52 protein-coding genes and 4 pseudogenes (2 of these 56 cut by a window edge) are annotated in these 54,893 nt (G+C 72.0%); 18 read left to right on the forward strand and 38 right to left on the reverse strand.

Annotated elements, in window-relative coordinates; genetic code table 11:
• Together SSP29_RS39490 and SSP29_RS39495 are read right to left on the reverse strand one after the other, a co-directional pair.
• Window positions 1–453, reverse strand: partial view of a CaiB/BaiF CoA transferase family protein gene (locus SSP29_RS39490; protein WP_089105761.1) — the beginning only. The gene continues 765 nt to the left of window position 1, outside the view; the window shows 453 of its 1,218 coding nt (coding positions 1–453); it begins with the start codon at window positions 451–453; its stop codon lies off the left edge, out of view.
• Between the two features lie 31 nt (window positions 454–484).
• Entirely contained in the window at window positions 485–1,762 is a 1,278-nt protein-coding gene (locus tag SSP29_RS39495; RefSeq protein WP_089105762.1) for an acyl-CoA dehydrogenase family protein, read from the reverse strand.
• Between the two features lie 430 nt (window positions 1,763–2,192).
• Here SSP29_RS39495 and SSP29_RS39500 point away from each other — a divergent pair, with 430 nt between their 5' ends.
• Window positions 2,193–3,161 (forward strand): 3-hydroxyacyl-CoA dehydrogenase NAD-binding domain-containing protein, encoded by a 969-nt coding sequence (locus SSP29_RS39500; protein WP_089105763.1) that lies wholly within the window; start codon window positions 2,193–2,195, stop codon window positions 3,159–3,161.
• Window positions 3,161–4,054: a 3-hydroxyacyl-CoA dehydrogenase gene (locus SSP29_RS39505; protein ID WP_150135778.1), complete on the forward strand. Its 894-nt coding sequence runs from the start codon at window positions 3,161–3,163 to the stop codon at window positions 4,052–4,054. The genes SSP29_RS39500 and SSP29_RS39505 overlap by 1 nt, the downstream gene beginning before the upstream one ends.
• A 38-nt stretch (window positions 4,055–4,092) precedes the next feature.
• Here the strand turns inward: SSP29_RS39505 and SSP29_RS39510 are convergent, their stop codons facing one another.
• Window positions 4,093–4,719 carry an isochorismatase family protein gene (locus SSP29_RS39510; protein WP_089105765.1) on the reverse strand — a complete coding sequence of 209 codons (627 nt, stop codon included), beginning with the start codon at window positions 4,717–4,719 and terminating at the stop codon, window positions 4,093–4,095.
• Window positions 4,720–4,957: 238 nt separating this feature from the next.
• On the opposite strand from SSP29_RS39510, the gene SSP29_RS57180 reads away from it, so the two are divergent.
• The gene (locus SSP29_RS57180; RefSeq protein WP_245883477.1) at window positions 4,958–5,440 is read left to right on the forward strand and encodes a MarR family winged helix-turn-helix transcriptional regulator; all 483 of its coding nucleotides are present in this window, start codon (window positions 4,958–4,960) and stop codon (window positions 5,438–5,440) included.
• Window positions 5,441–5,488: 48 nt separating this feature from the next.
• Here the strand turns inward: SSP29_RS57180 and SSP29_RS59185 are convergent, their stop codons facing one another.
• The 4 genes from SSP29_RS59185 to SSP29_RS39535 form a co-directional block, all read right to left on the reverse strand.
• Window positions 5,489–6,094, reverse strand: a complete 606-nt coding sequence (locus tag SSP29_RS59185) for a hypothetical protein (protein WP_089105766.1) — start codon at window positions 6,092–6,094, stop codon at window positions 5,489–5,491.
• Window positions 6,095–6,200: 106 nt separating this feature from the next.
• Window positions 6,201–6,728, reverse strand: a complete 528-nt coding sequence (locus SSP29_RS39525) for a DUF6114 domain-containing protein (RefSeq protein ID WP_150135780.1) — start codon at window positions 6,726–6,728, stop codon at window positions 6,201–6,203.
• Window positions 6,729–6,815: 87 nt separating this feature from the next.
• Window positions 6,816–7,439, reverse strand: coding sequence for a DUF6230 family protein (locus SSP29_RS39530; RefSeq protein ID WP_089105767.1), 624 nt, complete (start codon window positions 7,437–7,439; stop codon window positions 6,816–6,818).
• 416 nt (window positions 7,440–7,855) lie between these two features.
• The gene (locus tag SSP29_RS39535; RefSeq protein ID WP_089105768.1) at window positions 7,856–8,302 is read right to left on the reverse strand and encodes a MarR family winged helix-turn-helix transcriptional regulator; all 447 of its coding nucleotides are present in this window, start codon (window positions 8,300–8,302) and stop codon (window positions 7,856–7,858) included.
• A gap of 156 nt (window positions 8,303–8,458) precedes the next feature.
• On the opposite strand from SSP29_RS39535, the gene SSP29_RS39540 reads away from it, so the two are divergent.
• Window positions 8,459–9,589 carry a Gfo/Idh/MocA family protein gene (locus SSP29_RS39540; protein WP_089105769.1) on the forward strand — a complete coding sequence of 377 codons (1,131 nt, stop codon included), beginning with the start codon at window positions 8,459–8,461 and terminating at the stop codon, window positions 9,587–9,589.
• Window positions 9,590–9,602: 13 nt separating this feature from the next.
• Here the strand turns inward: SSP29_RS39540 and SSP29_RS39545 are convergent, their stop codons facing one another.
• From SSP29_RS39545 to SSP29_RS61385, 5 genes and pseudogenes are all read right to left on the reverse strand, one after another.
• Window positions 9,603–10,745: an LLM class flavin-dependent oxidoreductase gene (locus SSP29_RS39545; protein ID WP_089105908.1), complete on the reverse strand. Its 1,143-nt coding sequence runs from the start codon at window positions 10,743–10,745 to the stop codon at window positions 9,603–9,605.
• An 81-nt stretch (window positions 10,746–10,826) separates the two neighbouring features.
• The gene (locus tag SSP29_RS39550; protein ID WP_089105770.1) at window positions 10,827–12,011 is read right to left on the reverse strand and encodes an SfnB family sulfur acquisition oxidoreductase; all 1,185 of its coding nucleotides are present in this window, start codon (window positions 12,009–12,011) and stop codon (window positions 10,827–10,829) included.
• A 4-nt stretch (window positions 12,012–12,015) separates the two neighbouring features.
• Window positions 12,016–12,573 (reverse strand): NADPH-dependent FMN reductase, encoded by a 558-nt coding sequence (gene ssuE / locus SSP29_RS39555; protein WP_089105771.1) that lies wholly within the window; start codon window positions 12,571–12,573, stop codon window positions 12,016–12,018.
• 57 nt (window positions 12,574–12,630) lie between these two features.
• Window positions 12,631–13,817 (reverse strand): annotated as a pseudogene (gene sfnG, locus SSP29_RS39560) (dimethylsulfone monooxygenase SfnG).
• A gap of 136 nt (window positions 13,818–13,953) precedes the next feature.
• Window positions 13,954–14,037: a putative leader peptide gene (locus tag SSP29_RS61385; protein ID WP_350760414.1), complete on the reverse strand. Its 84-nt coding sequence runs from the start codon at window positions 14,035–14,037 to the stop codon at window positions 13,954–13,956.
• A 137-nt stretch (window positions 14,038–14,174) separates the two neighbouring features.
• Between SSP29_RS61385 and SSP29_RS59190 the strand changes: the two are divergent.
• Window positions 14,175–15,071: pseudogene (locus tag SSP29_RS59190) on the forward strand (LysR family transcriptional regulator); the annotation flags it as partial.
• A gap of 130 nt (window positions 15,072–15,201) precedes the next feature.
• Here the strand turns inward: SSP29_RS59190 and SSP29_RS39575 are convergent.
• Window positions 15,202–15,672 (reverse strand): MarR family winged helix-turn-helix transcriptional regulator, encoded by a 471-nt coding sequence (locus SSP29_RS39575; protein ID WP_089105773.1) that lies wholly within the window; start codon window positions 15,670–15,672, stop codon window positions 15,202–15,204.
• Window positions 15,673–15,753: 81 nt separating this feature from the next.
• Here SSP29_RS39575 and SSP29_RS39580 point away from each other — a divergent pair, with 81 nt between their 5' ends.
• The 3 genes from SSP29_RS39580 (at window position 15,754) to SSP29_RS39590 (ending at window position 19,514) form a co-directional block, all read left to right on the forward strand.
• Window positions 15,754–16,821 (forward strand): LLM class flavin-dependent oxidoreductase, encoded by a 1,068-nt coding sequence (locus SSP29_RS39580; RefSeq protein ID WP_089105774.1) that lies wholly within the window; start codon window positions 15,754–15,756, stop codon window positions 16,819–16,821.
• A 4-nt stretch (window positions 16,822–16,825) separates the two neighbouring features.
• A complete protein-coding gene (locus tag SSP29_RS39585) occupies window positions 16,826–17,566 on the forward strand; it encodes an NADPH-dependent F420 reductase (RefSeq protein ID WP_150135789.1) in 741 nt (246 codons plus the stop codon).
• A gap of 220 nt (window positions 17,567–17,786) precedes the next feature.
• Window positions 17,787–19,514, forward strand: a complete 1,728-nt coding sequence (locus SSP29_RS39590; protein ID WP_089105775.1) for an alpha/beta fold hydrolase — start codon at window positions 17,787–17,789, stop codon at window positions 19,512–19,514.
• Between the two features lie 45 nt (window positions 19,515–19,559).
• Here the strand turns inward: SSP29_RS39590 and SSP29_RS39595 are convergent, their stop codons facing one another.
• Together SSP29_RS39595 and SSP29_RS39600 are read right to left on the reverse strand one after the other, a co-directional pair.
• The gene (locus SSP29_RS39595; protein WP_245883478.1) at window positions 19,560–20,750 is read right to left on the reverse strand and encodes a beta-ketoacyl-[acyl-carrier-protein] synthase family protein; all 1,191 of its coding nucleotides are present in this window, start codon (window positions 20,748–20,750) and stop codon (window positions 19,560–19,562) included.
• 52 nt (window positions 20,751–20,802) lie between these two features.
• Window positions 20,803–20,982, reverse strand: coding sequence for a hypothetical protein (locus SSP29_RS39600; RefSeq protein ID WP_089105777.1), 180 nt, complete (start codon window positions 20,980–20,982; stop codon window positions 20,803–20,805).
• Between the two features lie 318 nt (window positions 20,983–21,300).
• Between SSP29_RS39600 and SSP29_RS39605 the strand changes: the two genes are divergently transcribed.
• On the forward strand, window positions 21,301–21,825 hold the full coding sequence (locus SSP29_RS39605) for a winged helix-turn-helix domain-containing protein (RefSeq protein ID WP_089105778.1): 525 nt from the start codon (window positions 21,301–21,303) through the stop codon (window positions 21,823–21,825).
• A gap of 75 nt (window positions 21,826–21,900) precedes the next feature.
• Here the strand turns inward: SSP29_RS39605 and SSP29_RS39610 are convergent, their stop codons facing one another.
• The 8 genes from SSP29_RS39610 to SSP29_RS39645 all read right to left on the reverse strand — a co-directional run bounded on the left by SSP29_RS39610 (window position 21,901) and on the right by SSP29_RS39645 (window position 30,358).
• The gene (locus SSP29_RS39610) at window positions 21,901–22,635 is read right to left on the reverse strand and encodes a LuxR C-terminal-related transcriptional regulator (RefSeq protein ID WP_089105779.1); all 735 of its coding nucleotides are present in this window, start codon (window positions 22,633–22,635) and stop codon (window positions 21,901–21,903) included.
• A 10-nt stretch (window positions 22,636–22,645) separates the two neighbouring features.
• Complete coding sequence (locus tag SSP29_RS39615) at window positions 22,646–24,073, reverse strand: MFS transporter (RefSeq protein ID WP_089105780.1); 1,428 nt, start codon at window positions 24,071–24,073, stop codon at window positions 22,646–22,648.
• Between the two features lie 62 nt (window positions 24,074–24,135).
• Window positions 24,136–25,104 (reverse strand): HesA/MoeB/ThiF family protein, encoded by a 969-nt coding sequence (locus SSP29_RS57195; protein ID WP_245883479.1) that lies wholly within the window; start codon window positions 25,102–25,104, stop codon window positions 24,136–24,138.
• Window positions 25,101–26,078: a hypothetical protein gene (locus tag SSP29_RS57200; protein WP_089105781.1), complete on the reverse strand. Its 978-nt coding sequence runs from the start codon at window positions 26,076–26,078 to the stop codon at window positions 25,101–25,103. Before SSP29_RS57200 ends, SSP29_RS57195 begins: the two co-directional genes overlap by 4 nt.
• Window positions 26,075–27,304: an acyl-CoA dehydrogenase family protein gene (locus SSP29_RS39630; RefSeq protein WP_150135792.1), complete on the reverse strand. Its 1,230-nt coding sequence runs from the start codon at window positions 27,302–27,304 to the stop codon at window positions 26,075–26,077. Before SSP29_RS39630 ends, SSP29_RS57200 begins: the two co-directional genes overlap by 4 nt.
• Before the next feature lie 59 nt (window positions 27,305–27,363).
• Window positions 27,364–27,756, reverse strand: coding sequence for an SCP2 sterol-binding domain-containing protein (locus tag SSP29_RS39635; RefSeq protein WP_145969005.1), 393 nt, complete (start codon window positions 27,754–27,756; stop codon window positions 27,364–27,366).
• Window positions 27,757–28,018: 262 nt separating this feature from the next.
• On the reverse strand, window positions 28,019–29,539 hold the full coding sequence (glpK, locus tag SSP29_RS39640; protein WP_089105783.1) for a glycerol kinase GlpK: 1,521 nt from the start codon (window positions 29,537–29,539) through the stop codon (window positions 28,019–28,021).
• A gap of 51 nt (window positions 29,540–29,590) precedes the next feature.
• Window positions 29,591–30,358 carry an IclR family transcriptional regulator gene (locus SSP29_RS39645; protein WP_089105784.1) on the reverse strand — a complete coding sequence of 256 codons (768 nt, stop codon included), beginning with the start codon at window positions 30,356–30,358 and terminating at the stop codon, window positions 29,591–29,593.
• 199 nt (window positions 30,359–30,557) lie between these two features.
• On the opposite strand from SSP29_RS39645, the gene SSP29_RS39650 reads away from it, so the two are divergent.
• On the forward strand, window positions 30,558–30,983 hold the full coding sequence (locus tag SSP29_RS39650; protein WP_089105785.1) for an ATP-binding protein: 426 nt from the start codon (window positions 30,558–30,560) through the stop codon (window positions 30,981–30,983).
• 233 nt (window positions 30,984–31,216) lie between these two features.
• On the opposite strand, the pseudogene SSP29_RS39655 reads toward SSP29_RS39650, so the two are convergent.
• From SSP29_RS39655 to SSP29_RS39665, 3 genes and pseudogenes are all read right to left on the reverse strand, one after another.
• A pseudogene (locus tag SSP29_RS39655) lies at window positions 31,217–32,392 on the reverse strand (PP2C family protein-serine/threonine phosphatase); the annotation flags it as partial.
• Between the two features lie 104 nt (window positions 32,393–32,496).
• Window positions 32,497–33,255 (reverse strand): IclR family transcriptional regulator, encoded by a 759-nt coding sequence (locus SSP29_RS39660; RefSeq protein ID WP_089105786.1) that lies wholly within the window; start codon window positions 33,253–33,255, stop codon window positions 32,497–32,499.
• Between the two features lie 63 nt (window positions 33,256–33,318).
• Window positions 33,319–33,933, reverse strand: coding sequence for a TetR/AcrR family transcriptional regulator (locus SSP29_RS39665; protein ID WP_089105787.1), 615 nt, complete (start codon window positions 33,931–33,933; stop codon window positions 33,319–33,321).
• A gap of 110 nt (window positions 33,934–34,043) precedes the next feature.
• Here SSP29_RS39665 and SSP29_RS39670 point away from each other — a divergent pair, with 110 nt between their 5' ends.
• Complete coding sequence (locus SSP29_RS39670; protein WP_089105788.1) at window positions 34,044–34,841, forward strand: acetoacetate decarboxylase family protein; 798 nt, start codon at window positions 34,044–34,046, stop codon at window positions 34,839–34,841.
• Window positions 34,842–34,899: 58 nt separating this feature from the next.
• Here SSP29_RS39670 and SSP29_RS39675 read toward each other — a convergent pair whose 3' ends face one another.
• The 5 genes and pseudogenes from SSP29_RS39675 to SSP29_RS39695 all read right to left on the reverse strand — a co-directional run bounded on the left by SSP29_RS39675 (window position 34,900) and on the right by SSP29_RS39695 (window position 38,597).
• The gene (locus tag SSP29_RS39675; RefSeq protein WP_089105789.1) at window positions 34,900–35,988 is read right to left on the reverse strand and encodes an aldo/keto reductase; all 1,089 of its coding nucleotides are present in this window, start codon (window positions 35,986–35,988) and stop codon (window positions 34,900–34,902) included.
• Between the two features lie 51 nt (window positions 35,989–36,039).
• On the reverse strand, window positions 36,040–37,011 hold the full coding sequence (locus SSP29_RS39680) for an aldo/keto reductase (RefSeq protein WP_089105790.1): 972 nt from the start codon (window positions 37,009–37,011) through the stop codon (window positions 36,040–36,042).
• Between the two features lie 207 nt (window positions 37,012–37,218).
• Window positions 37,219–37,629 (reverse strand): annotated as a pseudogene (locus SSP29_RS39685) (zinc-binding dehydrogenase); the annotation flags it as partial.
• Between the two features lie 167 nt (window positions 37,630–37,796).
• Window positions 37,797–38,204, reverse strand: coding sequence for a (R)-mandelonitrile lyase (locus SSP29_RS39690; protein ID WP_089105791.1), 408 nt, complete (start codon window positions 38,202–38,204; stop codon window positions 37,797–37,799).
• A 69-nt stretch (window positions 38,205–38,273) separates the two neighbouring features.
• Window positions 38,274–38,597 carry a carboxymuconolactone decarboxylase family protein gene (locus SSP29_RS39695; RefSeq protein WP_089105792.1) on the reverse strand — a complete coding sequence of 108 codons (324 nt, stop codon included), beginning with the start codon at window positions 38,595–38,597 and terminating at the stop codon, window positions 38,274–38,276.
• A gap of 275 nt (window positions 38,598–38,872) precedes the next feature.
• Here SSP29_RS39695 and SSP29_RS39700 point away from each other — a divergent pair, with 275 nt between their 5' ends.
• A complete protein-coding gene (locus tag SSP29_RS39700) occupies window positions 38,873–39,775 on the forward strand; it encodes a helix-turn-helix transcriptional regulator (protein WP_089105793.1) in 903 nt (300 codons plus the stop codon).
• Between the two features lie 51 nt (window positions 39,776–39,826).
• Here the strand turns inward: SSP29_RS39700 and SSP29_RS39705 are convergent, their stop codons facing one another.
• From SSP29_RS39705 to lnt, 4 genes are all read right to left on the reverse strand, one after another.
• On the reverse strand, window positions 39,827–41,794 hold the full coding sequence (locus SSP29_RS39705) for a helix-turn-helix domain-containing protein (RefSeq protein ID WP_089105794.1): 1,968 nt from the start codon (window positions 41,792–41,794) through the stop codon (window positions 39,827–39,829).
• 81 nt (window positions 41,795–41,875) lie between these two features.
• Window positions 41,876–42,682, reverse strand: coding sequence for a 3-hydroxybutyrate dehydrogenase (locus SSP29_RS39710; RefSeq protein ID WP_089105795.1), 807 nt, complete (start codon window positions 42,680–42,682; stop codon window positions 41,876–41,878).
• Between the two features lie 54 nt (window positions 42,683–42,736).
• Complete coding sequence (locus tag SSP29_RS39715) at window positions 42,737–43,216, reverse strand: NUDIX hydrolase (protein WP_089105796.1); 480 nt, start codon at window positions 43,214–43,216, stop codon at window positions 42,737–42,739.
• A 67-nt stretch (window positions 43,217–43,283) separates the two neighbouring features.
• A complete protein-coding gene (gene lnt, locus SSP29_RS39720) occupies window positions 43,284–44,897 on the reverse strand; it encodes an apolipoprotein N-acyltransferase (RefSeq protein ID WP_089105797.1) in 1,614 nt (537 codons plus the stop codon).
• 185 nt (window positions 44,898–45,082) lie between these two features.
• Here lnt and SSP29_RS39725 point away from each other — a divergent pair, with 185 nt between their 5' ends.
• A complete protein-coding gene (locus SSP29_RS39725) occupies window positions 45,083–46,120 on the forward strand; it encodes an O-antigen ligase family protein (RefSeq protein WP_089105798.1) in 1,038 nt (345 codons plus the stop codon).
• A gap of 100 nt (window positions 46,121–46,220) precedes the next feature.
• On the opposite strand, the gene SSP29_RS39730 is transcribed toward SSP29_RS39725, so the two are convergent.
• Both SSP29_RS39730 and SSP29_RS39735 read right to left on the reverse strand, forming a co-directional pair.
• The gene (locus SSP29_RS39730) at window positions 46,221–46,778 is read right to left on the reverse strand and encodes a hypothetical protein (protein ID WP_089105799.1); all 558 of its coding nucleotides are present in this window, start codon (window positions 46,776–46,778) and stop codon (window positions 46,221–46,223) included.
• An 89-nt stretch (window positions 46,779–46,867) separates the two neighbouring features.
• The gene (locus SSP29_RS39735) at window positions 46,868–47,659 is read right to left on the reverse strand and encodes a glutamate racemase (protein WP_089105800.1); all 792 of its coding nucleotides are present in this window, start codon (window positions 47,657–47,659) and stop codon (window positions 46,868–46,870) included.
• Between the two features lie 39 nt (window positions 47,660–47,698).
• Between SSP29_RS39735 and SSP29_RS39740 the strand changes: the two genes are divergently transcribed.
• A complete protein-coding gene (locus tag SSP29_RS39740) occupies window positions 47,699–48,892 on the forward strand; it encodes a glycosyltransferase (protein ID WP_089105801.1) in 1,194 nt (397 codons plus the stop codon).
• Between the two features lie 12 nt (window positions 48,893–48,904).
• Here SSP29_RS39740 and SSP29_RS39745 read toward each other — a convergent pair whose 3' ends face one another.
• The gene (locus SSP29_RS39745; protein WP_089105802.1) at window positions 48,905–50,257 is read right to left on the reverse strand and encodes a TerD family protein; all 1,353 of its coding nucleotides are present in this window, start codon (window positions 50,255–50,257) and stop codon (window positions 48,905–48,907) included.
• 297 nt (window positions 50,258–50,554) lie between these two features.
• Here SSP29_RS39745 and SSP29_RS39750 point away from each other — a divergent pair, with 297 nt between their 5' ends.
• The 4 genes from SSP29_RS39750 to SSP29_RS39765 form a co-directional block, all read left to right on the forward strand.
• A complete protein-coding gene (locus SSP29_RS39750; protein WP_089105803.1) occupies window positions 50,555–51,013 on the forward strand; it encodes a DUF6643 family protein in 459 nt (152 codons plus the stop codon).
• 42 nt (window positions 51,014–51,055) lie between these two features.
• Entirely contained in the window at window positions 51,056–51,880 is an 825-nt protein-coding gene (locus SSP29_RS39755; protein ID WP_089105804.1) for an MOSC domain-containing protein, read from the forward strand.
• Between the two features lie 381 nt (window positions 51,881–52,261).
• Complete coding sequence (locus SSP29_RS39760; RefSeq protein WP_089105805.1) at window positions 52,262–52,867, forward strand: Rv1733c family protein; 606 nt, start codon at window positions 52,262–52,264, stop codon at window positions 52,865–52,867.
• Between the two features lie 174 nt (window positions 52,868–53,041).
• Window positions 53,042–54,893: the 5' portion of a right-handed parallel beta-helix repeat-containing protein gene (locus SSP29_RS39765; protein ID WP_150135798.1), read on the forward strand. 587 nt of this gene lie beyond the right edge of the window; 1,852 of the gene's 2,439 nt are visible here — the first part of the coding sequence; its start codon is at window positions 53,042–53,044; its stop codon lies off the right edge, out of view.

Below are 54,893 nucleotides of genomic sequence, written 5' to 3' on the forward strand. Positions count from 1 at the left end.
CCAGAACGCGGTCACGTCGAACCCGGGCAGGTTCGCGTCCGGCCCCTCCTCGCCGAAGCCGGTGACATCGGCGTAGATCAGCCGGGGGTTCAGCGGGGCCAGGTCGTCGTAGTCCAGGCCCAGCTTGGCCCGGGTGTGCGGCGGGAAGTTGGTCACCAGCACGTCCGCCCAGGTCACCAGGCGTTCGACCACGGCCCGCGCGCCGGGTGCCTTCAGGTTGAGCGCGATGCTGCGCTTGTTGCGGTTGTCCAGCTGCCAGGGGTAGTTGACCCCCTCGACGCGGGGGTTCGGCGGCATGCGGCTGAGCGAACGGTACGCGTCGCCCGCGCCCGGGGGTTCCACCTTGACGACGTCGGCGCCGAAGTCGCCGAGGATGGTGGCCGCGGCGGGCCCTGCGATGAAGCTCGCGAGATCGACGACGTGCAGTCCCTCAAGGAGGGGGGTACTGCTCATGACGACTCCTTGTCCTCGATGGGGCGCCGGTTCAGTGGTGGCTCGGCACCGCGGGCACGAAGGCGCTGTAGCCGGTGATGTCACGGCCGACGATCAGCGCCTGCACGGTGTCGGTGCCCTCGTAGGTGTCGATCGCCTCGATGTCGCACAGATGCCGGGCCACGTGGTAGTCGAGCAGGATCCCGTTGCCGCCGAGCATGTCGCGGGCGTCGGCGAGGATGGCCCGGGCCCGTTCGGTGTAGTGCATCTTTGCCAGCGCGACCCGGGGCATCGAGTACTCGCCCTCGTCCAGGAGCTGGCTCAGGCGGTGCTGCATGCAGAGCATGTCGGTGATGTCCGCGAGCATCCGGGAGAGCCGGTACTGGATGAGCTGGAAGGCGGCCAGCGGCATCCCGAACTGCTTGCGCTGCTTGGCGTAGGCCAGGGCCGTCTCGTAGCCCGCGATCGCGGCCCCGATCGACTCCCAGGCGACGCAGAAGCGCGAGGCCAGCAGGACCTTCTCGGTGTCGCGGAAGGTGTGGACGTTGGCCAGCCGGTTCGCGGCCGGCACCCGGACGTCGGTGAGGGAGATCTGTGCGTTCTGGACACAGCGCAGGGCCGTCTTGCCCTTGATGACCTGGGCGTCGAACCCGGGCGTGCCCTTCTCGACGACATAGCCGCCCACATGCCCGTCGTCGCCGCGGGCCCAGATGATCGAGTAGTCGGCGAAGGTCGCGTTGCCGATCCACCTCTTGTGGCCGTTGATGACGTACGAGTCGCCGTCCCGCCGCGCGGTCGTCTCCAGCTTGACCACGTCCGAGCCGTGCGTGGGCTCGGTCAGACCGAAGGCGCCGAGCTTCTCCATGCGCGCCATCGGCGGCAGGAAGCGCTGCTTCTGCTCCTCGGAGCCCAGCAGCGCGACCGACATCATGGCCAGGGCCGAGTGGACCCCCATCATGGTCGACATGCTCAGATCGCCCCGGGCCAGTTCGAGGATCACCAGGCCCGCCGTCACGTTGCTCATCCCCGGGCAGCCGTACCCGGAGATCTGGAAGCCCGCGATGTCCAGCTGCGCCAGCTTGGGCACCAGCTCGAAGGGGAACTCCGCCCGCTCCCAGTACGGGTTGATGACCGGGATGACCTCCTGGTCCATGAACTCGCGGACCTTCTTCTTCAGGGCCCGCTGCTCGTCGGTGAGCAGGTTGTCCAGAAGGAAGTAGTCGGAGAACTCCGATCCGCCCAGAACGGGCGGCTCCACCCCGGACGAGTTCCCGTTGGGGCTCGCGAGAGCGTGTCCCTGATCGGCTGCCGCGCCGTGTGTCGCCTTCATCTGCCGTTCCTTCCGATCGGGAATCCGAGAGGGGATCCATGGGGAATCCGATGGGGTCAGTACGAACGACGCTAGGAGGCAGCGGAGTCACAGCCACTGGGCGCGGAACACCACATTGCTGCCCGATTTGGTGCTCTTGCACCAAATCGGGCGGCGAGCCCGCAGCAGGCGGACCCGGCGCCGGCACTTCCGACCCGGCCGTGCCGGCCCTCAAGTACCCGAAACGGCGCAGGCGTTGCCGACCGGGGAGTCCCGGGCACCGCGGCGGGCCGCCGGCCGGGGCCCTGTACCGCGGTACCAAGAACCCGCCCGAATCCTGGGCGCGCAGCCCGATGCGCCGGTGCCCGCCCGGGCCGAGGGTTGTCCCATGGCCGCCGCACGGCGCCACCACGCACCTTCCGTGGCCAACGACCAGGAGCAGTGATCAGCCATGACATCGCACAGGCCCGTTCACCGCGTGGCGATCGTCGGGACCGGCACCATCGGTGCCAGCTGGGCGACGCACTATCTCGTCCGTGGCTTCGACGTCACGGCCACCGACCCCGCGCCCGCCGCGGAAAAGGCCCTGCGGTCGTACGTGGCGGGCGCGTGGGACGCGGCCGCCGCGATCGGGCTCGCGCCCGGCGCCTCGCCCGACCGCCTGGGTTTCACCCCGGACCTGCCGCAGGCCGTCGCGGACGCCGACTTCGTCCAGGAGAACGCGCCCGAGCGCCCGGAGCTCAAGGTGAAGCTGTTCGCCGACCTCGACGACGCCACGCCACCCGACTCGATCATCGCGTCGAGCTCGTCGGGCATCACGATGAGTGACATCCAGGTCGACTGCCGGCACCCGGAGCGGACCGTCATCGGCCACCCCTTCAACCCTCCGCACGTCGTCCCCCTGGTGGAGGTCGTCGGCGGCACGCGGACCGCCCCGGAGACGGTCCGGGACGCCATGTCGTTCTACGCCGCGATCGGCAAGAAGCCGATCCACCTGAAGAAGGAGCTCCCCGGACACGTCGCCAACCGCATCCAGGCCGCGCTGTACCGCGAGGTCGTGTACCTGGTCCAGGAGGGCGTGCTCGACGTGGCCGACTCCGACGACGCGGTGTCCTGGGGCCCCGGGCTGCGCTGGGGTGTCATGGGCCCGCACCTGCTGTGGCACCTCGGCGGCGGCGAGGGCGGCATCCAGCACTTCATGGACACCCTCATGCCGCGCATGGTCGGGTTCTGGGAGCAGTTGGGCACCCCCGAGTTCACCCCCGAGCTCCGGGACACCATCGTGAACGGTGTCCTCAAGGAGGCGGACGGCCACTCGGTCGACGAGCTGTCCGCCCGCCGTGACGCCATGCTCGCGGCCCTGCTGGCCGTGCGCGCGCAGCACGACCCGTCCGGGCCGGACGCGAAGGAAGCGACGTGATGGACGACCGGGACACACTGTTCGTGCTGGAGGCCAGCGGCGGCGGCCGCCTGTTCTCCGTGCTCCCCGACGGCTCCGGCAAGACGGTCCTCGTCACCGGGTGCCGGATCCCCGACGGTGTCGCCGTCGACGCCGGCGCCGGGTACGTGTACTGGACGAACATGGGCGTCCCGACGGAGAACGACGGCTCCGTCGAGCGCGTGGACCTGGACGGCGGCAACCGGACGACGATCGTCCCCGACGGTGCCACGCACACCCCGAAGCAGCTCCACCTCGAAGCGGCCGACCGGAAGCTGTACTGGAGTGACCGCGAAGGCATGCGCGTGATGCGCTGCGACCTGGACGGCTCGAACGTCGAGACCCTCGTCCGGACCGGCGAGGGCGAGGACGACCGCCGGGACGAGACCAAGTGGTGCGTGGGCGTCGCCGTCGACCCCGTGGGCGGACACCTCTACTGGTCCCAGAAGGGTCCGAGCGACGCGGGACTCGGCAGGATCCTGCGCGCCGGCATCGCCCTGCCCGCCGGGCGGACACCGGACCGGCGCGACGACGTGGAGGTGCTCTTCGAGGGCCTACCGGAACCGATCGACCTCGAACTCGACGTCAGGGCACGGGCGTTGTACTGGACGGACCGCGGGGACCCGCCGAGGGGCAACACCGTCAACCGGGCCTCGCTCGACCCGCCGGACGGCCGGTGGACGTACGAGATCCTCGTGACCCACCTCATGGAGGGCATCGGCATCGCCCTCGACCCGGACGGTGACCGCATGTACGTGACCGACCTGGCCGGGACCGTCTACGCGGCCGGCCTCGACGGATCGGACCGGCGGGAGATCCTCGTCGCACAGGGCAACCTCACGGGCATCGCCCACGCCGTTCTGCACGAAGGGTGAGAACCGTGCCCGGAGATTTCCCGCGGGACGTTCCCGGGCTAGGCCTGGTGCGCCGCCGAGATCTGGCCGACCAGGACCGCGAAGGGCATGTCGAGTGCGGCGTAGAAGGCCCCGGCCTCGGGCAGTGCGTTGTCGGCCAGTGCCTCGACCAGGAGGGTGGCGTAGTCACTGACGACGACGCCCGCCTGCTGCATGCGCAGCAGTCCCGCCTCGCGCTTGGCCTGGCTGAAGGTGCCGGAGGCGTCCACGGCGACATAGGCGTCGTACCCGGCGGCCGTCGCGGCGATCGCGGGCAGTGCCGCGCACACCTCCAGCGACACCCCGGCGAAGATCAGCTTCCGTCGGCCGGTGGCCTCCACGGCTTCGCGGACGCGATCGTCGTGCCAGGCGTTGACCGTACTGCGGTCGATGATCTTCTGTCCGGCCGGCAGGGCCTCGACCAGCTCGGGGGTGGTCGGTCCCCACATGCTGTCGGCCGCAGTGGTGGTGGCGACCACCGGGATCCCCAGCACCGCCGCCGCCCGCGCCATGGCCACCACGTTGTGCTTGAGTTCGCCGACCGTGATGTCCCGAACGCCGGACAACAGGCCCACCTGGTGGTCGACCAGCACCACAGCGGCGTTGTCCCGGGTGATCGGCTCCAGGAACTTGCTGCGCTCACTCATGTTCCGCTCCTTCAGGGTCGGCGGCGTCGGGCCACCGCCTTTTTGGTCACTGACCTTGATAGTCAATTTTGGTGACCATTTGCTTTCGACGCTATACCCGTCTCACCCGCAACGCAAGCGCGCCCCGGCCGGCCCTGCCCCCGCCTCCGGGCGGCCTTCTCGGTGCGCCGCGCGCCAGGCCCATAAAATCGCCGGTGATCCAGCACGGCGCTGGGCGACCGACGAGAGGAGTGAGGCATTGACCGGGCACCCGGCCACGCAACCGGACCTCGGCGTGCTCGCCGCCCGGATCCTCATGTCCGTTCAGCGCGAGCTGTTCACCGCGCTCGCCGAGCAGGGCTTCGACGACATCGCGCCCCGCGCCGGCGCCGTCCTCGCCCACCTGCGCGCCGACGGCATCCGGGCCAGCGAGCTCGCCCGCGCCTCCGGCCAGCACAAGCAGGTCGTCGGCTCCCTCGTCGACGACCTGGAACACCTGGGATACGTCGAACGCAGGCCCGACCCCGCGGACCGCCGCGCCAAACTGGTCTGTCCGACCGAGCGCGGCCTGCTGCAGATGGCGGCGGCCGCCGCCATCATGCGCTCCATCGAGGAACGCCACGCGAGGGCACTGGGCGAGCGGGAGTACGCCGCCTTCAAGGCGGCTCTGCGCAGCGTGGCCGAACTCCCGCCCGAGTCCCCGCACGGCACACGGCCACCAGGACCCGGCGACGGCGCCTGAGCTCCGCCCGCCCCGGCTCCGCCGCCGGGGCACCTGGCCCGCCCGGCGTCATGCGCGGTGCGGCCCCCGTTCCGTCGTCCGCAGCTGCGGGCCCTTGATGGACAGCCGCCCGCCGAACTGGGTGATCTGGGAGGCGGTCGCCCCGGCGAGGGTGATGGTGCGGGTGCGGGCGCGTGGGTGCGAGAGCCAGTGGGGTACGGCGTCGGGGGTGACGGCGACGGTGCGGTCCGCCGGGAGCGGTCCGCCGCCGAGGCCCGTGACCCTGCCGGTCAGCCTGCGGACGTAGAGGGTCGCCACCCCGCCGGCCCCCTGCCCCTTGAGCGTGGCGGTGGTCGCCGGCCTCGCCCGCAGACGCATCGCCGCTCGGCCCCGGCCCGCCGTCAGATCGAGGTTGACGGCGTCCAGCGACCGTACGGTGAACTTCAGGGCCCGGACGGTCCCGGCGCCGGTGCGCACCGAGACCACCCCGCGGAACCGCGCGCCGCGGAGTACGAGCCGGTCGGCACGGAGCACGCAGGGGCCCTTCGCGGGACGAACCGGGGGCGACGAACCGAGCCGCGCGCCGGAAGCGCTGCCGGCCGGCCGCGGTACGTCGAGGTGCAGGAACACGGCCACGCCGACCACGGCCAGCGCACCCGCGAGCGGCCGGGCCACACGGCGGAGCAGGAGACCGGCCGGACGCGGGCGGTGCGGGTGACGGTGACCGTGAGTCCGCCCTCGGACGCGCTCGCGGGAGTGCGCGATGCTGCCGGTGCGCGGGTCAGGAGCCACTGCGCCCCTCTCCCGCCGCAGCCGTCGTGGCAGTCGCAGCCGTCGTGGCAGTCGCGCCAGTCGTGGCCGTCGCGGCCGTCTCGTCGCCGGGCGCGGTCGACGGCTCGCCGGCCGGGGGCGGCAGCCAGGCACAGGCCAGGGAACCGCCGATCAGACCGGAGCCCACGCCGAGGAACAGGCCGCCGAAGTTCGCGACGGGGAAGGAGATGACGGCGAGCAGGAGGGTGGCGATCCCGGCGAACACACGGAGATGGGGGCGACAGCAGAGCGCGACGCCCAGGACCAGGAGCAGGGTTCCGATCACCAGCGACCCGGCGCCGGACGTGGTCGACAGGGCGAGCGGAATTCCGCCCAGGTTCAGGTTCGCGTAGGGCCAGTAGAGGATGGGCAGACCGGCGGCGAAGGTGAACAGCCCGGCCCAGAAAGGACGTTCACCACGCCAGGTGCGGAACCCGCGCCGGAACTGCGGTGCCCTGGCGAGCAGTTCACGTCCTCTGCCGAAAGGGTTGGTGATCACGCGTCCTGTCCTGATGAGTGGGGTTGCGGTCCCGCGAGGAGGTGGTGGGCCCGGGCGTGCGGCGCCCGTGCACAGCGGCCGCCCGGGTCAGAAGCATGCGTGGTTGCCCTGTTCGACCCGCAGTCGCAGGCCCGGAATGTTGAAGGTGCCGGCCGAGACCGCGACCGCGGTCACCCGCACGTCGTTCAGGGTGGTCGACAGCGACTGCTGGGCGACGCCGTCGGGGTCGAAGAAGCGCGAGTTCCGGTCCCCGGACCTGATCGGGCCCTTGGTGACGGCTCCCTGAGCGACGCCGATGTCGAGGCCGCCGAAATCCGCCTCCCCGACCGACTCGCTCGTCGCGTCGATGAACAGGTTCGAGGCCTCGGCCGGCCGGCCGCCACCACCGGTGAGCCGCAGAGTCTGTGTGCCCAGCACCGGGACGTCGACGACGACGGACTGGCACAGCCCCTTGAGGGTGGCGTGCCGGAAACCGGAGACCACGACGGGTACGAGTTCGTGCTTCCTCGTGACGTCGACCATGCCGTAAAGGCTGAACCCGCGGGCGGTCAGGGTGTCGGCGGAGACCTGGAACTGCTGGCCGGAGATGAAGAACGAGGCGGCGAGCACGCCCTGCGCCATGGCGATGCCGACGGTCGCACAGGCCGCGACGCCGGGCACCAGGACAACCGCGAAGCGTCTCCAACGGGTTCTTCCGGCGCGGTGCGACATCCCGTCTCCTTCGCTCGTGAGGTGGACCCGCCCATGCCGACAAGGCAGTAGATGCCCCGTTTGTCCGGTGATGGATCCTAGGCTCCCGGCTGTGCGAAGCGACCGCACGCCAGGCCCGCCGGACGAGTGACGCAACTTCTGCTGCTCTCTTCGGGCGACGAGGCCCCGACTGGGCCCTGTCGTTTGGATCAGCCTGGCCATGAGGTGCGGCACCTTGCGACAGACCCGAGCGGGGGCTGGTGCGTGCAGCTGCAAGGCGGAGGAGGGAGTCGACGCGGTGGGGGCACCTCCCGGCCGAAGGCTGGGGGACGTCGGCGAGTGACGACAACGCCGCTGGGGGTCCCCCCACGCCTTTTAAGGCAGTGGGGGAGTGCGTGCCAGCCCCCGCGACGCCGGGATGATCCAAACGACAGGGCCTAGAGCCGGCGGAGCACGGAACTCAGCATCTCGGCCTCCTCCGCGGAGAGCCGGTCCGTGAAGTGGCGGCGCACCGCGGCTTCCAGGCCGGGGTGCACGGCGGTGACGGTCCGGCGCCCGGCGTCGGTGAGGGTGACGGTGACGCCGTCGCCGCGTTCGCGGGCGACGAGTCCGCGCTTGCCCATGCGGGTGAGCTGATGGGAGATGCGAGTGCGGTCCCAGCCGAGCGACGCGGCGAGCTCGCTCTGCCGCAGGGCGCCGCCCGCCTTGTCGAGGTTGACGAGGATGGTCAGGTCCGGCTCGGACAGGCCCGCCGCCTCGGCGGTGTCCGCGACCACCCGGGTCCGGACGAGTTCATGGGCGCGCTTGAAGGCGGACCAGAGCTCGACGGGCTCCGGCACGACGCCGCCCGCCGACTCACCGGCCCCGCTCCCGGGAGTTGACATATCAACAAGCCTCTTCCTAGTGTTGAGATGTCAACGCTAGCAGGTGGCGGTGGCGGCCACGCCTGCGCCAGGCGGCCGGAACCCGCTGCGCCACGCCCCCGACGGCCTGCTGGACAGCGAGCGCGGCCCGTGGCCGCAAGGAGAGGTCTCCGCATCATGAACGCATCCGCATCCGCGTCACTCCTCGCCGAGCGGGCCCGGTCCGGTAAGCCGCTCGGCGTCGGGATCATCGGACTCGGCGCGCACGGAAGCTGGGCCGAGCGCTCGCACCTGCCGGCCCTGCGCGCCGTCCCGGGATACGAGCTGAGCGCGCTGAGCACGAGTTCGAAGGAATCGGCGGAGCGCTCCGGACAGGTGCACGGGGTGCCCCGCGTCTTCGGGTCGGCCGCCGAGCTGGCCGCCTGCGACGAAGTGGACCTCGTGGTCGTGGCGGTGAAGGTGCCGCACCACCGGGAACTGGTGCGGACGGCGCTGAGCGCCGGCAAGAGCGTGCTGTGCGAGTGGCCGCTGGGCAACGGGCTCGCGGAGGCGGAGGACATGGCCCGGCAGGCGCGGAGCCGGGCCGTGCCGACGGTGGTCGGACTCCAGGCGCGCTCGCACCCGGCCGTCGTCCACGCACGCCGTCTCGTGGCCGACGGCTACGTCGGGGAGGTGCTGTCCACGACGGTCGTGGGCTCCGGCGGGGCCTGGGGCGCGACCGTGGGCCCCCGCGACCACTACGTCCTCGACGCCGCGAACGGCGCGACGATGCTGACCATCCCCTTCGGCCACCTGCTCGACGGGCTCGCATCGGTCCTGGGAGAGCCCGAGGAACTGCGGATCCGGACGGCCTCGCGCCGTACGTGGTCCATGGACCGCGAGACCGGGCAGCGCGTGCCCATGACGGCCGCGGACCAGGTGGTGGCCACGGGACGGCTGCCGGGCGGCGCGGTGGCCGCCGTCCACTACCGCGGCGGCATGTCCCGGGGCACCGGCTTCCGCTGGGAGATCAACGGCACCGAGGGCGACCTCGTCCTCACCGCTCCCGTCGGCCATCTCCAGCTCGGCCCGGTCACCGTCGAAGGCGGCCGCTCCACGTCCGCCGGCCTCGCTCCGCTGCCGGTGCCCGAATCCCTCGTCCGCGTCCCCGGCCTGGACGCCCGGGCCGATGCGCCGGCCTACGCGGTCGCCCACGCCTACCGGCGGTTCCTGGACGACCTGTGCGGCGACGGCACGCCGGTCGTACCCGATTTCGCGCACGGCGCCGCCCGGCACCGCAGCATCGAATCCGGCCTGGCAGCACCCTGACGAGCGCGAACCCTCAGGACGCGAACGGCACCTGGGCCGAGGGCGCCGCGCCCTTCCCGGCGGGGTGCCGCCACACCCCGTCCGCGGCCAGCCGGGGCAGCACCCCCTCCCCGAACCAGTACGCCTCCTCCAGATGCGGGTACCCGGACAGCACGAACTCCTCGATGCCCAGCGCCGCGTACTCCTTGATCCGCTCGGCCACCTCGTCGTGCGAGCCGACCAGGGCGGTGCCGGCGCCGCCGCGTACCAGCCCGATGCCCGCCCACAGGTTGGGGTGGATCTCCAGCGCGTCCCGCCGGCCGCCGTGCAGGGCCAGCATCCGCTGCTGCCCCTCGGACTCGCTGCGGGCCAGCCCCGACTGCACCGACCGCACGGTCTCCGGGTCGAACCCGTCGAGCAGCCGGCCGGCCTCGGCCCACGCCTGCTCGGACGTGTCCCGGGTGATGACATGCAGCCGTATCCCGAACCGCAGGGTGCGCCCCTGCTCCGCCGCGAGCCCCCGGATCCAGGCGATCTTCTCGGCGACCTGCGCCGGCGGTTCCCCCCAGGTCAGGTACACGTCCACGTAGCGGGCCGCGACCTCGCCCGCGACCGGCGAGGACCCCCCGAAGTACACCTCGGGCACCGGCTCCGGCACCCGGGCCAGCCTGGCGTCCTCGACCCGGAGGTGCTCCCCGTCCAGATCGACCGTCCGGCCCTCCCACAGCCCCCGTACGACTTCCAGGAACTCACCGGTACGGCGATACCGCGCGTCCTTGTCGAGAAAGTCCCCGTAGGCCCGCTGTTCATGGCTCTCGCCCCCGGTCACCATGTTGAGCAGCAGCCGTCCGCCGGTCTGCCGCTGGAAGGTGGAGGCCATCTGCGCGGCGAGCGTCGGCGAGACGAACCCCGGCCGGAAGGCGACCAGGAACTTCAGCCGCTCGGTGTGCTGGCTGACCATCGCCGTGGTCAGCCAGGCGTCCTCGCACCAGGCGCCGGTCGGAGTGAGCGCCCCCACGAAACCGAGGTCCTCCGCGGCCCTGGCGATCTGGCTCAGATAGGCGACCGTCGGCGGCCGGTCGCGTCCGGAGGCGGTCGCCGGGGTGCCGTGACCGCCGCCGACGACATGCCGGCTGTCCCCGTTGGTGGGCAGGAACCAGTGGAAGGTGAGGGACACGAGGCTTTCTCCGATCACGAGTGTCCGTCGGGGCGAGCGAGGCACACGGCGAGGCGGCTAGAGCAGGCCGTGACGGGGCGGCTAGAGCAGGCCGTGACGGGGCGGCGGGGTGCCGTTGAGGACGTACCGGCCGATGTGCTGGATCTTCCAGCGGGTCGGATCGTGCAGGGTGTGGGTCCGGGCGTCCCGCCAATGCCGGTGCAGATTGAGCGAGTTGAGGGCCGAGCGGGTTCCGGACAGCTCGAAGAGCGCCCCGGCGACGGCCACGGCCGTCTCGGCCGCCTGCACCTTCGCGGCGGCCACGGCGATGGACGCCTCGGCGGCCGACGCGTCGGTGAGCCGGGCGCCGGCCGCGTCGACCGCACGGGCGGCCCCTCGCAGCAGAGCCTCGGACGCCCGCACCTGGACGGCGAGTTCACCGAACCGCTGGATCAGCAGCGGGTCCTCGGCGGCGGTCTCGACCCCGCTCTCGAACCAGGGCCGGCTTCTGCTCCGCACGAACTCCGCGGCCTCGGCCAGCGCTCCACCGGCGATCCCCACGTCGATGGCGGCGTGCAACAACTGTGCGACCGCGCCGTGGAGTTGGGGTCCCTGGAAGGTCAGGTGGTGCGGCAGCACACGGTCGGCGGGCACGGGGACTCCGTCCAGCCGGACGGTTCCGCTGGCGGTCGTACGCTGCCCCATGCCGTCCCAGTCGTCGACTACGGTGAGGCCGGGTGCGTCCCGGGGGACGTACGCCACGTGCAGGTTGTCGTCCTCGGCGCGGGCCAGGACGGGGATCCAGTCGGCGAAGAGGGCCCCGGTGGAGTAGTGCTTGACCCCTGTCAGCAGATAAGTGCCGTCGCTCTGGGGTTCCAGCCGGGTCCGGATGTCCTGGACGTGTTTCGTCCCGGCCTCGGACTGGGCGTTGCCGAAGCGGCTGCCGGCGAGCAGTTCGGCGAAGAAGAACTTCCGCTGTTCCTCGGTTCCCTGACGGCGGATCACGTTGACGTACGCGAAGTGGCTCTGCGGGATCTGGGCGAGGCTGCCGTCGGCCGAGCCGAGGAGCCGGAAGATCTCCGCGAGGGTCAGGGCGCCGACGTCGGCGCCGCCGTGCTCGGCGGGCACGGTGACGCCCAGCAGACCCGATGCCGACAGCTGGTCCAACTCGGCTCGCGGCAGCCTGCGTTCGGCGTCCCGTTCGGCGGCCCCGGCCCGGAACGCGTCGGCCAGGACCTTCGCCACGGCGAGGGCCTCGGTGTCGTCGGCGATGACGTGGGCGGTCATCGGATCAGCTCGCCGCGGCGAGGACGGGCGTGCGGCCGAGGAGTGCGGCCGAGAACTGGTCGACGACCGGGACGAGGGCCTCGGCGGCGGCCGGCGCGAGGACCAGGGTGCCGTCCTCCCCCACGGTGATGTCCTTGTCGAGGGTGAACCAACCCTGGACTATGTGGGCGGCACCCATGGAGTTGAGGACCGGACGCAGCGCGTAGTCGATGGCGAGGACATGTGCGACGGAGCCGCCGGTGGCCAGTGGCAGCACGGTCTTGCCGGTGAGCGCGTACTGCGGGAGCAGGTCGAGGAGGGCCTTGAGGACACCGGAGTACGACGCCTTGTAGACCGGGGTGCCGACCACGACCCCGTCGGCGCGGGCGAACAGCTCGGTCGCCTCGACGATCGCCGGGTGCCGGAAGTCCGCGCCGAGCAGGGCCTCGGCGGGGATGGTGCGGACGTCGAGCGGGACAACCTCGTGGCCCTGGGCGGTCAGCCGCTGGTCCAGGTGACGCAGCAGGCGGCCGGTGCGGGAGGAGGCGGAGGGACTGCCGGAGACGGAGAGGACGGTGGCCATGGAGCTGCCTCTTTCTGGTGGCCGGGGCGGCGCGGAACGCCTCGTCTGGGGGGAGGGTCAGGCGTGGGCTCGGGCGGACTCGGGCTCGGTGGCCGGGAGCTGGGCCTCCAGCTCGCGGACCAGGGGCAGTACACGCCTGCCGAAGTACTCGACCTCCTCGTGGTAGTGCAGGAAGCCGAGCAGGAAGAGGTCGACGCCGAGCTTCTTGCAGGCGACGACGCTCCCCCAGCCTTCGGCCGGGAGGGACCCCCAGGCGATCTGTTCCGGGGTGCCGATGAGGCCGGTTCGGAAGCCGTCGTTGTACTGGACGAGGTCCTCGAAGGTGGAGTCCTGCCACATGCCCTTGCCGTCGGCGGCGGACTGCCCGGCCTGCTTGACGGCGGCGCCGAAGCCCTCGACGGCCTCGCTGTCGGCCTTGGCGATGATCTCGCGGAGGGTGTCGCGGGCCTCGGCCTCGGTGTCGCGGGCGATGAGGAAGCCGTTGAGGCCGAACTTCGGTGCCGTACGCCCTGCTTCGGCGGCGGACTTGCGGACGTCGTCGATCTGTTCGACGACGCCGTCGAAGTCCTTGCCGTTGGAGAAGTACCAGTCGGAGACGCGGCCCGCCATGGCGCGGGCTGCGGTGGAGTTGCCGCCCTGGAAGATCTCCGGGTGCGGGCGCTCGGGGGTGTTCAGCGGCTTGGGCCTGAGGGAGAAGTCCCGCAGCCGGTAGAAGTCACCGGCGAGTTCGGTGTGGTCCTCGGTCCAGATCTGGCGCAGCGCGCGGATGAACTCCTCGGCGCGGCGGATGGGGGTCCCCCCGGTTCGAGCGAAGCCGAGAACTGGGGGAGTTCGTCGTGCTCCAGCCAGGGCTCGCCGAGCGCGGTGAACTCCCCCTTGAACCAGCCGGAGACGACGTTCACGGCGAACCGGCCGTTCGAGAGATGGTCGGCGGTGGCGCCGAGCTTGGCGAGGACACCGGGGTGCCACAGACCGGGGTGGACGGCGGCGATGACCTTCAGGCGCTCGGTGGCGAGCAACAGGGCGAGGCTGAAGCTGGTCGACTCGTGCTGGTACTCGGCGCCGTAGCCGGCCATGTAGCGGACCTGGCTGAGCGCGTACTCGAAGCCGTTGTTCTCGGCGAGGACGGCGAGTTCGCGGTTGTAGTCGTACCCCCAGTCGGTGCGTTGCTCGATCCTGCTGGTGACGAGTCCTCCGCTGACGTTGGGGACCCAGTAGGCGAATTTCACGGGTGCGGCGGGCATGCGGAACTCCTGTTGCGGGTTCTCGGGCACGCCGGAATTCAGGGGTGCCCGGCGCGGTGCGCGCGCGAGCACGGTGGAATTCGGGCGGGAAAAGGGAGAAGGAGAAGAGGAGGCGCGGCGGATCTCGGCGGGGTGATCAGGCCGCGGCGCAACAGGAGGCGCTGGAGACGCGCGCGAGGTCGACGTGGCGTCGCCGCGTGAGGTCCAGTCGCATCTTCATGCCGTCGATGGTCGCAGTCGGTGCCGACGGGCGTCAAGGAAAACCCGACCGTTCTCGCATCGCGGACCATTGAATTTCACGAACGTGTGACAGGGAAACCCTTGAACACGCCCCGAATAGCGGCGCATTCTGCCGGGGTGCGGACCGAACAGCTGGAATACATAGCGGCCGTGACCCGGCTCGGCTCGCTGCGCCGGGCGGCCGACGAACTGCGCCTGTCGCAGCCCGCGTTGAGCGAGACCGTGCGGAACCTGGAGCGGGAGCTGGGCGTCGACCTGCTGTAGCGCAAGCGCACCGGCGCGACGATGAGCGCGGCGGGGCAGGAGCTGCTGCCGCACATCGTCCAGGTGCTGGAGGCGGTGGACCGGCTGCGGGTCGCGGCGGGCGAGCAGCACCGGATCAGCCGGATGGTGCGCGTCGGCACAGTCAACGCGGCGACCGTGTCACTGCTCATCCCGGTGCTTCGGGACTTCAGGGCCACGCAACCGGTCACCCAGGTCGAGGTGGTGGGCGCCCAGCAGACGGAGATCCACCGGGCTCTCGCCGAGGGCGGCTTCGACCTGGGGCTGGTGAACCATCTCGCCGGCGACGACGTGCCCGCCGGTTTCGAGGCCACCGAACTGCTGCGCGGGCGGCCGGTGGTGTGCGTCCGGCCGGACAGTCCGCTCGCCGGCCGGGCCGAGGTGTCGGCCGACGATCTGCTCACGGTGCCCCTGATCGCCATGCGCACCGGCTATGTGATGCACCGCTATGTGCACCGGCTGCTGGCGGACCGCACCCCCGTCTTCTCGTACTCGACGGACGGTGCGGAGATGGGCAAGCTGATGGTCGCGGAGGGGCTGGGAGCGACGGTGCTGCCGGACTTCAGCGTGGTCGGGGACCCGCTGGAGCGCGACGGGACGATCGTGTGCCGGCCGCTGGCCGGGGACGCCACCGAGGTGGTGCTGATGCTGCAGCGCCGACGGGCCGAGTCGGTGCCGCAGGCCGCGCAGGACCTGTACGAGACCTTCGTGCGCCGGGCGGCCGAGCTGGGCACGGAGGCCCGGCGCCCCGAAGGGGCGCGGGGCCGTATCCGATATGCGGCTACCGCCGCGCGGGCGCGACCAGCCACGACGGCGCCGCAGACGACACACGGCGGCGTTCCAGCAGAGCGCTCAGCGGGCCTCAGGTGTCGAGCGCCGTCAGGTGGTTCCGCAGCGCCGTGGTGATCTGCTGCGCCGCGACGAGCTGGTCCGGGGTGAGGGCGGCCACGAACAGCTCCCGCACGGCGCGCAGATGGGGCAGGGACGCGTTCCGGAACGCCTGCGCGCCCTCCGGTGTGAGCACCACCTCGGCGCCCCGGCTGTCGGTGACGCACTCCTCGCGCCGGATCAGCCCGCGCCGTTCCATGCGGCCGATCTGGTGCGAGAGGCGGCTGCGCTCCCAGCCGACGCGGGCCGCCAGTTCGGAGGAGCGCAGCCGCCGCCCCTCCGCCTCGCGGAGGGCGAGGAGCACGGCGTAGTCACCCGGCGACAGGGAGCTCTCGCGCTGCAGACGTGCCGCGAGCTCGGCGCGGAGCGCTTCCGTCGTCTCGATGAAGTCCCGCCAGATCCGCAGTTCCTCAGCGGTGGGGAATTCCTTCCGTCGCGCCGTCATCGTGCCGCCACTCCTTCTTGTTGACACGTCAATCATATGCGAGCGATGATTGACACGTCAACTACTCGAAGGAGCCCCGTCATGTCCGCCCCCGTGTCCGATCCCGCACCCGACCCCGTACCCGATCTCGTCTTCGGCCTCGACACCTTCGGCGATGTGCCACAGAACGACTCGGGAGCCCTGGTGTCCGGCGCGCGGGCCATCCGGCAGGTCGTCGAGGAGGCCGTGCTCGCGGAGGAGACCGGCGTCGACGTCATCGCCCTCGGCGAGCACCACCGCCCGGAGTACGCGATCTCGACCCCGGAGACCGTCCTCGCCGGCATCGCCACGCGTACCCACCGCATCCGGCTGGCCTCCGGCGTGACCGTGCTGAGCTCCGACGACCCGGTCCGCGTCTTCCAGCGCTTCGCCACCGTGGACGCACTCTCGAACGGCCGGGCCGAGGTCATCCTCGGGCGCGGCTCCTTCACCGAGTCGTTCCCGCTCTTCGGGTACGACCTGAGCGACTACGACGTGCTGTTCGAAGAGAAGATCGAGCTGTTCGCCAAGCTGCTGGAGGAGAAGCCCGTCACCTGGAGCGGCACCAAACGGGCACCGCTCGAAGCCGCCGACGTCTTCCCCAAGACCGAGTCGGGCCGGCTCAGCACCTGGGTCGGGGTCGGGGGCACCCCCCAGTCGGTCATCCGCACCGCCCGCTACGGCTTCCCGCTCATGATCGCCATCATCGGCGGCAACCCGGAGCGCTTCGCGCCGTACATCGACCTCTACCGGCGCGCCGCCGACCAGTTCGGCACGACCGCGCACCCCGTCGGGATGCACTCGCCGGGCTTCGTCGCCGACACCGACGAGGCGGCCCGCGAACAGCACTGGCCGCACTACCGGGTCATCCGTGACCGCATCGGCGCGCTGCGGGGCTGGCCCCCGATCCGCAGGGAGGAGTACGAGGCCGAGATCGAGCACGGCTCCCTCTACATCGGCTCCCCGGAGACGGTCGCCCGCAAGATGGCGGGCGCCGTCAAGGCGCTCGGTGTCGGCCGGTTCGACCTCATCTACACCGGTGGGGCACAGTCGGTCAGCGCCCGCCTGCGCGCCGTCGAACTGTACGGCAGCAAGGTGATCCCGATGGTCCGCGACCTCCTCGCCGGCTGACGCCGTGAACGGAGCAGAGAAGACGGAGCCGAAGGCCGGCGGCGTGCGTACGGTCGGGATCCTGGGCGCCGGCAAGGTCGGCACGGTGCTGGCGCGGCTGGCCGTGGCGGCCGGTTTCCGCGTGCTGATCGCCGGATCCGGCGACCCCGCCGCGATCGCCCTCACCGTCGAGGTCCTCACCCCCGGTGCCGTCGCGGTCGGCGCCGCGCAGGCCGCGGCGGAGGCGGACGTGGTCGTCCTGGCCCTGCCGCTCGGCAAGTACCGCGGCATTCCCGCCGAAGCACTGCGGGGCAAGCTCGTCGTCGACGCGATGAACTACTGGTGGGAGGTCGACGGCGACCGCGAGGACCTCACCGACCCGCTGACCTCCTCCAGTCAGACCGTGCAGGCGTACCTGCCCGGAGCGCGGGTGATCAAGGCGTTCAACCACATGGGCTATCACGACCTGGAGGACGGGGCGCGGCCCGCGGGCACGCCGGGGCGCAGGGCGATCGCGATCGCCGGCGACGATGCGGACGGCCTCGCCACCGTCGCACACCTGGTCGACGCGCTCGGCTTCGACCCCGTCGTGGCGGGCCCGCTAGCGGAAGGGGTACGGCTGGAGCCGGGCACCGAGCCGTTCGGCGCGTACGTCGGCGCCGAGGAACTGCGTGCCATGCTGGACCGTTTCCCGGAGTCCGACCGTGGACGCGTCGTGATCGCCGCCCGGGCGGCTGCCACGGCGCCGGCCGAACCGGCCGCCTGAACATATGCGCTCCACACACGTGCTCAACACACATGCCGAGCTCACGTGCCGCAAGAACGGCTTGCACACATGAGCACATCGTCCCGATCGTGCGGTGCGGGCATGGTTCGTCCGCTTCGCCCCCCGTGTTTCGGTACGGTGGGAGCCGCTCCGCGGGCGGGGCCCCTGGTCCGGTCCCCGGAGCGCTGACACGGCATTGCGGCCCGGGCAAGGAGACAGCATGCTCTCGGACTCGATCGTCTTCGGCGCCGGGGGCTTCATCGGCCGCTCCCTCGTGGCGGAACTCCTGCGCGGGGGCCACCGGGTGGCGGCCGCCGTACGCGGTTCCGGCGACGAGCTGACGGCGTGGCTCGACGGACAAGGGATCGACCGTACCGCTCTGACGGTGGTCAGGGCCGACATCACCGCCCCCGGTCTCGGTCTGCCCGAGGGCGGGCTGTCCGGGATCCGCGATGTCTACAACACCGCCGCGCGCTTCGCGTTCGGCATCGCGGCGGCCGAGGCGCGGGCGGTCAACGTGACGGGCGCCGTACACGTGGTCTCGTGGGCGGCGGGCCTGCCGGAGCTGCGCCGGGTGGTCCACATCAGCGGCTACCGCATGGCAGCCGCCGCGGACGGGCGGCCGCCGGACTACCGGCGGCAGGGTGCGTACGAGGCGTCGAAGCAGGAAGGCGACACCGCGGTGCGGGAGCGCGCCCGCGAGCTGAGGGTACCGCTGAGCATCGCCAATCCCAGTACGGTGATCGGGCCGGGACAGTACCTCGGCCTGGCCGAGGTGGTCTCCGGTCTGTGGCAGGGCCGGCTGCGGGCCCTGCCCGGCGGTCCCGGCATCTTCCTTCCGGTGGTGACCCTGGACCACTTCGTCCGGTTCCTGGCCGCTCTTCCGCAGGACCCCGGCAGCGCGGGCGGCACCTACTGGGTGCTGGACGACTCGACCCCCGAACTGCCGGCGCTGGTCGGCCTGCTCGCGGAGCACATGGGGGTGCGCCCGCCTCGCCGCTCGATCCCGGTGGGCCTGCTGCGCAGGCTGCCCCGCGCCATCACCCGGGCGGATCCCGAGACCCTGTCGTTCCTGTCGGCCGACCGCTACGACACGGCCGCCGCCCGCGCCCTGTCCGCGGCGCACGGACTGTCCATGGCGCCGGTGCAGGCGGCGCTGCGCCAGTGGGCCGACGACCTGGTCGCCACCCGCTTCGGCCGCTCCGCCCGGTCCCGCGGGCCCTACGGCTTCCACAGCGTGGCGGGTACCCGTACCTGGGTGACGGGAGAGCGTCGGCGCCCCGGATACGTGCTGCTGCACGGACTCCTGCTGAGCGCCGACGCCTGGGCGGGGGCGGCGGACCACTTGGACGCGCCCGTCCTCGCTCCCGACCTGCCCGGCTTCGGCAGGTCGGGAGCGGGCGAGGCATCTCTCGACGACTGGCTCGGCGACCTGCTACGCCCGGTGGAGACCCGGCCGGTGCTCGTGGCGCACTCGCTCGCGTGCGGCCCCGCACTGCGCTGCGCCGCGGCCCGGCCCGACCGGTTCGCGGCCCTCGTGCTGGTCGCGCCGGCCTTCCTCCAGCGGCCGTCCGCCGCGTCGCTGCGCTCACCCCTGGCCGTACCACTGCTGCGGGCGGCTCCCGCCGCCCGCCTGGCCCGTTCGCTCGGTCTGCCCGAGGGTCCCGGTCCGGACGCCCTCGCGCTGGACCTGCGGCGTGCGGGGACGTCGCGCCGGGTGGTCGCCGCCGTGCGCGACGCCCACCGGCAGCGTGCGGAACTGCGCCGTGTACTGCGGGAGTTGCGGATGCCCGTGGACATCGTCGTCGGGTCGGCGGATCCGCTGGCCGAGCCCGTGGAGACGCCGGTCACGGTGATCGAGGCCGCCGGGCACTGTCCCCAGCTCACCCATCCGGCCGCCGTCGCACGGCTTCTGACGTCCTGCCGGGACCGGGCCGCCGCCCGATAGCCGCGGACACCCGGCCCGGGCGTCCGCGGCGGGCTCCCCCGGGTGCTACCTCGTGAAGGCGAGGACCACGTTGTGTCCCCCGAATCCGAACGAGGTGGACAGGGCCGCCCGGGCGGATGCCCGCCGCGGCCCGCCGGACACCAGGTCCAGCTCGATCCCGTCCGACGCCTTCTCCAGGTTGCGGACCGGCGGGATCAGCCCGTGCACCAGGGTGAGGACGGTGAAGACGGCCTCGACCGCTCCGGAGGCGCCCAGGAGGTGGCCGGTGGCGGACTTGCAGGCGGTGACCGCAGGATGCGGGCCCACGGCCTCCGATACGGCCCTCGCCTCGGTGACATCACCCACGGGCGTACCGGTGGCATGCGCGTTCACATGGTCGATGTCGGCCCCGGTGAGACCCGCGTCCCGCAGCGCCGCCCCGATGGCCCGCGTCTGGCCCTCCACGGCGGGGAGCGTCACGTCGTACGCGTCGGACGTGACTCCCGCACCCGACAGGGTCGCGTACACGTGCGCGCCGCGGGCCCGCGCGAAGTCGGCGCGTTCCAGTACGACCATGCCGGCGCCCTCGGACATGACGAACCCGTCGCGTTCCTGGTCGAACGGCCGGGACGCCAGGTCAGGGGCGTCGTTGCGCAGGGAGAGGGCGCGCATCCGGGCGAACGCGCCGAGTGCGAGCGGGTGCAGGCAGGCGTCCGTACCGCCCGCGACGACCACGTCGGCACGGCCGGAGCGGATCAGCAGCGTGCCGACCGCCAGCGCCTCCGCACCGGACGCACAGGCGCTGGTCGGGGCGTGCGTGCCCGCCCGGGCTCCCAGCAGCAGGCCGACCGCCGCGGCACTGCCGTTGGGCATCAGCATGGGCACCGTGTACGGGGAGATGGCGCGTGGACCCCGTTTCTCCAGCCGGTCGTCCTGTTCGAGGAGGGTGAGGCCGCCGCCGATGCCGGTCCCCACGACCACCGCGAGCCGTTCGGCCTCGACCTGCGGCCGGCCGGCGTCGGCCCACGCCTCCCGGGCCGCCACCACCGCGGCCGCCTGACTGCGGTCCAGCCGCCGCCGCTGGATCCGGTCCAGCCGTGCGGCGGGGTCCTCGCACATGCCTCCGGCGATACGGACCGGCAGCTGTTCGGCCCAGGGGGCGTCCAGCCGGGACACGCCGGACCGGCCGGACAGCAGCGCCGCCCAACTGGACGGGACGTCACCGCCGAGCGGGGTGGTCACTCCGAGACCCGTCACCAGCACATCGGTACCCGGGGGTGTACGCCGGCCGGCACGGGGCCGGTTCGCTTCAGTGGTCGCGGGCAGCATGGCGGGTTCCTTCCGCGCGGTGTTCCTGTCTCTTGCCTTGCGTCGCCGGCGGCAGGTCCTCCGGCGTCTCCCAGGACGCTCGGGGAAGCCCGGCCGTCACCAGCGCCATGATGGCGATCAGCAATTCCCCGGCAGTGAGAATGTCTTCGGCGTTTTCCATGCCTTTCCCGGCACCTTCGAATATCGACCGTAATTTTCGACGTATCCGCCCGGAGAAATCTACTCGCTCGGAACGGTCCGGCGCTTCACTCTTTTTCACGAGATCGGGGCAGGTCAGGGAGGCCCCACAAAGGACTATTAGGATGATTAACAGCCTGCCACCTGTCCTATTTTATGCAGATAGCTCGGCAGCATGCCCTCTAATGCAGTTGTTGCAGCGATGCTTGGACCCACTGCATAGTGAGGTAGTAATGCCGCAGGGGAAGCGAAGCCACAGGACCCCGCATTATTCCATCCATCCGAAAGGGGAAGTCAATTCGTGCCTCAATACAGTGAGGGGCAGTTATTCTCAGCCGCCCAGGACGTTCGTGTCCTGCGCTGGCCGGTCGAGGGGCAGGAACTGGAGCAGTTGCGGCGCCGGGGAACCCTCCGGCTCCTCGTGGTGGAGAACGGCGCGACTCCGCCGGTCCCGAGCGACTCGCGGGAGGACTGGATCCGGGCGCCGGTCAGCCGGGCCGACTTCGCCGCCCGGATCGCGGCGCTCCGGGCCAGAGCCGGCACGCACCGGATCCCCGTCCTCGACCAGGACGGGCTGCTCCGGTACGGCAGCCGGATGGTGCCCGTGTCGGCGACCCAGATGAACCTGCTGCAGCCGCTGGTCGAGCGGTACGGCACCCTCGTGGCCCGGCACGAGCTGATCGCCCTGCTCCACGCGCGGCGCGGCACGGCCAGCCAGAACGCCCTGGACCTGCACATCATGAGAATCCGCCGCAAGGTGGTCGCCCTCGGACTGCGTATCAGGACCGCCAACGGACGGGGATATCTCCTCGAATCCAGCGACTGATCTTCACAACAGCCAACGAAACGAGCCCTGTTGAGCGCCGTGCGCTCAACAGGGCTCGCGCGGAGCGCCGAAGGCTCACTGGAGCGCCCCCGGAGCGCTGGAGCCGGTCCGCTGCCGTACGGGCTCCCGGCAGGACGGTGCCATCAGGCCCATCCGATAGGCGTGGATGACCGCGTGCACCCGGTTGCGCAGCTTCAGTTTTTCCAGCAGTCGTTGCACATGGGATTTCACGGTGTTTTCGCTCAGCACCAGCACGGCGGAGATCTCCGTATTGCTCAGCCCCTGGGCCAGCAGCCGGAACACCTCCCGCTCCCGTCGGGTCAGCAACTCGATTCCCGCCGCTCCCGCCGCCGGGACGCCAGGGAATTCCCCGGCCTCGGGATACGGACCGTCGCCGCCCGCCGCGGGCCCCTCGTCGTCGAAGAAGATCCGGTATCCGGCCGCCACGACGTGAATCGCGGACAGCAGCTGTTCCGGGGTGACGCGGTGGAGTACGACTCCGTGCACTCCGGCCCGCAGGGCCCGCCGGGCACCCGGGCCCCCCTCGTGGGCCATGAGCAGGACGCCGGGCCCTCTGCCGCCGCAGCACTCGGACAGTTCGTCGACCAGTTCCACCGCGTCGGCGGGGCCCGCTGGGGCGCCGGCGAGCAGCAGATGCGGTCGGAGTTCACGGGCCTTGCCCACCGCGCTCGCACGGTCGGCCACCTCGCCGACTACCTCGATACCGCCGTCCTCGTCGAGGACGGACCGGATTCCGGTGCGGGCGATGGACCGGTCGTCCACCAGCAGGATCCTGATCGGTGAGTTCATCGCCGTCCCCTCACACCAGGTCACCCACGCACCCCGGCACGGCCGGTTCGGGGCCGGCGGAGCGGCCGTCGCGGGGGCGCCGCGGTACCAGCAGGACCGCCAGCGCTCCGCAGGCGATCAGGGCCACGCCGGTCCACACCGCCGGAACCATGCCGTCCGTGAACCGGTCCGCCGTCGTCAGGTCCCCGTGCGCGGAGAACACCGAGGCGAGCACCGCGATACCGAGCACACCGCCGAGTTCGCGCAGCGCGCTGATCGCCCCGGAGGCCATGCCGCGCTCCCCCGCCTCGACCGCGCTCATCACCATGTTCGCGGTGGGCGAGAAGTAGAAGGTCATTCCCAGTCCGCACAGGACCAGTGCGGGAATCAGCGACGGGTAGGGGACCCCGGGCGAGACACGGGCGGCGATCCACCCCAGTCCGAGGGCCTGGAAGGCCAGGCCGAGCGCGACGATGGTCCGGCCGCCGACGCGGTCGGAGACCAGGCCCACCAGGGGGGCCACGAACACGGGCACCGCGGTCCACGGGAGGATCCGCAGACCCGCCTCCAGGGGCGTGTAGCCGCGTGGCCCCTGGAGGAACTGGGTGAGCAGGAAGACCGACCCGAACATGCCGGCGAACATCAGCAGCCCGGCGACGTTCATCGCACTGAACGTCCGGTGGCGGAACAACTTCATCGGGAACATGGGGTGTTCGGCACGCCGCTCCCAGCGGACGAAGGCGATCAGGAGGGCCGCGCCGCCCGCCAGCGACAGCAGGACGCGAACGCTGGTCCAGTGGTCCGCGTGACCGTTGATGATGCCGAAGACGATCCCGAAGAGCCCGGCACTGGCCAGGACCGTGCCCACCAGGTCCAGGCGGGGGCTGGGGCCGTGGCTCTCGGCGAGCTTCCACCGGGCGACCGGCAGCACCACCGCGCCGATCGGCACGTTGATCCAGAAGATCCACTGCCAGCTCAGGTGCTCCACCACGGCTCCGCCGAGGAGCGGGCCCATGGCGATCGCGACGCCCTCCACGGCGCTCATCGCGCCCAGCAGGGCACCGCGGCGCCGGACGGGCGCCGCGTCCGTGAGGATCGTCAGGTTCAGCGGCATCAGCAGCGCGGCGCCCAGGCCCTGCACGGCGCGTGCGGCGATCAGGGCACCGATGCCGGGGGCGAGCGCGGCGGCGGCCGACGCGATGACGAAGACGCCCATCCCGATGCCGAACATCCGCCGCCGGCCGAACCTGTCCCCGAGGGCCGCACCGGTCAGCATCAGCACCGAGTAGGTGAGGGTGTAGGCGTTGACGGTCCACTCCAGCTGCTGGATGCTCCCGCCGAGGTCCTCGCGGATCGACGGCAGGGCCGTGATGACGACGAGGTTGTCGAGCGACACCATGGCCACGCCCAGGCCACAGCAGAGGAACGTCCACAGCACGTTGCGTTGCCGAACACTCATGTCCACCTCCGTGGTCGGAATGGCTGCGCGGGTGCGGGCGGCATGACCTCGCCCGGCCTGCGTCATGGGGTCGCGTCGCGGTCCACCGCGGCCGGCGGGGTCCGGTCCGCGCCGGCACGACGGGCCAGCCGCAGGAGTTCCGGCAGCAGTGCCCCCAGTTCCACCGGCCATCGCGCCCGGGTGCGCCACTGCTCCCCGAGCGGCCTGGTCTTCTGGTGCACGTCGAGACGGACCTCGGGCCGCACCCGCTGCCCGGCCAGCAGCCGTACCACCATGTGGGAGCTGATCACGCCGAACGCCATGGCCGTGTAGGCGACCTGCGGAAAGCTGTAGTCGGTCCGGGCGTGGTTGGCCCGGATCTCGGCCAGCATGTCGGTCGGCACGTGCCGCAACGGCACGGCCCGGCGCAGCAGTTCCCACATGTCGTGACGGTCCGCGTCGTGCGGGCCGATGGCTCCCGCGAACGGTTCGCGGATGTGGCGGTAGTCGTAGCAGCGGACGTACTGGGTGCCTGCCATGTCCCAGCCGGTGATCAGGGGCAGCCGCCGCCGCACGGCGTGGCGGTGCAGCAGGAGTTTGGCCCGCCACCCTTCGGGGGTGGTGACGTCCACCCCGTCGATGATCACCTGGCAGGAGGCCGTCAGCTTCTCGACGGTCTGCGGGGTGACCCCTTCGGTGAAGACCTCGACCGAGGCGTGCGGGTTGATCGCCCGTACCCGGTCCCCGGCCAGCGAGGCCTTGTTCCGGTCGAGGTCGGCGACGGTCGCCGACTGCCGGTTGAGATTGTTGAGTTCGTACGTCCCCGGGTCGGCGAGCACGAATTTCTGCAGGCCGAGCCGTGTCAGCGGTTCGACGGCGGCGCCCCCGATCGACCCGCAGCCGGCCACCAGGACGGTGGCCGTGCGCAGCGCCCACTGGTCGGCCCCGGGCACCACCCCGGCGTTGCGGGCGGTCAGTTCGGCGTAGAACCCGGCTTTCGCCGCGGGCCCTTTGGCCGTCTCGGACAGCGGATCCCTGTCGCCGTTCGTCACCTGCGAACCCCTCCTCGTGCGGGATCGGGACGGTGTCCCGTACGCCTCCTGTGTGCGGCCAGCGTGGTGATCACGGCCTGCCACGAGGCCAGGTCGCTCGTCCCGTCGAGGTAGGAGCGGACCACGTCGCGGTACCAGGTCATGTCCGCGGGCACCGGGGCGGCGAACGGCTTGGCCACGACCGTCTGCCGGTAGATCGGCGCCATGGGATCCGATTCGGCGAGGCAGGGCGACGTGCCCTCGACGACGTGCAGGTCGAAGCCGACCAGCCGCAGATGGCGCAGGGCGACGTGCTCCTTGGCGTCGCCCAGCACGACGCGCACGTCGTCGCCCAGCCGGAGCAGCGCCTCGCCGATGCCGAGCATGAGGTGCCAGGGGACACGGGTGTGCTGCTCGTCCCGTGGCATCGTCTGGTCCCGCAGGAACCGTTTGAACTCGAAGGCCTGGTGGGTGCCCAGGCCGGGCCGTGCGTACCGGCCCAGCAGGTCGATGCCGTGCGCCGCCTCGGTCGGGAACGGGGTACGGCACGCGGAGTCCAGGGGCAGGCTCTCGGTGTCGGCCGAGCAGGCCAGTCCCACATAGCCGCGGATCTTCCCGGAGCGGGCGCACAGGGTGACGGTGTGGATGTTCTCCACGGGCGAGTGCGGCAGTGGTTCGTGGAACGCGGCGGTGCGGTGGACCGCGGCGGCGGAGATCCAGTCCAGCCGGAGGTACTGGGCCAGCCGGAACCCCAGCATCCCCTTGAGGTAGCGGGAGGGGAACTGGCTGTCCCGGCCCGTGACGGTGACCAGTGCGCCGTGCGGGTCCTCGACGAGGGAGAGCGGGTCGCCCCTGAACTCCGCGGGCAGCCGCCGGTAGCTGAGCAGGTCGTGGAGCCTGATGATGTCCCGGGCGTAGCGCCGGGCGCGGGGGTCCCCGTTGCCCGCGGGCTCCGGGGGCGGGGTGCCGCGTAAGGCGGGGCCGGCGGCGCTCACCACTCGTCCTTCTCGGCGTAGAGGCTGTCGGTGACGGCGAGTGCCAGGACCTCGGGGGTGCCCTCGTAGATCCGGGTGCCCAACGCGTCCCGCATCATCTTCTCCACGCCGTAGGAGCGCAGATAGCCGCGTGCGCCGAGCAGGGAGAGGGCCGTCTCCGCCACGTCGATCGCGGTCCGGTCCGCGAACAGCTTGGCCGCGGCCGGTTCGTAGACCGGCGGCGGCAGTTCGTTGTCGACCTTGTCCGCCGCCCGCAGGTACAGCAGGCGGGCGGCGTCGACCTTGGCGGCCATGCCGGCCAGCTTCGCCGCCGTGAACTGCTGGTCCTTGAGGTGACGCCCGCCCTGGACCCGTTCACCGCACCAGGCGATCGCCTGTTCCAGGGCGCTGCGCGCCACGCCCGTGGAGATGCCGGCCACCGCGGCGCGCGCCATGTTGCTCTGCGCCATGTTGATGGCCATGCCCTCGCCCTCCGCGCCGATCATGTACTCGGCGGGCACCCGGACGTCGTGGAACTCCAGCTCGCTGCCGAGGCAGGCGCGGTATCCCATCTTGTCCGCCACAGGCCCGCGGACCACACCGGGAAGGTCGAGAGGGACGATGAAGGAGGTGAGCCCGGTCGCCCCCGGGCTGCCCGCCATGTTGGCGAACACGGAGGCGAACGCGGCGACCTTCGCGTTGGTGATGAACCGCTTGCGGCCCGTCAGCACGTACTCGTCGCCGTCCCTGCGGGCGGTCGTGACGTTGCGCGCGTGTTCGGCCTGGGAGGGGACGATGAGGTCGCAGCCCGCGTCCTCCTCGGTGACGGCGTTGCAGGCGAGGACCGGTTCGTCGCCCGAGAACAGGGGCAGGAAGCGGGCCTGGAGGCGCGGATCGCCGGAGAGCAGGACCGGCGCCTGGCCGAGCAGGGTGGCCCCGAAGATCAGTGCCGTGCCCGGGCAGACCGCGGCGACCTCCTCCAGCGCGGTGGCGACGCCCAGCATCCCCACCCCCAGGCCGCCGTATTCCTTCGGAATCGCCGCGCGGGTGAGACCGACCCGGTGGCCGTGACCGACGAGGTCCCAGTCGAAATGCGCCGCCGGTTTCTGGTCCAGTTCCTGGACGCGGGGTTTGACGACGTTCCGGGCGAATTCCTTGGCGGCCTCCCTGAACTGCTCGACGCCGTTCGGCAGTACGTCGAAGTTGAGCGCGGCCTCGGACACGGATTCGGAGAGAGCGGTGTTCACGTGCGGTGTCACTCCTTGTGCGTCGGTTCGGTGTTCGGGACGGGTCGCCCGGCAGCGGTTCACGCGGCGATGCCGGCGGCGGCCGCGATCTCGGGGTACCGGTCGAACGCGGGGCGCAGCATCGGCACCAGTTCCAGCACCTTGGCGACCTTGCCGCGGATCCGGAGCCGGCCCGTGGCGATGGCGACGGGCACCATGAGCTGTCCCATCCACAGGGCGTGGGCCGTGTCGCAGGACATCCGGAGCGTGATCGCCGCCGGGCCCGCCTGCTCCTCGCCGATGCGGAGGCCCTGCGGTGCCACGAAGATCTCGCAGTCGGGCTTCGTGTGGACGAGCCGGACGGACAGGCCCTCCTGCCGGGCCCGCGCCACGAAATCGTCATCCTCCAGCAATACGGCGAACAGACTGCTGAAGACCTTCACGGCCATTTCACTGGACGGAAATACTGACATGTTCCCCCCTTCGCTCTTCGTGCGCTTCTCCTGCACGAAAGCGCTCACGAAAGAAACGTTAGGGGCCGTCACGACCGGCTTCCACCGTGCCAACATAAGACCGAAGGGAAGCGGACAGGACACGGAAAGGAGACGAGACAACCGGGCGGTGAAAAACAGATACCGGAAAGGAAATTCACCCCAAAGACCTTCGCGGGTTTCCGTGCGCACCAACCGCAACACGCCGCGTCTCCGACCCCGCGGTCCCCACCGAAGTCGGTGCTCAGGGAGACCCGGGCCGTCTTATCCAGCCCAGCGACCGCTCGACGGCCCGCTGCCAGTTGTCGTACTCCGACTCCCGGTGGCCGGGGTCCATTCCCGGCAGCCATCGGGCGGCCGGGTGCCAGTTGCGGCGCAGGACCTCGAGGTCCGGCCAGTAGCCTGCGGCGAGCCCGGCGGCGTACCCGGCGCCCAGGGAGACCGTCTCGGAGACCATGGGCCGTACGACGGGCACGCCGAGCACATCGGCGACGAACTGCATGAGCAGGTTGTCCGCCGTCATGCCGCCGTCGACCTTCAGCTCCTTCAGGGGCACCGAGGAGTCGGCGTTCATGGCGTCGACGACCTCACGCGTCTGCCAGCCCGTGGCCTCCAGGACGGCCCGGGCCAGGTGCCCGCTGGTGATGTAGGAGGTGAGGCCGACGATGACGCCGCGCGCGTCGCTGCGCCAGCGCGGGGCGAACAGGCCGGAGAAGGCGGGGACGATGTAGCAGCCGCCGTTGTCCTCGACGGTACGCGCCAGTGTTTCGATCTCCGGCGCGCTGTTGATCAGTCCCAGTCGGTCGCGGAACCACTGGACCAGTGCGCCGGTGACGGCTATCGACCCTTCCAGGGCGTAGACGGGTGCCCGGTCCCCGATCTTGTAGGCGACCGTCGTGAGCAGTCCGTGCCGGGACCGGATGACGTCGGTGCCGGTGTTGAGCAGCAGAAAGCTGCCCGTTCCGTACGTGCACTTGGCCTCGCCCGGGGAGAAGCAGGTCTGGCCGAAGAGTGCCGCCTGCTGGTCGCCGAGTGCGGCCGTGATGGGCACGCCGGGAAGCAGCGCGACGGCCTCGCCGTAGGTCTCCGCGTTGGACCGGATCTGGGGCAGCATCGGGCGGGGGACGCCGAAGAACGCCAGGAGTTCCTCGTCCCAGGTGAGCGTGCGGATGTTCATCAGCATGGTGCGGCTGGCGTTGGTGGCGTCGGTGACGTGCAGACCGCCGTCGGCACCGCCGGTGAGGTTCCAGATCAGCCAGCTCTCCATCGTGCCGAACAGCACCTCGCCGTCCTTCGCGCGCTGTTCCAGGCCCTTGACGTGGTCGAACAGCCAGCGGAGCCGCAGTGCCGAGAAGTAGGTGGAGGGCGGCAGCCCGCACCGGTCGAGGAAGAACTCCTCTCCGGGCCGTTCCCTGAGCTCCTCGACCAGCGGCGCCGTGCGCGTGTCCTGCCAGACGAGCGCCCGGCCCAGCGGGGTGCCCGTGCGGCGGTCCCAGAGCACCGTCGTCTCCCGCTGGTTGGCCAGACCGATGGCGGCGACCTGCGCCGTGTCGACGGCCGTACCGGATCCGGACAGGGCCTCGGACACCACACGTCGCAGGTTCTGCCAGATCTCGACGGCGTCGTGCTCGACCCAGCCGGGCCTGGGGAAGTGCTGCTGGTGCTCGCGCTGCGCGACGGACACCAGCCGGCCGCCCCGGTCGAACAGGATGCATCGTGTGGAATTGGTGCCCTGATCGATGGACATCACATACCGTTCCACCATGATCGGGTCCGCCTTCCGATGGGTCGCGGAGCGAGCGCGGGGCCAGGGGGTTCACCAGCGGGCGGCGCCGAGGTCTCTGGAGATCGCCCGTGCCGCCTCCCGGATCAGTGTGATCAGGGCGGGCCGGGGGTGGCCCTGGCTGTCACAGACCCGCTCTACCGGGCCGGACAGTCCGATGGCACCGACGACAAGGCCGCCGTGCCCGCGGATCGGCACGGCGAGCCCGGCCTCGCCCATGCTCATTTCCTGTATTTCGGCGGCCCAGCCCACCTCCCGGACCTCGGCGAGTGCCCGGGTGAGCTGCTCCCGGGTGACCAGGGTGTGCCTGGTGTACGCCTCGAGGCCCGAATCCAGGGCGGACTCCAGGGGCGCGGTCCCGTACGCCAGCAGCACCTTGCCCAGCGAGGAGGCGTGCAGCGGCAGCAGCGAGCCCACGTCCAGGGTCTGGAGCGTGTCGTCCGGCCGGAACACGTGGTGGACGACCAGGACCATGCCTTCCAGGGGCGTGCCCAGGCGCACCGCCTCCCCGCTGCGGGCGGCCAGGGCGTCGGCCCAGTTGATGGATCGGGACCGCAACTCGTTCACGTCGAGATAACTCGTGCCCAGATGCAGCAGGGCGGCTCCGAGCTGGTACTTGCCGGTCGCCGCGTCCTGCTCCACGAAATCCACGTGCTGGAGCGTGCGCAGAATGCCGTGGGCGGTGCCCTTGGCCAGCCCGAGGGAGGCCGCCACCTCTCCGAGCCCGAGTCGACGGGGCCCACCGGCGAGCAGGCGCAGAATCGCGGCCGCCCGTTCGATGGACTGGACCGGACCGGTCATGAATCGAGCCTATTACCGTCTGGGAAGGTCTGCCGTACGTGCGCAGGGCGCCGCGGCGCCGGCGCGGGAGGCCCCGTTCGGTAATGCCGACCCACGTTCATTGACCGACCCGGCGCGGCTCCTTAGCGTGCTATCAGGCCCGGCAACGTGCCGAGGCTCGTGATGCGGGGCCTGTGGCCCTCACCCCTGGAGACACGAGATGGCGGTACAGCTCAACACGCGGGTGCGGGGGGCAAGCGAATACGTCTTCCCGATGCCGCCCGTCGCCGGTGCCGTCCCGGACGTACGTCGACGGTCGGCCGCGGTCCTGGCCGCCTGGAGGGTGTCCCCGGACGTCGTCGAGGACGCGCTGCTGGTGATATCGGAACTGCTCACCAACGCGATGGTGCATGCCCTGCCCCCGGCGGTGCTGCGGCTTTCGTGGATGCGGGACGCCGGACTCGGCACCCTGCGCATCGAGGTCACCGACGCGGGTCCCGCGCGTACGGCGGGACAGCCGCCCGCGGGGATCGACCCGGACGAGCACGGCCGGGGCGAGGGGATCGTGCACGCGCTCGCTACTCGGTACGGCATCCATGTGCGTCCCGGCGCGGTCACCCGGTGGGCGGATCTCGTCGCGGTGTGAGAGGGCGGGGCCTGCGTAGGTTCCCCTGGCCGTCAGCGGCCGGGTCCCGTGGAGAACGCGGCGTCCGTGCGCCGGGCCGACCAGCGCCTTCCAGCGTCCGGGCCGACGGTGTCGGACCGGCTGCGCGACACCACGGAGACGGTCCCGCGGCCGTCATGTCCTTCCGGTCCAGGTCCGGGGCCAGGCTCCCCCTCCGGTCCGGGGCCGGATTCCGATGCCGGTTCCGGGACGGCGGTTCCCTGTGCCTCCGACGCGGACGGCACCGGTTCGCCCACGGCCTGCATCTGGAGCAGGAGCAGCGCCGCGTCGTCGTGCAGCCGGCCGCCCACGTGTGTCAGCAGTTCGTCGTGGACCGCGGAGAGGATGTGCTCCGGTTCGCCGGACACATGCCGGGCCACCCTTTCGGCCAGCGGGTAGAACTCGCGGTCGCGGTCGCGGGCCTCGATGACCCCGTCGGTGTAGAGCAGCAGCTGATCGCCTTCGGAGAAGGGCAGGATCTCCAGACAGGGGGGCTCGCCGACGAGGGCACGCAGGCCGAGGGGCGGAGCCGGACGGCTGGCCTCGACCGCGACGACTTCCCCTGACGCGGGTATGAGCAGGGGCGACGCGTGTCCGCAGTTGACCATCTCGAGCTGCCCGGCGCACGGGTGTCCGACGACCACCGCGGTGACGAAGTCGTCGGGCCCGAGGTTGCGGGCCAGGCTCCGCTCGATCCTGCCGACGACGGCGAGGAGGTCGGGCTCGTCATAGGCGGCCTCGCGAAAGACACCGAGGACGAGCGCGGCGATCTCCACGGCCGGCAACCCCTTGCCGCGTACGTCGCCGACGATCAGCCTGACCCCGTGCGGGGTGGGCACCAGTGCGTAGAGATCACCGCCGATACGGGCCTCCGCCGCCGCCGCGCTGTAGCGGACCGCGACCCGGAACGGGCCGACGGTCTCCGGGATGGGCTTGAGCACGGCGTGCTGGGCGGCCTCCGCGACCGAGCGGACGGCGGCGAGCACCCGTTCCCGGCGACCGCGCAGCGCGCTGGCCAGGGCGCTCGCCAGGGTGACGGCGAGCAGTGCCGAGAGTACGGCCGCCAGTTCGCGCCCCGGACCCGCCTCGCTGACGCCCAGGGTCGCGCCCAGCACCGCGGCGAGGAGTCCCACGAACAGGACGCCTCGGGGGCCGTTGGTGCTGGCGGCCAGCGCCGGCCCGGCCGCCAGCAGCGGCAGCCAGAACATCCCCGACCCGGCGAAGACGTCGACGAGCGCGATGCCGGAGACGATCAGAACCGGCACCACGGGCATTCCGGCGGCCAGCTGTGAGGCGGCGCGCCTGGGGACGGGCGCCCCGAAACCTGTCACCGGTTTCCGGAGCGGCCGCAACGGCCAGTGGTTGCCACCGTGGTCTCGCGCCTGCCTCATGTCTCTTCCGCAATCCTCAGCCGTAAGCCGTACGAGCCTTAAGCCCGACTTATCCGTTTCATCCAGGAAAGAGGTTCGGCCAACAAGCCACAAGGAGCGGGATTTCAGATAGTGAGCGACAGGCCTCTGGTCACACGGTCCGCGACCGGGATCAGCCGGGCCCGGACCTCCGGGAGCCGGGAGAGCCGTTCCGCCGGGAGGGAGACGCCCAGGGAGCCGAGGACGTCGCCCCGGTAGATGGGCACGGCGACACACACCGTGCCCAGTGAGTACTCCTCGAGATCCGTGACGGCCGGTGCCATGGGGGAGGCGTCGAGGTTCCGGAGCAGCTCCGGGAGGCTGGTGATGGTCCGTGGCGTCAGGTCGGCGAGATCGTGCCGGGAGAGGTAGTCACGGCGGGACTCCTCGTCCAGTTCGCGCAGTACGGACTTGCCCAGCGCGGTGGCGTGCCCGGCGTCCTCGAATCCCACCCAGAGGTCGACCCGGGGCGCGCGGGGCCCGTCGACGATCTCGGCGACGCTGATCTCGCCCTCTTCGTAGAAGGTGAGGTAGGTGGCGGTGACCAGCTCGTCACGGAGCGCGGCGAGCGTCGGCCGGACCCGGCTGAGCAGCGCCTGGGTGTGACCCGTGGTGTGCAGCGTCTGCAGCTTCTCACCGAGGATGAAGCCGCCGTCGGCCAGCTTCCGCAGGTACCCGTCGTGGACCATCGTCCGCAGCAGGTGGTAGGCGGTGGCCAGAGGCAGCCCCGTCTCACGTGCCAGCTGCTTCGCGGGCGCGCCGTTCTCGTGCGCGCTCACCGCTTCCAGCAGCCGGAAGGCACGCTGCACGGACATGATGAGCGTGGGGCTCTCATGAACGCTCATGCCACAAGCGTGCGCCCACCGTCCGGTACGGGCAAGACGCGGGGTTCTCTCGGCCGCACCGGCTCAGGCGCTCTCGCGGTCACTCTCGCCGTTTCGCCGTCCCGGTGTGCCGGTGACGAGGCGGACGAGGTGTTCCGCGAGGTCGGCGTCGAGGGGGGAGCCGGTCATGAGCCGCCGGTAGAGGATGGTGCCGGCCCAGATGTCCTGGACCAGGTCGGTGTCGAGGTCGTCGGGCAGATCGCCCCGCCCGACGGCGCGGCGCAGCGCGACGGCGATGTTCTCCCGCTTGCGGAACAGGAAGGCCTCGCGGAACCGGGTCATGAGTTCGGGGTGCGGAAGCAGACCGGCGGCGAGCGCGGGCAGCGAGGCGGCGATGTCCTCGTTCGCGTAGTTGTCGATGGTCATGTCGACGGCGTAGCGGAGCTCGGCGTGGGTGTCGCCCAGGTCGGGGATGTCGTCGGCGCGAAAGACCTCGGCGAGCGCGTCGGCCACGAGCGCCTCCTTGTTGGGCCACCAACGGTAGATGGTGGACTTGCCGACGCCCGCGGCCGCCGCGACGGCCTCGATGGTCAGCGCCGGATATCCGTGCTCCGACAGGACGCCCCGTGCCGCGTCGAGGATCTTCGCGAGAGAGCGCGGCCCGCCGGCCGCCTGGGGCGAGGAGAAGACAGAGGCCATGGACCGAACGATACGTATCGTTTCACTTCGGGGTCAAGGCATGCTACGGTCGTGGACGTCAATGAAACGATACGTATCGTTTCCATCCGTCTCCCCCCCAAGGACGTGACATGAAGGGCTACACCGTCCCCCTCTCTCCCCGCGGCATCGCGAACCTGGCGCCCGCTCCGCCGTGGCACTACGCCGGCACCGTGGCGGGCGTGGAGTTCTTCGCCGACCCCGCGGCCGCCGCGGCGACCCTGCCCGAGGGCCTGACTCCCGACCCCGACTCCGCCGGCCGCGGCGTCGCCATGTTCATCGACTGGCAGTACTCCGCCGTGGACCTGGAGTACCTGGACCCCGCACGCTCGCAGTACCGCGAGTTCCTGGTCACCCTGGACGCCCGCCACCACGACACGCCGGTGGCCTGGTGCCCGTACATCTACGTCGACAACGACTCCGCCATGGCCCGCGGCTGGGTCCAGGGCTTCCCCAAGAAGCTCGGCACCGTCCACCAGACGCGTGCCTACTCCGTAGGCGGACCCGGCACCCCGGTCCTCGGTCCGGGCGGACGGTTCGGCGCCACCGCGTCCTCCGCCGGGCAGCGCATCGCCGAAGCCGAGATCACCCTTGAGCAGGCGGTCCCCGACCCCACCGCCCTGATGAAACGCCCCGTGGTCAACCTGCGGCACTTCCCCCGCCTGGCCGCCGGACTGCACGACAAGCCGGCCGTCCACGAACTGGTCATGTCCGTCCTGGACAACACCGCGGTCAGCGACGCCTGGGTCGGCACCGCCGACCTCGCCTTCCTCCCCGCACGCGGCGAGGAACTCGCCGACCTGGCCATCCGGCGCGTGGGCAAGGGATTCCACTTCGACCTCGCCTACACCGTGACCGACCTCAAGACCCTCGTCGACCACAGCAGTTGATCGCCGGGCAGCAGTTCCAGGCCCGGCGGGCCGGTCGTCCTCGAATCAGAGATTCTCTCTACAGGCGGCCGGTGGGGTGGCCGGAGCCGCTGCCGACGAGGTCGCCGAGGGCCTGGGTGCCGCCCTGGAGCCGGCGGTCGCGCTGGCTGGTGCCGAACGCTCCGTAGGGGTAGCCGCCCGGCGTGGGTGCGCTGACCTTGTCGAGGGCTGCGGTGGCCTCGTCGTCCAGGGTGAGGGCGACGGCGCCGAGGCCGTCGTGGAGTTGTTGCGGGGTGCGGGCACCGAAGACGGGGGCGATGACACCGGGGCGGTCGGCGATCCAGCTCAGGGCGACCTGGGCGGGGGTGGCGCCGGTCTCCTCGGCGATGCGGACGACCTCGTCGATGGTGGCCCAGTTGCGGTCGGCAGCGGCGTACTCGGCCGACACCCACTGGTACAGCTCGTTCGCGGACCCGGCGCGGGTGCCGGACTCCGGGGTCGTACCGCGCTCGTACTTCCCGGTGAGGAAGCCGCCGGCCAGCGGCGACCACGGCAGCAGGCCGACCTCGTTGTGCAGCGCGGCGGGGACCATCTCGTACTCGCTCTCCCGGGACAGCAGGCTGTACTGCTGCTGAAGGGTGAGCGGGACCTGGACGCCCATCGCCCTGGCGGTGGAGACGGTCAGCTGGAGCTGCCAGCCGGTGAAGTTCGACAGTCCGGTGTAGTGGATCTTCCCAGCGCGGACGGCGTCGTCGAGGAAGGAGAGGGTCTCCTCGACGGGGGTGTGCGCGTCCCAGCCGTGCATCTGGTAGAGGTCGACGGTCTCCACGCCGAGCCGGCGCAGCGAGGCGTCCAGCGCGCGGTGCAGGTGGCGGCGGGACAGGCCCAGGTCGTTGACGTCGGGACCGGTGGTGAAACGGCCCCTGGTGGCGAGGACGACGCGGTCGGTGACCTCGCTCGGGCGGGCGGCCAGCCAGCGGCCGACGATCTGTTCGGAGAGGCCGCCGGCGTAGACGTCGGATGTGTCGAGCAGGGTGCCGCCGGCCTCGGTGAAGGCATCGAGCAGGGCGAATGCCTCGTCTTGGGTGTTCTCGCTGCCGAAGTACATGGTGCCGAGCGCCAGTTCGGACACGGCAAGACCGGAGTTGCCGAGGGTGCGGTATTGCATGACGTTCTGAACGCCTTCCCGTTGCTGCGGAGTTCGGTCGTGTTCTCGTGGTCAGAACCAGGAAGGCCCGACGTTGGTGTACGGCTTCTCCAGGGCTGCCGCTTCCTCGTCGGACAGCCGTAGGGCGAAGGCGTCGACCGCCTGCCGAAGGTGGTGGGGCCGGGTGGCTCCGACGATGGGCGCCGAGACCAGCGGGTTGCGCAGCACCCAGGCGAGGGCGATCTGTGCCATGGGCACGCGTCGGGCTTCGGCGAGCTGCTGCACGGCGTTGATGACCGGCTCGTCGTACTCGCTGTCGAAGGACTGCACGACGTGGTCGGTGCGGGAGCGGGTGCTCTGTTCGCCGACGGGGCGGGCGAGGCGGCCCTTGCCGTTCGGGGAGTAGGGGACCAGTCCCACGCCCATGTCGCCGCACATGGCCATGAGTTCGGGTTCGTCCTGGCGGCGCAGCAGGTTGTACTGGTTCTGCATGGACCCGAACCGGGTCCATCCGCCCAGGTCGGCGGCGTGCTGAAGCTTGGCGAACTGCCAGGCGTACATCGACGAGGCGCCGAGGTAGCGGACCTTTCCGGCCTTGACGACGTCGTGCAGCGCCTCCATCGTCTCCTCGACCGGTACATCGTCGTCGAAGCGGTGGATCTGGTAGAGGTCGATGTAGTCCGTGCCCAGCCGTACCAGGGAGGCGTCGACCTGTTCCAGGATCGCCTTGCGGGACAGTCCCGCCCCGCCGGGACCGTCGTGCATGGGGCCGCGGACCTTGGTGGCGAGGACGATGTCCTCGCGCCGGGAGTACTTCTTGACGGCGCGGCCGACGATCTCCTCCGAGGTTCCGGCCTGGTAGACGTTGGCGGTGTCCCAGAAGGTGATGCCCAGCTCGACGGCCTGCCGGAAGAACGGCGCGGCCTTGTCCTCGGTCAGCGCCCAGGGGTGGGCGCCGGGGACGGCCGGGTCACCGTAGCTCATGCAGCCGAGGGCGAGCCGGCTCACCTTCAGCCCGGTGATGCCCAGACGGGTGTACTCCATGGTGACGCTCCTTCACGGTCAAGTGCGGTGCCGGGCTGTGGAGTCGGGGGTTTCGAGCAGCCTGAGTGCCGGCCGGGTGCTCGAAACCGTACGTCGGGTTCATGAGATGCAGTTCCCATCGGGGTTCGGTGTGCGTGCCGACCGGGCCGGACTCCGTGGGCATGCGCCGCCGCGGTGTGCCGGGACGACGAACGGCCGGGCGGCGGGTCAGGGGCGCAGCAGCGTCTTGATGGCGCGACGCTCGTCCATGGCCCGGTAGCCCTCGGCGGCCTCGTCCAGCGGCAGAGCCAGGTCGAAGACCTTCCCCGGCTCGATACGGCCGTCCAGGACGCGCTCGATCAGGTCGGGCAGGAAACGGCGTACCGGCGCGGGGCCGCCGCGCAGGCCGACGTGGGAGAAGAACAGCTCCTGGCCGTCGACGGCCACATCGTGCGGGACACCCACGAAGCCGACGTTGCCACCGGGACGGGTGGCCCGGACGGCCTGCCGCATCGACTCCTGCGTGCCGACGCACTCCAGGACGGAGTCCGCACCGATGCCGCCGGTGAGTTCCCTGACACGGGCGACGCCCGCCTCGCCGCGCTCGGCGACGATGTCGGTGGCCCCGAAGGCGACGGCCGGCGTCATCCGGTCGGCGGCGCTCAGCGTCGACTTGGCCGTCACTGCGTCGCCGAGGAGGCGCGTGGCGGTTCCGCTCGGCGATCCCCCGCGTGCGTGGTCACCGCCGCCCTGCGGGGTGTGCCGTCCCCGGTCCCGGCTGACGCTCAAGCTCCTGTCGGCTGTGATCAGCGGGAGGTACGGGTGCTGGTGCGCGGGCCGCCGTACTCGGCGTCGGTGACGTGCTCCAGCCAGTCGACCTCGTCGCCCTCCCACAGGGCGAGGTGCTCCATGAACTGGTCCGGACTCGCGCCGTGCCAGTGCTCCTCGCCGGGCGGGCAGCCGATGGTGTCGCCCGGGTGGGCCTCGATGATCACGCCGTCCCGGGTGCCGATCAGGGCGACTCCGGACACCACGTGCAGCGTCTGGCCCAGGCCGTGGCTGTGCCAGGCGGTGCGGGCGCCGGGGGCGAAGCGGACCATGTTGGCCCGCGCCCGGGAGGGCTCCTCGCCCCGGAGGATCACATCCGCCCAGGCGTCACCGGTGAACCACTGGGCGGGCAGCCTCATCGTCGCGGGCTTCTTGAGGATCTCCATGGTGGTACGTACTCCTTGCGTCGGCCGTCGCCGGGCGGCCGTAGGGGGTGAACCGGTGTTCGGGACGGGTCAGGCCGAGCGGAACAGTTCGCGGGCCACGGTCAGCGCGGACATGGCCTTGGGCCAGCCGGCGTAGAACGCCATGTGCGTGATGGTCTCGATGAGTTCCGCCTCGGTCACGCCGTTCTGCCGGGCCAAGGGGATGTGGAAGCCGAGCTGCTCGCTGCTGCCGCTGGTGATGAGGCTTGCCACGGTCACCAGGCTGCGGTCTCTCGGGGACAGCTCCGGGCTCTTCCACGCCTGTCCGAACAGCACGTCCTCGCTGTAGCCGGCCAGTGCGGGAGCGACGTCCCCGAACAGGTCCCGCGGCCCCGGCTGTGTCTTCTCCGTCATTGTTCGTGTCCTTTCCACGTGGCGCGCCGGTGCTCATCAGCCCGCCGTCATACGGGCGGGCGACACCGCGCCGGGGTTTCGCTCCGCCCGCGCGCCGACGCCGCCGACAGCCGGACGAGGCTCCCGCCGACCCGGCCGACCGGCCTGGCGCCGATCCCGCCACAACCGATGGAACCGCAGGTCACACGCGCGGGGAAGGACTCGTTGATACGTGTACTGGCAGTACACCCCACGGCCGGAGACACGTCCGGACAAGCCGACGTAGCCTCGAAGCCATGGACAACCGGAGCGAGGTACGCGAGTTCCTGACCAGCCGCCGTGCCAAGATCACGCCCCAGCAGGCGGGGCTGCCCGCCTACACCGGCAACCGGCGTGTCAAGGGGCTGCGCAGGGAAGAGGTCGCGCTGCTCGCCGGCGTCAGCGCCGAGTACTACGCCCGCCTGGAGCGCGGCAACCTCTCCGGCGTCTCCGAGACCGTCATCGACTCCCTCGCCCGCGCCCTCCAGCTCGACGAGGCCGAGCGCGCCCACCTCGACGACCTCGCGCGCACCGCCAACACCACCCGCCGCCCGCCCCGCCGACGGGCGCCGCAGCCGATCCGTGCGAGCCTGCAGCACCTGCTCGACGCGATGACCGAAGCCCCGGCCTTCATCCGCAACGGCCGCCTGGACATCCTGGCCACCAACCGGCTCGGCCGCGCCCTGTACGACCCGGTCTTCGCCGACCCGGCCCGGCCCGTGAACCTCGCCCGGTACGAGTTCCTCAACCCCGGCGCGGCCGACTTCCTGCCCCACCTGGAGGCCCAGGCGGCCGGCGCGGTGGCGCTCCTGCGCACCGAAGCGGGACGCGACCCGTACAACCGGGACCTGACCGACCTCGTCGGCGAACTCTCCACCCGCAGCGAGAAGTTCCGCACGCTGTGGGCCGCGCACGACGTGCGCCTGCACCAGACCGGCGTCAAGCACTTCCGCCACCCCGCGGTCGGCGAACTCGTCCTCCCCTTCGAGGCCATGCCCATCCCGACGGACCCCGGCCTCACCCTCACCGCCCTCAGCGCCGAACCCGGCACCCCGTCCCACGACAGCCTCAAACTCCTGGCCAGCTGGGCCGCCACCCTCGATCAGGACGCCCACCCGGACACCGCTGCCGCCGGCGGCGAAGACGTACCCACCCGCTGAGCCCGCACAGCAGGTCCCCCGGCCCCCGGTCCCGGTCCCTGGCCCCCGGGATCAGCGGCGCTCCGGTGCCGCCCCCAACCGGTGCAGGCGCAGGGCCAGTTGGATCTCCAGGGCGCGGGCCGGCTGCTGCCAGTCCTCGCCGAGGAGGCGGGCCACCCGCTCCAGCCGCTGGGCCACCGTGTTCACGTGGACGTGGAGTTCGTCCTTGGTGCGGGCCGGGCTCATCCCGCAGGCGAAGTACGCGTCGAGGGTGCGCAGCAGTTCCGTGCCGCGCCGTGTGTCGTAGGCGACGACCGGGCCGATGGTGCGCGTGACGAATGCGGTGACGTCCCGTTCGCCGGCGAGGAGCAGGCCGAGGAAGCCGAAGTCCTCGGCGGCGGCACCGTCCCCGCCCCGGCCGAGGAGGTTCAGCGCGTCGAGGCAGCGGCGGCCCTCGGCATACCCGGCGGCCACGGTGTCGGGGCGGGTGGCGAGGTCGGCGACGGGGGCGGAGGCGCCCACGGTCACCGGCTGGTGGACGGCGGTGCCGAGCTGCCGCGCGGTGCGCCGGGCGAGGTCGGTGGCGGTCTCACCGGGGTCGAGGGGCAGCAGCAGGACGGTGCCGCCGTCGCGGGCGGCGGCCAGTCCGTGCCGGGTGGTGGCGAGGCGGGAGGCGGCCGACCACAGCCGGCGGCGCGCTGCCGCCGCCTCCTCGGCGTCCGCCGCAGGGCCGTCCAGGCGGGCGGCGAGCACGACGTGGGTGGCGTCGAGGTCGGCGTGCAACCGGGAGGCGCGGTCGCGCAGTTGGCGCGGCTCCCGGTCGCGGGCGTCGAGGAGGTCGTCCAGCAGTTCGCCGCGCACCCGCTGTTCGGCCTCGGCGGCGGAGCGGCGGGCCAGCAGGAGCAGTGAGGTGACCATCGCGGCGCGCTCCAGGGTGCGCTGGTCGACGGGGTCCAGGCCGGGACGGCCGCGCAGCACCAGCGCGCCGAGGAGTTCGCCGCCCGCGGCGACCGCGGCGATCCAGTCGTCGCCGTGCCGTACCGCGCGCCCCTCCGTGCGCGACGTCTCCAGCGACCGGGTGTCGGCCGTGTCGGTGAACTCGACCGTGCCGCCCAGGATCTGGGAGACGGCGGCGGCCACGTCACGGACCTGGCCGCCGCGCAGCACGAGCTCGGCGAGCCGGTCGTGGACGTCCGAGGCGCGTTCGATGACCGCGCTGCGGTCCTTGATGATCTCGTTGGCCCGCTCCAGGCCGGCCATGGCCGAACGGGTCTCGGTGAGCAGGTTCGCCGTGTCGATGGCGGCCGCGGCGAGCGCGGCGAAGGAGCCGAGCAGGGCGATCTGCTCCCGTTCGAAGACACGTGCCCGCCGGTCCGCGGCGAACAGCACCCCGATGACGTGCGGCCCCAGCATGAGCGGGACGCCGAGGATGGCGACCAGGCCCTCGTCGCGCACCCCCGCGTCGATGGTCAGCGTGTGCTGGAAGCGGTCGTCCTTGAAGTAGTCGTCGGTGACGTACGGCCGCGCGGTCTGCGCGACGAGTCCGCCGAGCCCCTCCCCCATGCCGAGCCGCAGCTGCTGGAAGCGGGCCGCGACCGAACCCTCGGTGACCCGCATGTAGGTGTCGCCGCGCGCCGGGTCGTTCAGGCTCAGATAGGCGACGTCCGTGCCGAGCAGGGAGCGGGCGCGCTGGACGATCGCCTGGAGTACGGCGTCCACGTCCCGCAGTCCCGCCAGGTCGTGCGCGGTCTCGAACAGGGCGGACAGCTCGGCCTCGCGCCGGCGTCTGCCCTCCAGCTCGCCGCGGACCCGCAGCGCGAGCAGCTTGGCCCGCTCCAGGGCGGCGATCCGCTCCGGTGACCGGTTCTCCGCGCGGGCGAGCAGCACCGGCTGCTCGTACGCCTCCGCCGAGGCACCCCTGGCCAGCAGTTCGAGGTACGCCGGCTCGGCACCCCCGGGCGCTTCGGCGCCCAGGTCGAGGGCACCGGCCGCCGGGGCCGGGGCCGGCCGCCTGGCGGACTGCACGTGATTGCGAGACATGGTCACAGGATTCCGCATCGCCGCTCCGGCCCGTCGGGCCTGTGGAAAACTCGCGGGCCGGCGGGATTCCGGCCCGTTCCGTCAGTGGGCCGTCCAGCCGCCGTCGAGCACCAGCGAGGTGCCCGTGACGAAGGACGCCTGGGGAGCGCAGAGGTAGGCCACGGCCTCGGCGACCTCCTCCGGTTCCACGAGCCGCTTGACGGCGCTGTCGGTCAGGAGCACCTCGGACAGCACCCGCTCCTCGGGGATGCCGTGCGCCCGGGCCTGGTCGGCGAGCTGCTTCTCGACCAGTGGGGTGCGCACATAGCCGGGGTTCACACAGTTCGAGGTCACCCCATGGGGCGCGCCCTCCAGAGCGGCCGTCTTCGACAGCCCCTCCAGACCGTGTTTGGCGGCCACATAGGCGGACTTGTAGGCGGAGGCGCGCAGGCCGTGGACGGAGGACACGTTCACGATCCGTCCCCAGCCCTGCGCGTACATGTGCGGCAGCGCGCCCCGGATCAGCCGGAACGGCGCCTCCAGCATCACGGTCAGTACGGTGTGGAAGACGGCCGGCGGGAACTCCTCGATGGGGCGCACCAGTTGAAGACCCGCGTTGTTGACGAGGACGTCGGTGCCGGCGGCGGCGCGTTCGGCCGCGTCCAGGTCGGTGAGATCGAGGACGTACGGCTCGACGGCACCGCCGCCCGCCGTGCCCAGGGCCCGCCCGGCACAGTCCACGAGCTCGGCCAGCCCCGTCGCGTCCCGGTCGACGGCTCTGACCCGGGCGCCGGCCGCCGCGAGACGCAGGGTGCAGGCGCGGCCGATGCCTCCGGCGGCGCCGGTGACCAGGGCGGTGCGGCCGTGCAGGTCGAGGGCGGGGGCGGTGCGGGTGCTGGGCGAGCTCATGGGGCGACCCTAGGCGGCGTCCACCCGCTCCCACATAGTGTCAGCGCACATACTTCAGCTGAAAGCCGTAGCGTCGAACCATGTGGGTGCCTCGGACAGGGCCTGCTTGATCCGGAACACACCGAACTCGTTCAGCTCCGGCAGGGCGTCCACGTCGAACCAGGCCACTTCCAGCGACTCGTCGTCGTTCACGCGGGCCTCGCCGCCGACGGCCCGGCAGCGGAAGGTGATGTCCATGTACTGGCAGACATCACTGTTCGGGTAGGTGACGCGCTCCAGTGCCTGGACGAGGACCACCCGTTCGGCGACACAGCGCACCGCCGTCTCCTCGAAGACCTCCCGCACAGCGCAGGCCGCGGGCTGCTCCCCCGGCTCCGGAATGCCGCCGATGACCGACCACTTGCGGGTGTCGGTGCGGCGGCCCAGGAGCACTCGGCCCTCGTCGTCGAAGACGATGGCGGTGATCCCGGGCAGCCAGAGCAGCTGGTGGCCCGCGGAGGCGCGAATCGCGCGGATGAAGTCAGGAGTAGCCATGAGGCGACCCTAACCGCCCGGTTCCTCGCACCCGGCCGGAACCACGGGGCGTACAGCGGGTGTACGGCTACACGTCACCGGCGCGCCGACCGCGCATTCCGGACCCGATCGCCCAGCCGACCCCACCCGCGGCGACCAGCACCAGCGCGATCTCGGGCAGGATGCCCACCCTGGTCGCGGGCGTCTCGGAGGTGCGCAGCGGCACCTTCTGGACCAGGTAGGCGGGCACGAACATGCCGGTCTTCTGGGTGATCTTCCCGTCCGGCATGATGATCGCGCTGACGCCGCTGGTCACCGGCACGGTGACGGTCCGGCTGTGCTCGACCGCGCGGATCCGGGACATGGCGAGCTGCTGGTAGGTCATCTCGCTGCGGTCGAAGGTGGCGTTGTTGCTCGGCACGGAGATCATCTCGGCGCCGTGCGTGACGGTGTCCCGCACGTCCCAGTCGAAGGCCGCCTCGTAGCAGGTGGCGAGGCCGACCTTGGTGCCGTCGATGTCGAACACACCGGGCTTCGTGCCCCGGCTGAAGTCCTGGCGGACCATGCTGGTCCAGTTCTTGTTGATGGCGCCGACCAGACCGCGCAGCGGGAGGTACTCGCCGAAGGGCTGGATCTGCCGCTTGTCGTACGTCGACGTCGGGCCCTTGACCGGGTCCCACAGGATCTGCTCGTTGAGCAGCTTGCCGTCCCGCTCGACGACCCCGCCCACCGAAATGGGGACGCCCACCGCCTTGGCCGCCTCGTCGATCACGGCGGCCCCGTCGGCGTCGGCGAACGGGTCGACGTCGGAGGAGTTCTCCGGCCACAGCACGAAGTCGGGCTTGGCGGCCTTGCCCGCCTTGATGTCCGCGGCGAGCTTGAGCGTCTCCTTCACGTGGTAGTCGAGTACGGCCTGCCGCTGGGCCGCGAACTCCAGGCCGGCGCGCGGCACGTTGCCCTGGATGACCGCGACGGTGACGGCGCCGTCCTCGGCCTTGTCGCTCACCAGCGTCCGCGCGGCGACCGCACCCACCACCGGCACGGCCACGCTCAGCAGGGCCGCGGCCGCCGCCCCGCGGCAGATCTCGCGGGTGCGCCGGCCCTCGACGGCCAGTCGCCCCGCCTCGTAGAGACCGAACCCGCACAGGACGACGGCGAAGCCGAGCACCGGGGTGCCGCCCAGCGCGGCGAGCGGCAGGAAGACGCCGTCCGCCTGGCCGAAGGCGATCTTGCCCCAGGGGAAGCCGCGGAAGGGTACACGCGCGCGTACCGCCTCGCCCGCGATCCATATGGCGGCCGCCCACAGGGGCCAGGCCGGGAGCTTGGAGACCGCGGCCACGCCCACACCGACCAGTGCGATGAAGATCGCCTCGATGGCCACCAGCGCGACCCACGGCCCGGGGCCGACCTCGACGCCGGTCCACACCAGCAGCGGCAGCAGGAAGCCGAGCCCGAAGACATAGCCGAGACCGAGGGCCGCCTTCCAGGTGCGGCCGCGCAGCACCCATGCGAATCCGGCGAAGGCGGGCAGCGCCAGCCACCACAGGGTGCGCGGCGGGAAGCTGACGTACAGCAGCACTCCGCTGAGGGCGGAGGCGGCGGCCGGGACCAGGCGGCGGAGCAGCCGGAGGGCGCGTGCGCGGGGGGCGGGACGCGGCATGAGCTGGTCCGACTGGTCCACGGAAGTTGCGGTGACGGTCACTCGGGGAGTGTACGGCGGTTGACCTTGCGGCCGACAGCACGGTCTCGGCATGCAGGAATCACACCGTTCCCGCGCAAGTCGTCCACAAAGCGGGCATCAGCGGTTACGGTGTGCCGAGGCGGGCGGCGGGGCCTGCCGCAGGTCGGGGGACCGGGGTACGGGGGGCGACGGTGGGGTCGACCGGGATGACGTCCGCTGCCGAGACGGCTGCGGACAACGACAGACGAAACGTTTCTGACGCGGTGGGCGTCGTGGTGCTCGGGGCCTGCGCAGTGTGGCCGCTGATCTCCGCGGCCGGTCGCGACGGGCGGCCCGAGGGTGTGCTGCTGGCGGTGCTCGCGGTGGCCGCGGGCTATGCCGCGGGCCGGATGTCCGGGTCGCTGCTGCCGGTCGCCGCGCCGTGTGCGGGCGCACTGGCCGGGCTGGCGCTCGCGGTGGCGATGCCCCAGGTGGCCCCGGGCCCCCAGTTCACGACCCCGCTCGGTCATGCCGGCGCAGTCGCGGCGCTGCTGGCTCTCGCGACGGGCGGCGCGTGCTGTGCCGCTTGGGCGACGCCGGTTCCGGCGCTGCGGTTCGGACTGCGGATGCTGGCCGCCGGCATCGTGGTGGCCGGGGCGGCCGTCGGCTCGGCGACCGGCTGTGCGGCCAGTGCCGTCGTCCTGCTGTGCTCCCTCGCCGCCGGCCGGGTGCGGCGGCGGGGGCCGGGCATCGCCGGGCTGGCTCTGGCGGCCGCCCTGGTGACGGGCACGGTCTGGGCGGTCGCCGCGAACGTCCTGCCCGCCGGCCTCACCTCCGCCCTGGCGGGCCCCCTCGCCGAGCACCGCGTGCAGTTGTGGCGGGACGCCGTGCGCCTCGCGCACCGGAACACCGCCCTGGGCGTCGGCCCGGGGCGCTTCGGCGAGTTGAGCGGCACCGCGCCCGCGGCCCTGCTGCCCGACGGCAAACCACACTCCGCACCGCTCCAGCAGGCCGCCGAACAGGGCCTGGTCGGTGTCCTGCTGCTGGCCACCGCGTTCTGCTGGATCCTCTACGCCCTGTGGCGGTCCCCCCGCTCCACACCGGTCACCCTGACCGCGGGCGCGGCACTCACCGCCCTGGCCGCGATCGCCGCGGTCGGCAACGCGCTGAGCTTCACGACGGTGTCGGCGGGCGCGGGCCTGCTGGCGGGCCTGGCGACGGCACGCCCGTGGGTGTCGGGGGTGGCGGCGGTGCCGGGCGGTTGAGCCGTACGGGTGTATGGCCCGGACACCTGTGATCCAGCCACATGTGATGCCGCCCTGTGCGGTCCAGCCCCATGTGGTCCAGCCCTACGTGCGACCTGCGTCAGTGAGCCGTACCCGGTGTGATCGTCCGCAGGCGTTCCCTGATGACCCGCACCGCGGACTCGGCGTTGTCCACCGTGATGGTGAAGGTGTGGCCGTCCCACAGCCGCAGGACGATGCCCTCGCCGCGGCGGACGACGACGGCCGTGCCCTTCTCGGGGCGCCAGCGGTAGCCCCAGCCGCCCCAGTGCCGCGGAGTGATCTGCGGGGAGAAGTCGGCGCCGGCCACATGGGAGAGCGGAATACGACGCCGCGGTACTCCTATATGACCGCAACGGATTTCGAGGCACTCCCTGTCGAGCTTCAGGTCGACGTGCACGAAGGCGAGGGTGCCGAAGAGGACCAGCAGCCCGGCCGCGATGCACCCGACGACCGACATCACCAGCGGCGCGATCCCCGAGTTCCAGGCGGAGTCCACGGCCAGTTCGATACCGAGCGCCATGCACGCCGCGCCGACCAGCGCCAGAAGCCACTGGACCCGGTTCGTGGCGCGCCCGGTCCAGACATCCGGGTTCGGGGCGTCCTTGTCCGCAGAGTGGTCGCGGAGGTGGTCCCTCATGTCTACGAGATTACTCACGTTTCGCTGCGCGGGTACCGCGTTGCGGAGGGTGACTGCTCACATCGGGCGGTATCCCCGGCCCCGGGGGGTCACTGGGACGCGGCAGGACTGGCCGTGCGCAGCAGGCGGGCCTCGGCGTAGCTGAGCGCGGCCTCGGGCAGCTCGCCCTCCCGGCCGTTGAGCAGCACCGTCACCGTGCCGGTGGCCGGTGCGCCGGGGGCCGGCTGCGCACCGATCCGGCGCAGTGCCTGGGCGGCCACCGCACCGGCGGAGCCGTGCAGGGCGAGGGGTGCGGCGCCCGGGCGCTGGACGGCGGCGCGGATACGTTCCGCCAGGAGTTCGTAATGAGTGCAGCCCAGGACAACGGTCGTCACGTCGTCGGGGGTGAGCTCGGCCGCCGCGGTCACGGCGGCGTCGACGGCGGCCTGGTCGGCGTGCTCCACGGCCTCGGCCAGTCCCCAGCAGGGCACCTCGGTGACCGGCACACCGCCGGCGAAGTCCTCGATGAGGCCCCGCTGATACGCGCTGCCCGTGGTCGCAGGGGTCGCCCAGATCGCGACGGGGCCGCCGCCGGCGGCGGCCGGCTTGATCGCCGGGACCGTGCCGATGACCGGGATGCGGGGTTCCAGGCGCGCGCGCAGCGCCGACAGGGAGTTCACGGTCGCCGTGTTGCAGCCGATGATCAGCGCGTCGGGCCGGCGGGCGGCGGCGGCCTCCGCGACGGCCATGGCGCGCTCGGTGATGCCCTCGGGGGTACGCGGCCCCCAGGGCATGCCCTCGGGGTCGAACGAGAGGACGAGATCGGCGTCGGGGCGCAGCCGCCGTACCGCTGCGGTGGCTGCCAGCAGGCCGATTCCGGAGTCGATGAGCGCGATCTTCACCCGGCCACGATAGACGATGGGCCGTTGGGGGCGGGTCCGATGGGGCAGACTGCGCGGGTGAGCGCCATCGCGTGGACCACCGCCGTATCTCTCGCCGCCTGGCTGTGGCTGCTGCTCTGCCAGGGCTTCTTCTGGCGCACCGACGTCCGGCTGCCGCCCCGGCGCGACCCCGCTCGGTGGCCGGACGTGTGCGTGGTCGTCCCGGCCCGGGACGAGGCCGCGGTGCTGCCCCTGAGTCTGCCGTCGCTGCTGGCGCAGGACTATCCGGGGCGGGCGGAGGTGTTCCTGGTCGACGACGGCAGTACGGACGGCACCGGGGAACTGGCCCGGGAGCTGGCCGCGCGCCATGGCGGGCTGCCGCTGACCGTGACCTCGCCCGGTGAGCCGCCGGCGGGCTGGACGGGCAAGCTGTGGGCGGTACGGCACGGCATCGGTCTGGCACGCGCGCGCGGCCCCGAGTACCTGCTGCTCACGGACGCCGACATCGCGCACGAACGGGACAGCCTGCGGCTGCTGGTGGCGGCCGCCGACACCGGGGGCTTCGACGTGGTCTCGCAGATGGCCCGGCTGCGGGTGGCGAGCCTGTGGGAGCGGCTCGTGGTACCCGCCTTCGTCTATTTCTTCGCTCAGCTGTACCCGTTCCGCCGGATCGGCCGGAGGGGCTCGCGCACGACGGCGGCGGCGGGCGGCTGTGTCCTGCTGCGCGCCGGCACGGCGGAGAGGGCGCGCATCCCGGACTCCATCCGGCACGCCGTGATCGACGACGTGGCGCTCGCCCGCGCGGTGAAGGGCACCGGAGGGCACATCTGGCTGGGGCTCGCCGACCGGGTGGACAGCGTGCGCCCCTATCCGCGCCTGCACGACCTGTGGCGGATGGTCTCCCGCAGCGCGTACGCGCAGTTGCGGCACAACCCGCTGCTGCTCCTCGGTACGGTCGCCGGCCTCGCGCTGGTGTACCTGGTGCCGCCGGCGGCGGTGCTGGCGGGGGCGGTCACCGGCAGCGCGACGGCGCTGCTCCTCGGCGCCGCGGCCTGGCTGGTGATGACCGCGACGTACGTACCGATGCTCCGGTACTACCGGCAGCCGCTGTGGCTCGCCCCGCTGCTGCCGTTCACGGCGTTCCTCTACCTCCTCATGACGGTCGACTCGGCGGTGCAGCACTACCGGGGGCGCGGGGCGGCATGGAAGGGCCGTACGTACGCGCGTCCCGACACGGTCGCCGACGAAGGCTGACCGTCCTGCGCGTCACTTGCGGCCGGGCGTCCAGTTCATGCCCCAGCCGTAGGCGCGGTCGACGGTCCGCTGGGGGCTCACCCCGCGCTCCGGGACCAGATAGCGCGCCTCGCGCTGCACGACCAGGTCGCCGCCGGTGTTGGTGAGCAGCGCGAGCGCGCACACGGTCGAGGGAACCGTGCACTCGTCCAGGGAGAAGTCGACCGGGGCGCCGTGCTGGGGCTGGAGCGTGACCGTGGCATGCAGGTCGGCGAAGGACGTGGCGCCCTGGTAGATCGTCACGAAGACCAGGATGCGCCGGAAGTCCTGCTTGTGATCGAGGTTGACCGTGAGGTTCTCCCCGCTGGACACGGCGCCGGTGCGGTCGTCGCCGTCGAGGTGGATGTACGGCGGCCGGTTCACGGAGCCGAAGGCGTTGCCCAGCGCCTGGACGACGCCCTTGCGGCCGTCGGCGAGCTCGTACAGGGCGCACAGGTCGAGGTCGAGGGTGTCCGCTCCGCCGCGCCGGCCGCCCCAGCCGGGGAGCTGTTTGCTGACCTGCCAGTTGAGGTTGACCCGCAGCGCGCCCGAGGTGCCGCCCTGTTTGGCCAGGGAGACGGAGGGGGCCGCCTTGGTGAGCGTCACCTTGGACAGCCGTACGGGGGCGGACGGCGCCGTCGGCGGGGGCGGCGGGACGGGCAGACCGGCGGAGGCCGGCGCCGGGTGCTGCGGGAAGGGCGGGCCGCCGGGCCGCGGCGGGGAGACCGGAGCGGGGACCGGCGGGGAGACCGGAGCCGGGGCCGGCGGCGTGAGCGGACCGGCGACGGGCGGGGTGACCTGCGGCGTGGGCGGCTGCGCCGGGTGCTGCGGCTCGTCCACCGTGATCCCGAAATCGGTGGCGAGCCCTTCCAGCCCGCTGCTGTACCCCTGCCCCACCGCACGGAACTTCCAGCCGCCCTGGCGGCGGTACAGCTCGCCGAGCACGAAAGCGGTCTCCACCGTGGCGTCCGTGCTGTCGAACCGGGCGACCACAGTTCCGTCCGCCGCGTTCCGGACCTCGGCATAGAGGCCGGGGACCTGCCCAAACGTTCCGCCGTCGGCCGAGGCCGCGAGGACGATCCGCTCGATCGGGGCTTCCACGCGCGCGAGGTCGACGAAAAGGGTGTCGGTGACCAGGTCACCGGAGCGCCGCTTGCCCTCGTGCCGGACCGCGCCCGAGGCGTGCACCGGCTGGTTGTAGAAGACGAAGTCGCCGTCGGAGCGCACTTTCCCGGCGACCAGCAGCAGCGCCGAGGCGTCCGCGTCGGGGGCACCCGGACCGGGGCGCCAGCCCAATTCGACCCGCAGTGCCGTGGTCGGCACCGGCGTATTCGATCCTTTCGGCATTGACATGTCCGCCCCCATCATGTGTCGGCATGCCGGGCGCGCCCCGGCGGTCCCAGGTCATCCCTACCCTCACAACCTATTCCCGGGGACAGGGATCTCCCATGAGCAGCACAGGAAGATCCCTGGCCAACTGCAGGTAACCGGCTCGGAACTCGGCCTTTACACGATCAGAACGCTGATTGCCGTCCTTTTTTGCCGAGTTCGCTCGGATTGGGGATCCGGCGTCACTGCCGACACGGAAAACAACCCTCTTATCGGTCTCCCCAACCAGCACATCGTGGGCTTAACTTATGTGCCATGACCTCCCCCCGCTCCACCTATGGCGGCGGCTACTACTCCGCCTCCTTCCCGGACACTCCGATCTACGACTCGCTCGTGGCCGAACGGGGCACCCCGCAGATCGCCCCGATCCGGGTCCCTCCCGCCTACGACACGGGCAGCAGCTTCAGCAACCTGCCCGCGCTGCCGTCGGCACTGCCCGCCCTCCCGGCGGGCCCCTCCCAGCCTGCCCCGGGCTACGGCTACCCGCAGCAGATGCAGCAGCCCGCGCCGCTGCAGCAGGCGCCCACGGCGTACATCCCCCAGCAGGCGACGGGACCGCGCGCCTACCCCGCGCAGCAGCCTCAGCCGCCCCGTCCGATGATGGGCGGCACGGGCTACGAGGCGATGCGCCCGGCGGCTCCGCGCCCCGCGCCGACGGCTCCGTACCAGGACCCGTACAACAACCAGCAACAGCAGCAGTACCGCGGCTACTGATCGGCACCCCCCGATGTCCGTGCGGCCTGGCACGATGGCGTCATGGGGATGGCCGAACTGCAGTCGATTCACGTTCACCCGGTCAAGGCGCTCCGGGGCTTCTCGCCCCGGGAGGCCGTCGTGGAGCCCTGGGGGCTGGCCGGTGACCGACGCTGGGTTCTGATCGACGACGGGGGAAAGGTCGTCACCCAGCGTGCAGAACCACGCCTCGCGCTGGCCGCTGCCGAGCTGCTGCCCGGTGGCGGCGTACGTCTGTGCGCGCCCGGGCGCACGCCCCTGACGGTGCCGGTCCCGGATCCGGGGGTCATGGTGCCCGTGGACATCTTCGGCACGAAGGTGGAGGCGGTCCTCGCCGCGGAGGCGGCCCATGCGTGGTGCGGCGCGTATCTGGAGGCCGACGTCCGCCTCGCCCACATGGACGCCCCCGCGACCCGCCGCCCGATCGACCCGGACCACGCGCTGCCGGGCGAGACCGTGAGCTTCGCCGACGGCTATCCCCTGCTGGTCACCACGCAGGCCTCACTGGACGCCCTCAACTCCCTGATCGCGCAGGGCGAGCATGCCGACGAGGGCCCGCTGCCGATGAACCGGTTCCGGCCGAACGTGGTCGTGCGCGGCACGCGTGCCTGGGCCGAGGACGACTGGAGACGGATCGCCGTCGGCGAGGTCGAGTTCCGGGTCGCGAAGATGTGCGGGCGGTGCGTGGTGACCACGACCGACCAGGTCACCGCCGAACGCGGCAGAGAGCCGCTGCGGACGCTTGCACGGCACCGCAGGTTCGGCAACCAGCTCGTCTTCGGCCAGAACCTGGTACCGCGCGCCCCCGGCACGATCCGGGTGGGGGACCCGGTCCGGGTCCTCGACTGAGATCTCGGGGGCCGGACCGTGCCGGTGACCTCGCGGTCCGGGCGGCCGAACGGTACCGCCGACCCGGCGTGCCCGGCCCGAGCCACCCGCACTCCGGCCAACCCCGCCCAGCGCCTCTGCCGTCGAGCGGCCACCACGCGATCCGCCCCCGGCCGCCCGAAGCGGTTCGCCCCACCCGTCCTTGTCCGGGCCTCGTCCGCATCCCGCGTATCGAGCGATCTCCACCGCCCGGCGGGAACCCGAGCCCGCGGCCCGGTCGTTGGGGTCGTGAGAAGTGCATGAGAGTCCCGGCCGGGGGTGATTTCGCTCTCTCTTCGGCCCGGGTCCCGGGTGAACGGACCGGGCGGGGGTTATCACGGAGCGGGAAGGGGGTGGTGGTCGGTGCGAGCGATCCGCGGCCTGTGGCGGTGGCGGCGCAATCCGCTGCGCCGCGCGACCGACCTGGTCGAGGCCTGGGTGGCCCTGGTGGCACTGGTGCTGATCGTGGTGGCCGCGCCGGTGCTCGGCGCGTTCGTCGGCGCCGCCGCCCAGAGCACCCTGCAGCGGTCGGTCCGGCAGCAGCAGCACGACCGGCATCTCGTCATGGCCACGGTGGTGCGCAAGCTGGGCGGCGCCCCGGTGGAGCCCGACCCCGACGCCACGAGCGCCCACGACAACCGCAGCCGCGTCCTCGCCGACTGGACCGCGCCGGACGGCACCCGGCAGCACGGCCCGGTCCTGACGACTCTCAGATCCCCGCACAAGGGCGACCACTTCGACGTCTGGACGGACCGGCACGGCGTCATAACGGCCCGCCCGCTGGACGCCGTGACGGCGACGACCCACGCGGTGCTGGCCGGGTTCGGCGCGGCCCTGCTCACCGCGGGACTGGTCGACAGCGGCAGGCGCATGATCGTCTGGCGTATGGTCCGTCGCAGGTACGCACGTTGGGACCAGGCCTGGGACCGGGCGGGCCCGGACTGGGGCAAGGCCGGCACGGGCAGCTGACGGCCTTCCGTCTCTGGTCAACCCACCACCTCGGCGCACGCTACGGTGGACCGGCCGAAGCGCATTCGGCATCGACCCGCGCGCGAGCGAACCACAGGGGCCGGGCACCGTCCGCGGTGGCGCCCCGAAGGCGAGCGAGCGATCTGTACGACGAGGTGGGGGCACGGCAACGCCATGGCACAGGGCACGGTCCAGGTGACGCACACCGGCACATCGAGGTGGCGGCGCCGCACAGGTGAGTACGCCTCGCTCGCCGCCGCCCTGGAGGCCGCCGCCGACGGCGACGTCCTCACGGTCGCGCCCGGCACCTACCGGGAGAACCTCGTCGTCCAGCGCGCGGTGACGCTGCGCGGGCCCGAGGGCTCGCCCGGCTCGGTGCGCATCGCCCCAGCGGACGGGGTCCCGCTGACCGTGCGCGCCTCGGCGGTCGTACAGGACCTGCATGTCGAGGGCCAGGACGCGGCCGCGCCCGCGCTGCTCGTCGAGGAGGGCACCCCCGAGCTGCTGGACGTGCGGATCGTCACCCGGTCCGCCGCCGGGATCGAAGTGCGCGGCGGAGCCCGGCCCACCGTGCGGCGGTGCACCGTGGACAACCCGGCCGGCATCGGCATCGCCGTACTCGACGGCGGCGGCGGGGTGTTCGAGGAGTGCGAGGTCGTGGCGGCCGGTCAGGCGGGCGTGGCGGTGCGCGGCGGCGGTCACCCCCGGCTCGAGCGCTGCCGGGTGCACCACGCCTCGGGCACGGGCATGACGGCGACCGGGGAGAACTCCGCGCTGGAAGCGGTGGGTTGCGAGATCTACGAGGTGCGCGGCTCCGGTGTGCAGGTCACCGCGCGGGCGACGGCGCACCTCACCGACTGCGATGTGCACCGCACCACCGCCGACGGGATCACGCTGGACACCGACGCGGTGCTGACCCTCGCGGACTGCCGTATCCATGACATCCCGGAGAACGCGGTCGACCTGCGCTCGCGTTCGGTGCTCACGCTGACGCGGACGACCGTGCGTCAGTTCGGGCGCAACGGGCTGTCGGTGTGGGACCCGGGCACCCGGGTGGACGCCAACCAGTGCGAGATCTTCGACAGCACGGGCGACTACCCGGCGGTGTGGGTCAGCGACGGCGCCACCGTGGTCCTGGACTCCTGCCGGGTGCACGACGTGCCGGACGCCCTGTTCGTGCTGGACCGCGGCTCGCGCGCGGACGTCGTCGACAGCGATCTCTCCCAGGTGCGCAACACGGCGGTGTCGGTGAGCGACGGCGCCACCGCGCAGCTCGACGACTGCCGGATCCGGGACGCGGCCACCGGGGCCTGGTTCCGCGACCACGGCAGCGGCGGCACCCTCAACAACTGCACGGTGGACGGCACCCAGACCGGTGTGATCGTCACCAAGGGCGCCGACCCCACCATCGAGCGCTGCACCGTGGACTCCCCGGCCGAGGCGGGCTTCTACGTGTCGGCGGGCGGCCGCGGCACCTTCCAGAACTGCCGGGTCACCGGCAGCGGCGGCTACGGCTTCCATGTGATCGACGGCTGCCGTACGACGCTGCGCAAGTGCCGCACGGAGCGGTGCGCGCGCGGTGGTTACGAGTTCGCGGACGGCGGCCCGGACGCGGGCTCGGGCACCGGACCGGTGGTGGAGGACTGCACCAGTGACGAGAGCGGCAGCCTGCGGCCGCCCGAGGCCCGCGAGACGGCCGTACAGACCTCGTACCAGTCGCCCGGGCTGCTGGGCGCGATCCCCGGCCAGCGCAGCACCGAACAGGAGCCCCTCCTCGCTCCCACCGCGCCCGAGGAGCCGGCCCGGACCTCCAAGGCCGTGCTCGGTGAACTCGACGCGCTGGTCGGCCTGGACAGCGTCAAGCGCGAGGTCCGTGCGCTGACCGACATGATCGAGGTCGGCAGGCGCCGTCAGCGGGCCGGTCTGAAGGCCGCCTCGGTCAAGCGGCACCTGGTGTTCACGGGCTCCCCCGGCACCGGCAAGACGACCGTCGCCCGGCTCTACGGCGAGATCCTCGCCTCCCTCG

Source organism: Streptomyces hyaluromycini, assembly GCF_002217755.1.
Lineage (GTDB): Bacteria > Actinomycetota > Actinomycetes > Streptomycetales > Streptomycetaceae > Streptomyces > Streptomyces hyaluromycini.

What these genes read in the sequence shown, in the direction of transcription:
- glpK (WP_089105783.1), bottom strand. Translation starts at nt 29,539, where the DNA reads ATGGTGGAACGGTATGTGATGTCCATCGATCAGGGCACCAATTCCACA.
- SSP29_RS39600 (WP_089105777.1), bottom strand. Translation starts at nt 20,982, where the DNA reads ATGGAAAACGCCGAAGACATTCTCACTGCCGGGGAATTGCTGATCGCC.
- SSP29_RS39690 (WP_089105791.1), bottom strand. Translation starts at nt 38,204, where the DNA reads ATGGAGATCCTCAAGAAGCCCGCGACGATGAGGCTGCCCGCCCAGTGG.
- SSP29_RS39500 (WP_089105763.1), top strand. Translation starts at nt 2,193, where the DNA reads ATGACATCGCACAGGCCCGTTCACCGCGTGGCGATCGTCGGGACCGGC.
- SSP29_RS39575 (WP_089105773.1), bottom strand. Translation starts at nt 15,672, where the DNA reads ATGACGGCGCGACGGAAGGAATTCCCCACCGCTGAGGAACTGCGGATC.
- SSP29_RS39715 (WP_089105796.1), bottom strand. Translation starts at nt 43,216, where the DNA reads ATGGCTACTCCTGACTTCATCCGCGCGATTCGCGCCTCCGCGGGCCAC.
- SSP29_RS39665 (WP_089105787.1), bottom strand. Translation starts at nt 33,933, where the DNA reads ATGGCCTCTGTCTTCTCCTCGCCCCAGGCGGCCGGCGGGCCGCGCTCT.
- SSP29_RS39550 (WP_089105770.1), bottom strand. Translation starts at nt 12,011, where the DNA reads ATGACCGCCCACGTCATCGCCGACGACACCGAGGCCCTCGCCGTGGCG.
- SSP29_RS39510 (WP_089105765.1), bottom strand. Translation starts at nt 4,719, where the DNA reads ATGAGTGAGCGCAGCAAGTTCCTGGAGCCGATCACCCGGGACAACGCC.
- SSP29_RS39530 (WP_089105767.1), bottom strand. Translation starts at nt 7,439, where the DNA reads ATGTCGCACCGCGCCGGAAGAACCCGTTGGAGACGCTTCGCGGTTGTC.
- SSP29_RS39540 (WP_089105769.1), top strand. Translation starts at nt 8,459, where the DNA reads ATGAACGCATCCGCATCCGCGTCACTCCTCGCCGAGCGGGCCCGGTCC.
- SSP29_RS39645 (WP_089105784.1), bottom strand. Translation starts at nt 30,358, where the DNA reads ATGACCGGTCCGGTCCAGTCCATCGAACGGGCGGCCGCGATTCTGCGC.
- ssuE (WP_089105771.1), bottom strand. Translation starts at nt 12,573, where the DNA reads ATGGCCACCGTCCTCTCCGTCTCCGGCAGTCCCTCCGCCTCCTCCCGC.
- SSP29_RS39675 (WP_089105789.1), bottom strand. Translation starts at nt 35,988, where the DNA reads ATGCAATACCGCACCCTCGGCAACTCCGGTCTTGCCGTGTCCGAACTG.
- SSP29_RS39635 (WP_145969005.1), bottom strand. Translation starts at nt 27,756, where the DNA reads ATGTCAGTATTTCCGTCCAGTGAAATGGCCGTGAAGGTCTTCAGCAGT.
- SSP29_RS39495 (WP_089105762.1), bottom strand. Translation starts at nt 1,762, where the DNA reads ATGAAGGCGACACACGGCGCGGCAGCCGATCAGGGACACGCTCTCGCG.
- SSP29_RS61385 (WP_350760414.1), bottom strand. Translation starts at nt 14,037, where the DNA reads ATGAAGATGCGACTGGACCTCACGCGGCGACGCCACGTCGACCTCGCG.
- SSP29_RS39670 (WP_089105788.1), top strand. Translation starts at nt 34,044, where the DNA reads ATGAAGGGCTACACCGTCCCCCTCTCTCCCCGCGGCATCGCGAACCTG.
- SSP29_RS39695 (WP_089105792.1), bottom strand. Translation starts at nt 38,597, where the DNA reads ATGACGGAGAAGACACAGCCGGGGCCGCGGGACCTGTTCGGGGACGTC.
- SSP29_RS39755 (WP_089105804.1), top strand. Translation starts at nt 51,056, where the DNA reads ATGGGGATGGCCGAACTGCAGTCGATTCACGTTCACCCGGTCAAGGCG.
- SSP29_RS39680 (WP_089105790.1), bottom strand. Translation starts at nt 37,011, where the DNA reads ATGGAGTACACCCGTCTGGGCATCACCGGGCTGAAGGTGAGCCGGCTC.
- SSP29_RS39615 (WP_089105780.1), bottom strand. Translation starts at nt 24,073, where the DNA reads ATGAGTGTTCGGCAACGCAACGTGCTGTGGACGTTCCTCTGCTGTGGC.
- SSP29_RS39505 (WP_150135778.1), top strand. Translation starts at nt 3,161, where the DNA reads ATGGACGACCGGGACACACTGTTCGTGCTGGAGGCCAGCGGCGGCGGC.
- SSP29_RS39730 (WP_089105799.1), bottom strand. Translation starts at nt 46,778, where the DNA reads ATGAGGGACCACCTCCGCGACCACTCTGCGGACAAGGACGCCCCGAAC.
- SSP29_RS39740 (WP_089105801.1), top strand. Translation starts at nt 47,699, where the DNA reads ATGGGGCAGACTGCGCGGGTGAGCGCCATCGCGTGGACCACCGCCGTA.
- SSP29_RS39650 (WP_089105785.1), top strand. Translation starts at nt 30,558, where the DNA reads ATGGCGGTACAGCTCAACACGCGGGTGCGGGGGGCAAGCGAATACGTC.
- SSP29_RS39700 (WP_089105793.1), top strand. Translation starts at nt 38,873, where the DNA reads ATGGACAACCGGAGCGAGGTACGCGAGTTCCTGACCAGCCGCCGTGCC.
- SSP29_RS39705 (WP_089105794.1), bottom strand. Translation starts at nt 41,794, where the DNA reads ATGTCTCGCAATCACGTGCAGTCCGCCAGGCGGCCGGCCCCGGCCCCG.
- SSP29_RS39660 (WP_089105786.1), bottom strand. Translation starts at nt 33,255, where the DNA reads ATGAGCGTTCATGAGAGCCCCACGCTCATCATGTCCGTGCAGCGTGCC.
- SSP29_RS39610 (WP_089105779.1), bottom strand. Translation starts at nt 22,635, where the DNA reads ATGAACTCACCGATCAGGATCCTGCTGGTGGACGACCGGTCCATCGCC.
- SSP29_RS39535 (WP_089105768.1), bottom strand. Translation starts at nt 8,302, where the DNA reads ATGTCAACTCCCGGGAGCGGGGCCGGTGAGTCGGCGGGCGGCGTCGTG.
- SSP29_RS39725 (WP_089105798.1), top strand. Translation starts at nt 45,083, where the DNA reads ATGACGTCCGCTGCCGAGACGGCTGCGGACAACGACAGACGAAACGTT.
- SSP29_RS39580 (WP_089105774.1), top strand. Translation starts at nt 15,754, where the DNA reads ATGTCCGCCCCCGTGTCCGATCCCGCACCCGACCCCGTACCCGATCTC.
- SSP29_RS39590 (WP_089105775.1), top strand. Translation starts at nt 17,787, where the DNA reads ATGCTCTCGGACTCGATCGTCTTCGGCGCCGGGGGCTTCATCGGCCGC.
- SSP29_RS39710 (WP_089105795.1), bottom strand. Translation starts at nt 42,682, where the DNA reads ATGAGCTCGCCCAGCACCCGCACCGCCCCCGCCCTCGACCTGCACGGC.
- SSP29_RS39745 (WP_089105802.1), bottom strand. Translation starts at nt 50,257, where the DNA reads ATGCCGAAAGGATCGAATACGCCGGTGCCGACCACGGCACTGCGGGTC.
- SSP29_RS39750 (WP_089105803.1), top strand. Translation starts at nt 50,555, where the DNA reads ATGACCTCCCCCCGCTCCACCTATGGCGGCGGCTACTACTCCGCCTCC.